The organism is Vasconcelosia minhoensis LEGE 07310, assembly GCF_015207255.1.
Classification (GTDB): domain Bacteria; phylum Cyanobacteriota; class Cyanobacteriia; order Phormidesmidales; family Phormidesmidaceae; genus Vasconcelosia; species Vasconcelosia minhoensis.
Genome location: NZ_JADEXG010000042.1, coordinates 1 through 48,342, shown reverse-complemented (window position 1 = coordinate 48,342; position 48,342 = coordinate 1). Strand labels below are relative to the sequence as shown.

The 48,342-nt window shown below is 57.1% G+C and carries 50 protein-coding genes and 4 pseudogenes; 23 read left to right on the top strand and 31 right to left on the bottom strand.

Annotated elements, in window-relative coordinates; genetic code table 11:
• The 3 genes and pseudogenes from IQ241_RS16660 to tsaB all read left to right on the top strand — a co-directional run.
• Window positions 1–263: pseudogene (locus IQ241_RS16660) on the top strand (molybdate ABC transporter permease subunit); the annotation flags it as partial.
• A 134-nt stretch (window positions 264–397) separates the two neighbouring features.
• Window positions 398–2,614 (top strand): AAA family ATPase, encoded by a 2,217-nt coding sequence (locus IQ241_RS16655; RefSeq protein ID WP_193909214.1) that lies wholly within the window; start codon window positions 398–400, stop codon window positions 2,612–2,614.
• 41 nt (window positions 2,615–2,655) lie between these two features.
• Window positions 2,656–3,288 carry a tRNA (adenosine(37)-N6)-threonylcarbamoyltransferase complex dimerization subunit type 1 TsaB gene (gene tsaB / locus IQ241_RS16650; protein ID WP_193909212.1) on the top strand — a complete coding sequence of 211 codons (633 nt, stop codon included), beginning with the start codon at window positions 2,656–2,658 and terminating at the stop codon, window positions 3,286–3,288.
• Between the two features lie 17 nt (window positions 3,289–3,305).
• Here tsaB and IQ241_RS16645 read toward each other — a convergent pair whose 3' ends face one another.
• Window positions 3,306–3,677 (bottom strand): hypothetical protein, encoded by a 372-nt coding sequence (locus IQ241_RS16645; protein ID WP_193909210.1) that lies wholly within the window; start codon window positions 3,675–3,677, stop codon window positions 3,306–3,308.
• 136 nt (window positions 3,678–3,813) lie between these two features.
• Here IQ241_RS16645 and IQ241_RS16640 point away from each other — a divergent pair, with 136 nt between their 5' ends.
• Window positions 3,814–5,484, top strand: coding sequence for a transglutaminase-like domain-containing protein (locus IQ241_RS16640; protein ID WP_193909208.1), 1,671 nt, complete (start codon window positions 3,814–3,816; stop codon window positions 5,482–5,484).
• 9 nt (window positions 5,485–5,493) lie between these two features.
• On the opposite strand, the gene IQ241_RS16635 is transcribed toward IQ241_RS16640, so the two are convergent.
• Entirely contained in the window at window positions 5,494–6,348 is an 855-nt protein-coding gene (locus IQ241_RS16635) for a universal stress protein (protein WP_193909206.1), read from the bottom strand.
• 162 nt (window positions 6,349–6,510) lie between these two features.
• Between IQ241_RS16635 and IQ241_RS16630 the strand changes: the two genes are divergently transcribed.
• The 3 genes from IQ241_RS16630 to IQ241_RS16620 all read left to right on the top strand — a co-directional run bounded on the left by IQ241_RS16630 (window position 6,511) and on the right by IQ241_RS16620 (window position 8,079).
• Window positions 6,511–6,972 (top strand): acyl-CoA thioesterase, encoded by a 462-nt coding sequence (locus IQ241_RS16630; protein ID WP_193909204.1) that lies wholly within the window; start codon window positions 6,511–6,513, stop codon window positions 6,970–6,972.
• A gap of 490 nt (window positions 6,973–7,462) precedes the next feature.
• Window positions 7,463–7,669: a DUF2811 domain-containing protein gene (locus IQ241_RS16625; protein ID WP_193909202.1), complete on the top strand. Its 207-nt coding sequence runs from the start codon at window positions 7,463–7,465 to the stop codon at window positions 7,667–7,669.
• Between the two features lie 68 nt (window positions 7,670–7,737).
• Window positions 7,738–8,079: a hypothetical protein gene (locus IQ241_RS16620; RefSeq protein ID WP_193909200.1), complete on the top strand. Its 342-nt coding sequence runs from the start codon at window positions 7,738–7,740 to the stop codon at window positions 8,077–8,079.
• Window positions 8,080–8,088: 9 nt separating this feature from the next.
• Here IQ241_RS16620 and IQ241_RS16615 read toward each other — a convergent pair whose 3' ends face one another.
• The 5 genes and pseudogenes from IQ241_RS16615 to IQ241_RS16595 form a co-directional block, all read right to left on the bottom strand.
• Entirely contained in the window at window positions 8,089–9,021 is a 933-nt protein-coding gene (locus IQ241_RS16615; protein ID WP_193909198.1) for a nucleotidyl transferase AbiEii/AbiGii toxin family protein, read from the bottom strand.
• Between the two features lie 11 nt (window positions 9,022–9,032).
• Window positions 9,033–9,368, bottom strand: coding sequence for a hypothetical protein (locus tag IQ241_RS16610; protein ID WP_193909196.1), 336 nt, complete (start codon window positions 9,366–9,368; stop codon window positions 9,033–9,035).
• 234 nt (window positions 9,369–9,602) lie between these two features.
• Entirely contained in the window at window positions 9,603–10,457 is an 855-nt protein-coding gene (locus tag IQ241_RS16605) for an alpha/beta hydrolase family protein (protein WP_193909194.1), read from the bottom strand.
• A 171-nt stretch (window positions 10,458–10,628) separates the two neighbouring features.
• A complete protein-coding gene (locus IQ241_RS26615) occupies window positions 10,629–10,844 on the bottom strand; it encodes a BrnA antitoxin family protein (RefSeq protein ID WP_193909192.1) in 216 nt (71 codons plus the stop codon).
• A 147-nt stretch (window positions 10,845–10,991) separates the two neighbouring features.
• Window positions 10,992–11,684: pseudogene (locus IQ241_RS16595) on the bottom strand (DUF3800 domain-containing protein).
• Between the two features lie 557 nt (window positions 11,685–12,241).
• Here IQ241_RS16595 and IQ241_RS26610 point away from each other — a divergent pair.
• Window positions 12,242–12,408 (top strand): annotated as a pseudogene (locus IQ241_RS26610) (phage integrase N-terminal SAM-like domain-containing protein); the annotation flags it as partial.
• 102 nt (window positions 12,409–12,510) lie between these two features.
• On the opposite strand, the gene IQ241_RS16580 reads toward IQ241_RS26610, so the two are convergent.
• Window positions 12,511–13,455 carry a putative selenate ABC transporter substrate-binding protein gene (locus IQ241_RS16580; RefSeq protein WP_193909188.1) on the bottom strand — a complete coding sequence of 315 codons (945 nt, stop codon included), beginning with the start codon at window positions 13,453–13,455 and terminating at the stop codon, window positions 12,511–12,513.
• Window positions 13,456–13,593: 138 nt separating this feature from the next.
• Here IQ241_RS16580 and sfsA point away from each other — a divergent pair, with 138 nt between their 5' ends.
• From sfsA to IQ241_RS16565, 3 genes are all read left to right on the top strand, one after another.
• Window positions 13,594–14,346, top strand: a complete 753-nt coding sequence (sfsA, locus tag IQ241_RS16575; protein WP_193909186.1) for a DNA/RNA nuclease SfsA — start codon at window positions 13,594–13,596, stop codon at window positions 14,344–14,346.
• Window positions 14,347–14,909: 563 nt separating this feature from the next.
• Entirely contained in the window at window positions 14,910–15,110 is a 201-nt protein-coding gene (locus tag IQ241_RS16570) for a DUF2811 domain-containing protein (protein WP_193909184.1), read from the top strand.
• A gap of 124 nt (window positions 15,111–15,234) precedes the next feature.
• Window positions 15,235–15,963, top strand: coding sequence for a PHP domain-containing protein (locus tag IQ241_RS16565; RefSeq protein ID WP_193909182.1), 729 nt, complete (start codon window positions 15,235–15,237; stop codon window positions 15,961–15,963).
• A 360-nt stretch (window positions 15,964–16,323) separates the two neighbouring features.
• Here the strand turns inward: IQ241_RS16565 and IQ241_RS16560 are convergent, their stop codons facing one another.
• The gene (locus IQ241_RS16560; protein ID WP_193909180.1) at window positions 16,324–16,782 is read right to left on the bottom strand and encodes a rhodanese-like domain-containing protein; all 459 of its coding nucleotides are present in this window, start codon (window positions 16,780–16,782) and stop codon (window positions 16,324–16,326) included.
• A gap of 28 nt (window positions 16,783–16,810) precedes the next feature.
• Between IQ241_RS16560 and IQ241_RS16555 the strand changes: the two genes are divergently transcribed.
• Window positions 16,811–17,503 (top strand): DUF547 domain-containing protein, encoded by a 693-nt coding sequence (locus tag IQ241_RS16555; protein ID WP_193909178.1) that lies wholly within the window; start codon window positions 16,811–16,813, stop codon window positions 17,501–17,503.
• Window positions 17,504–17,617: 114 nt separating this feature from the next.
• Here IQ241_RS16555 and IQ241_RS16550 read toward each other — a convergent pair whose 3' ends face one another.
• The 3 genes from IQ241_RS16550 to IQ241_RS16540 form a co-directional block, all read right to left on the bottom strand.
• Entirely contained in the window at window positions 17,618–18,598 is a 981-nt protein-coding gene (locus IQ241_RS16550) for an ABC transporter ATP-binding protein (protein ID WP_193909176.1), read from the bottom strand.
• 192 nt (window positions 18,599–18,790) lie between these two features.
• Complete coding sequence (locus tag IQ241_RS16545) at window positions 18,791–19,699, bottom strand: sulfotransferase family protein (protein ID WP_193909174.1); 909 nt, start codon at window positions 19,697–19,699, stop codon at window positions 18,791–18,793.
• Between the two features lie 65 nt (window positions 19,700–19,764).
• Entirely contained in the window at window positions 19,765–20,091 is a 327-nt protein-coding gene (locus IQ241_RS16540; RefSeq protein ID WP_193909172.1) for a DUF5674 family protein, read from the bottom strand.
• 292 nt (window positions 20,092–20,383) lie between these two features.
• Between IQ241_RS16540 and IQ241_RS16535 the strand changes: the two genes are divergently transcribed.
• Window positions 20,384–20,584 carry a hypothetical protein gene (locus IQ241_RS16535; protein ID WP_193909170.1) on the top strand — a complete coding sequence of 67 codons (201 nt, stop codon included), beginning with the start codon at window positions 20,384–20,386 and terminating at the stop codon, window positions 20,582–20,584.
• Window positions 20,581–20,841: a ParE family toxin-like protein gene (locus tag IQ241_RS26605; RefSeq protein ID WP_390622466.1), complete on the top strand. Its 261-nt coding sequence runs from the start codon at window positions 20,581–20,583 to the stop codon at window positions 20,839–20,841. Before IQ241_RS16535 ends, IQ241_RS26605 begins: the two co-directional genes overlap by 4 nt.
• A 135-nt stretch (window positions 20,842–20,976) precedes the next feature.
• Here the strand turns inward: IQ241_RS26605 and IQ241_RS16530 are convergent, their stop codons facing one another.
• Window positions 20,977–22,473 carry a YcjF family protein gene (locus IQ241_RS16530; protein ID WP_193909168.1) on the bottom strand — a complete coding sequence of 499 codons (1,497 nt, stop codon included), beginning with the start codon at window positions 22,471–22,473 and terminating at the stop codon, window positions 20,977–20,979.
• Between the two features lie 142 nt (window positions 22,474–22,615).
• Here IQ241_RS16530 and IQ241_RS16525 point away from each other — a divergent pair, with 142 nt between their 5' ends.
• Window positions 22,616–23,131, top strand: a complete 516-nt coding sequence (locus IQ241_RS16525; protein WP_193909166.1) for a DUF937 domain-containing protein — start codon at window positions 22,616–22,618, stop codon at window positions 23,129–23,131.
• 23 nt (window positions 23,132–23,154) lie between these two features.
• On the opposite strand, the gene IQ241_RS16520 is transcribed toward IQ241_RS16525, so the two are convergent.
• The 6 genes from IQ241_RS16520 to IQ241_RS16495 all read right to left on the bottom strand — a co-directional run bounded on the left by IQ241_RS16520 (window position 23,155) and on the right by IQ241_RS16495 (window position 29,111).
• Complete coding sequence (locus IQ241_RS16520; protein ID WP_193909164.1) at window positions 23,155–23,940, bottom strand: amino acid ABC transporter ATP-binding protein; 786 nt, start codon at window positions 23,938–23,940, stop codon at window positions 23,155–23,157.
• 112 nt (window positions 23,941–24,052) lie between these two features.
• A complete protein-coding gene (locus IQ241_RS16515; protein ID WP_228021786.1) occupies window positions 24,053–25,459 on the bottom strand; it encodes an amino acid ABC transporter permease in 1,407 nt (468 codons plus the stop codon).
• 6 nt (window positions 25,460–25,465) lie between these two features.
• Window positions 25,466–26,896, bottom strand: a complete 1,431-nt coding sequence (locus IQ241_RS16510; RefSeq protein WP_193909162.1) for an amino acid ABC transporter permease — start codon at window positions 26,894–26,896, stop codon at window positions 25,466–25,468.
• Between the two features lie 202 nt (window positions 26,897–27,098).
• Window positions 27,099–28,172: an amino acid ABC transporter substrate-binding protein gene (locus IQ241_RS16505; protein ID WP_193909160.1), complete on the bottom strand. Its 1,074-nt coding sequence runs from the start codon at window positions 28,170–28,172 to the stop codon at window positions 27,099–27,101.
• 234 nt (window positions 28,173–28,406) lie between these two features.
• Entirely contained in the window at window positions 28,407–28,616 is a 210-nt protein-coding gene (locus tag IQ241_RS16500; protein ID WP_193909158.1) for a hypothetical protein, read from the bottom strand.
• 111 nt (window positions 28,617–28,727) lie between these two features.
• A complete protein-coding gene (locus IQ241_RS16495; protein WP_193909156.1) occupies window positions 28,728–29,111 on the bottom strand; it encodes an acyl-CoA dehydrogenase family protein in 384 nt (127 codons plus the stop codon).
• A 34-nt stretch (window positions 29,112–29,145) separates the two neighbouring features.
• Between IQ241_RS16495 and IQ241_RS16490 the strand changes: the two genes are divergently transcribed.
• Window positions 29,146–30,408: a lipid-A-disaccharide synthase-related protein gene (locus tag IQ241_RS16490; RefSeq protein ID WP_193909154.1), complete on the top strand. Its 1,263-nt coding sequence runs from the start codon at window positions 29,146–29,148 to the stop codon at window positions 30,406–30,408.
• Between the two features lie 9 nt (window positions 30,409–30,417).
• On the opposite strand, the gene IQ241_RS16485 is transcribed toward IQ241_RS16490, so the two are convergent.
• Together IQ241_RS16485 and IQ241_RS16480 are read right to left on the bottom strand one after the other, a co-directional pair.
• Window positions 30,418–30,786 (bottom strand): response regulator, encoded by a 369-nt coding sequence (locus IQ241_RS16485; protein WP_193909152.1) that lies wholly within the window; start codon window positions 30,784–30,786, stop codon window positions 30,418–30,420.
• 188 nt (window positions 30,787–30,974) lie between these two features.
• Complete coding sequence (locus IQ241_RS16480) at window positions 30,975–32,153, bottom strand: DUF790 family protein (protein WP_265579905.1); 1,179 nt, start codon at window positions 32,151–32,153, stop codon at window positions 30,975–30,977.
• Window positions 32,154–32,286: 133 nt separating this feature from the next.
• Here IQ241_RS16480 and IQ241_RS16475 point away from each other — a divergent pair, with 133 nt between their 5' ends.
• From IQ241_RS16475 to IQ241_RS16460, 4 genes are all read left to right on the top strand, one after another.
• A complete protein-coding gene (locus IQ241_RS16475) occupies window positions 32,287–34,692 on the top strand; it encodes an endonuclease MutS2 (RefSeq protein WP_193909150.1) in 2,406 nt (801 codons plus the stop codon).
• Window positions 34,693–34,861: 169 nt separating this feature from the next.
• Window positions 34,862–36,013, top strand: coding sequence for a tRNA 2-thiouridine(34) synthase MnmA (mnmA, locus tag IQ241_RS16470; RefSeq protein ID WP_193909148.1), 1,152 nt, complete (start codon window positions 34,862–34,864; stop codon window positions 36,011–36,013).
• A 39-nt stretch (window positions 36,014–36,052) separates the two neighbouring features.
• Window positions 36,053–37,252, top strand: coding sequence for a sulfate adenylyltransferase (sat, locus tag IQ241_RS16465; protein WP_322743682.1), 1,200 nt, complete (start codon window positions 36,053–36,055; stop codon window positions 37,250–37,252).
• A 67-nt stretch (window positions 37,253–37,319) separates the two neighbouring features.
• A complete protein-coding gene (locus tag IQ241_RS16460; protein ID WP_193909146.1) occupies window positions 37,320–39,563 on the top strand; it encodes a caspase family protein in 2,244 nt (747 codons plus the stop codon).
• A gap of 39 nt (window positions 39,564–39,602) precedes the next feature.
• On the opposite strand, the gene IQ241_RS16455 is transcribed toward IQ241_RS16460, so the two are convergent.
• The 5 genes and pseudogenes from IQ241_RS16455 to IQ241_RS16435 form a co-directional block, all read right to left on the bottom strand.
• Entirely contained in the window at window positions 39,603–40,745 is a 1,143-nt protein-coding gene (locus IQ241_RS16455) for a geranylgeranyl reductase family protein (protein WP_193909144.1), read from the bottom strand.
• Between the two features lie 182 nt (window positions 40,746–40,927).
• Window positions 40,928–42,028: a substrate-binding domain-containing protein gene (locus IQ241_RS16450; RefSeq protein ID WP_193909142.1), complete on the bottom strand. Its 1,101-nt coding sequence runs from the start codon at window positions 42,026–42,028 to the stop codon at window positions 40,928–40,930.
• A gap of 73 nt (window positions 42,029–42,101) precedes the next feature.
• Entirely contained in the window at window positions 42,102–42,641 is a 540-nt protein-coding gene (locus IQ241_RS16445) for a hypothetical protein (RefSeq protein ID WP_193909140.1), read from the bottom strand.
• A gap of 2 nt (window positions 42,642–42,643) precedes the next feature.
• Window positions 42,644–43,369 (bottom strand): hypothetical protein, encoded by a 726-nt coding sequence (locus IQ241_RS16440; RefSeq protein ID WP_193909138.1) that lies wholly within the window; start codon window positions 43,367–43,369, stop codon window positions 42,644–42,646.
• A gap of 30 nt (window positions 43,370–43,399) precedes the next feature.
• A pseudogene (locus IQ241_RS16435) lies at window positions 43,400–44,074 on the bottom strand (vWA domain-containing protein); the annotation flags it as partial.
• A 115-nt stretch (window positions 44,075–44,189) separates the two neighbouring features.
• Here IQ241_RS16435 and IQ241_RS16430 point away from each other — a divergent pair.
• Window positions 44,190–44,471 carry a hypothetical protein gene (locus IQ241_RS16430; protein ID WP_193909224.1) on the top strand — a complete coding sequence of 94 codons (282 nt, stop codon included), beginning with the start codon at window positions 44,190–44,192 and terminating at the stop codon, window positions 44,469–44,471.
• Between the two features lie 23 nt (window positions 44,472–44,494).
• Here IQ241_RS16430 and frr read toward each other — a convergent pair whose 3' ends face one another.
• Window positions 44,495–45,016, bottom strand: a complete 522-nt coding sequence (gene frr / locus IQ241_RS16425) for a ribosome recycling factor (RefSeq protein ID WP_228021788.1) — start codon at window positions 45,014–45,016, stop codon at window positions 44,495–44,497.
• A 22-nt stretch (window positions 45,017–45,038) separates the two neighbouring features.
• Window positions 45,039–45,767: a UMP kinase gene (pyrH, locus tag IQ241_RS16420; RefSeq protein WP_193909134.1), complete on the bottom strand. Its 729-nt coding sequence runs from the start codon at window positions 45,765–45,767 to the stop codon at window positions 45,039–45,041.
• A 132-nt stretch (window positions 45,768–45,899) separates the two neighbouring features.
• Here pyrH and IQ241_RS16415 point away from each other — a divergent pair, with 132 nt between their 5' ends.
• Entirely contained in the window at window positions 45,900–46,571 is a 672-nt protein-coding gene (locus tag IQ241_RS16415; RefSeq protein WP_193909132.1) for a diacylglycerol/polyprenol kinase family protein, read from the top strand.
• A gap of 18 nt (window positions 46,572–46,589) precedes the next feature.
• On the opposite strand, the gene IQ241_RS16410 is transcribed toward IQ241_RS16415, so the two are convergent.
• From IQ241_RS16410 to IQ241_RS16400, 3 genes are all read right to left on the bottom strand, one after another.
• Entirely contained in the window at window positions 46,590–46,928 is a 339-nt protein-coding gene (locus IQ241_RS16410) for a P-II family nitrogen regulator (RefSeq protein ID WP_193909130.1), read from the bottom strand.
• A gap of 105 nt (window positions 46,929–47,033) precedes the next feature.
• A complete protein-coding gene (locus IQ241_RS16405; RefSeq protein ID WP_193909128.1) occupies window positions 47,034–47,405 on the bottom strand; it encodes an Hpt domain-containing protein in 372 nt (123 codons plus the stop codon).
• Between the two features lie 135 nt (window positions 47,406–47,540).
• Window positions 47,541–47,702 carry a hypothetical protein gene (locus tag IQ241_RS16400; RefSeq protein ID WP_193909126.1) on the bottom strand — a complete coding sequence of 54 codons (162 nt, stop codon included), beginning with the start codon at window positions 47,700–47,702 and terminating at the stop codon, window positions 47,541–47,543.
• A gap of 102 nt (window positions 47,703–47,804) precedes the next feature.
• Between IQ241_RS16400 and IQ241_RS16395 the strand changes: the two genes are divergently transcribed.
• Entirely contained in the window at window positions 47,805–48,317 is a 513-nt protein-coding gene (locus IQ241_RS16395; protein ID WP_193909124.1) for a gamma-glutamylcyclotransferase family protein, read from the top strand.
• Window positions 48,318–48,342: the final 25 nt, after the last annotated feature.

The following is a 48,342-nucleotide window of genomic DNA, read 5'->3' as shown; positions in this document are numbered from 1 at the left end:
GCTCCCCGCTCCCCTCTTCCCTCTTCCCTCTTCACCCTCTCCCCCCCAACACATTCCCCTGCTGGCTCACCTCAACTAGCGAAACGCCCCACCGTATGACCCTCTATCTCAAACTCAATCAGCCCCCGGCCCATTCCCGGGACTATCACCTCCAGGCAGAAGTCTTCAAAGACAAATGGGCCGTTCTTAAGTCGCTGCCGCTGCCCTGGTCGGTGGTGATGAGGCCAGAACGACTGATGCTGTTAAACGATTCTCAAAATTAAAGGCGCTGCCATCCGCACTCGATCTAGATCCGTACGCTGACGTAACAGATAAAATCTAGAAAGTCTGCTTCTGGACTAATATCTTCTGCCTGAGGATTGAAGTTATTTCCATTTGGTCGGCCTGATGAGGGATTATGACAGACCTCTTTGAGCACCACGGTGAGCAGCAGATTCAGGCGGAAGCGCCGCTGGCGGCGCGGATGCGACCGCGATCGCTAACTGAATTCATCGGCCAGGACGCCATTATCGGGCCGGGTCGGCTGCTGCGCCGGGCGATTCAGGCCGACCAGCTAGCTTCGCTGATCTTTCACGGGCCGCCGGGGACCGGGAAAACGACGCTGGCCCGGGTGATTGCCAACACCACCCAGGCCAACTTCATTTCACTCAACGCGGTGCTGTCGGGGGTGAAGGATATTCGAGCCGCGATCGCGGCGGCCCAGCGCGATCGCGGCCAGTTTGGTCGTCGCACCCTTTTGTTTATTGACGAGGTGCATCGGTTCAATAAGGCCCAGCAGGATGCGCTGCTGCCCTGGGTGGAAAACGGCACGGTGATTCTGATTGGGGCGACCACCGAGAATCCCTACTTTGAAGTCAACAAAGCCTTGGTCAGCCGGTCGCGCATCTTTCAGCTCCAGCCGCTGACCGCCGACGATCTGCGGCGGGTGGCCCAGCAGGCCCTGGCCGACCCCCAGCGGGGCTACGGCCAGCGGACGGTCAAGCTTGACTCAGAAGCGCTGGATCATCTAGTCAATGTTGCCAACGGCGATGCCCGCGCCCTGCTGAATGCGCTGGAGCTGGCCGTCGAGACCACTCCCACCGATGGGGCTGAGGTCATTCATATTACCCTGGCCGTTGCCGAAGACTCAATCCAGCAGCGGGCCGTCCTCTACGACAAAGAAGGCGACGCCCATTTCGACACAATCAGCGCCTTTATTAAAAGCGTCCGCGGCTCCGACCCCGACGCCACGCTGTACTGGCTGGCTCGCATGGTCTATGCGGGCGAAGACCCGCGCTACATTTTTCGGCGAATGGTGATCCTGGCCGGGGAAGACGTGGGGCTGGCCGACCCCCAGGCTACTGTCGTCGTCAGCGGCTGCGCTGCCGCCTTTGACCGGGTGGGGATGCCCGAAGGCCGCTATCCGCTGGCCCAGGCGGCGCTGTATCTGGCCACTGCGCCCAAGTCGAACAGCGTTATGGGCTTTTTTGACGCCCTGGCCGCGGTCGAGCAGGCCCAGCAAACCGACGTGCCCAACCCGATCAAGGACGCCAACCGCGATAAAAAAGGCTTTGGCCACGGGGCGGGCTATCTGTATCCCCACGCCTACCGCGACCACTGGGTGGCGCAGCAGTACCTGCCCAGCAGCCTCCAGGGTCAGGTCTTCTACCAGCCGTCAGACCAGGGCTACGAAGAGAGCATTCGTCAGCAGGTGGCGCGGCGGCGGGAGGCCCAGCTGGCTGCTCTAGTAGAAACCGCTCCCGACCCCGCCGGGCTCACCTACGGCCCGACCGACTCGGCCCAGGATCGCTGGCTGCTGCGCGCCCAGGGTGAAGTCGGCGAGCAGCTGGGGGAAATCCGCGATCGCGTTTTTACCCCGCCGCCTCAGCGCCATCACCGCCTGCTCGACCTTAGCGCCCGCAGCGGCCTGCTCACCTGGGAGGGTCTGCGGCAGGTGCCCGAGGGCGGCGTCTATGCCTGCGTAGAGCGAGCCCAGGACTATGCGGCCTTAGCAGAGCAGGCGGCCCGGCTGCCGGAGGTGGCCCGGCCCGTGTTGCTCCAAACGCCGCTGACAGACCTGAAGGCGGCCCTCGATCGCCAGGCTCCGGGGGTGAAATTTGAGCGGATTGTAGGCCGGAATGGGCTGATGACACAGCCGGATAAGGCGGCGATTATTCAGGTCATGGGTGAGGTTTTAGCGATGGGGGGTGAAATCGCGATCGCGGAAACGATCCCCCGCCGTGCCCCCCGGCTCTATCAGTACCTCAACCCAGAGGAGCTTGACCCGGACCTCTACGCTCGCCTGGCTGCTGCCGAAGCTGCCATCTATGCCGACCCCAAAGACGCCAGAGTCAACTGGGACGCAGACGACCTGCGGCAGCTGTTCTTAGCGGCGGGCTTCCAGCTAGAAACTGCCCTCCAAACCTATACCAGCTCGATGACCGTAACCGAGCAGCGGCTGGCTGACTGGTTTGAGCCCAGCCAGCCGGGCCGAGGCTATGCTAGCCGCATTGGCCAGCAGCTTAGCCCGGCAGAAGTTGCCACGGTGCGCCAGTGGTTTAGCTGCCAGCTGCGCCAGCAGACCGTACCCTGGACGCGGACGGTAATATTCATTCAGGCCCGGCGACCGCTATAATCATTCTCCGATTGAAAGGCCCTTAATTAAAACGCTCAGCCATGCTTGGCCTTGCCCTGCATACGGCCAGTCCCGACCTGGGGCTGGCGCTCAAATCCTTTGAAGATCAGACCAGCGCCGTCAGCCGCGAGCAGGTTTGGGGCTTAGGGCGAGACCTCTCCACCCAGATGCAGCTGAAGCTGATGGAATTTATCCAGCCCTATCGCTGGACCGATCTGGCCTTCTTAGCCGTGGCCCAAGGACCGGGCGGATTCACCGGCACCCGCCTGGGGGTGGTCACGGCGCGTACCCTGGCGCAGCAGCTCCAGATTCCCCTGTATGGCATATCGACGCTGGCAGCGGTGGCGCTGGCACGTTCAGCTGCTGGCCCGGGCGACATTGCGGTGCAGATGCCCGCTCGGCGCGGCGACCTGTTCGGTGCGATCTATCGACGGACGGCCCTGGGTGACCTGGAAACCGTGATAGCCGATACGATATACCCCGCCGCCGATTGGCTGGCCAAGCTGGCTGCCTGGGATAGACCGCTGCAAACGATCGAAACCGTCACCGGTGAGGGCTTGGGAGATACCGCTATGGCGCTTTTAGACCAGGCTTACAGCCAGTGGCAGCAGGGTCAGCGGCCAGCCTGGTCAGCGGTTTTACCCTTTTATGGGCAGCATCCGGTGACGGACTGAAATTTGGGGCCTGACGGTTACCGGGGTCGCTGGCCGTCACGCCGACCCAGGTCATATACGCCACAGCCAATACAGGCAATAATGCCCATGCTAATCGTCCAGCTTTTCCCCAGGCCCAGCTCGACGCCGTAGTTGAGCAGCGTACCGGCGATTAGAAATGGAATAATGCTAAAAATAGAGGCCCAAAACGCATTTTGCGCCTCCCTGCCCTGGCGGGTTCGCTCAAATTCTGACTGAGAGGTATACAGTGAGCGTTCTGCGAAGTTAAACCATCGATTAAACTGTTCGGTAACCCAGTCGCTGAGGGGCGAAAAGCCCATGTATAGAGCCAGAGACCACAGCGCGATGCCGGCAATCAGGACTTTGTCGATTGGAATGGAAGGCAGCATAGGCGAGGCTGTGGACTATAGCAGTCGGGTCTGTTCTTGTTTTAGCAAATTCCTTTGCTGAAGGAAAGTCGTTCTACCGCCCGACTGCCTCGACGCGCCCTTCCTTTCCCTTTATTTACCATTCGCCATTTGCCCCATGCCCAATCCAGATTCTGCCCAAACCCAAACTGCCAAACTACCGCACCGGCTGATTCGGCCGATCGGGGCCTATACCCTTTCGGGACTGGCCATTCATCAAGAGCTGCTGCTGACCCTGGATCGGACACGGGGATACCTGCTCCAGGTCAATCCGAAGACAGACGGCACGACCCTCTTGAATACCCAGCAGGCCGCCGCGTTTGAAGAGGCGACTGGGCTAGCGCTCTGGGAAGGCAAGCTCTACATCGCGCGGCACCATCAGGTACTAACGGCGACCCTAGAGGACCTGACCCCGACTCCGCTGCTGTCGCTGCCCTACCTAATTGACAGTATTGCCGTATGGCAGCAGACCCTCTATATCTCCAGCCAGAAAGCGGGCTACATTTTTATCTACGATCGCGATAGCCACGACCTAATTACCAAGCTGCCGCTGCCGGGGATTGGGGTGGCGAGCATTGCGGTGTGGGGCGACTACCTCTGGGCAGTGGACCAGACAGAGCAGACCCTATTTTGCCTGGACCGGGCGACTGGAGAGCAGATTTTTAGCGTGTTGACGCCCTTTGCCGGGCCGACGGGCGTTGCCGTGCTGCCCGAGACGACGCCCGATCGCGGCACGGTGTGGGTCACCTATGCCGACGACGAAGCCTACGTCCGCGACGATCCAAATAATCCAGACTTTCCCTACCAGCTGACCTTTCGCGATCGCACCTTCATCCATCCACTCCACTATCACTACCGCCCGGACGAGCGCTATGCGGTCTCCAACCGCTTCCGGGTCGAGATGATCTATGCCGAAGAAATTGAGCCACTAGACGAGGTGCAGCTCGGCCCGTTTGAATGGCGGATTGCCTTCCCAGCAGACACGCTACGGCAGCGGGTGAAATCGGTCGAGCCGATCGGCCATCCCTTTACGGAAGTCGAGGTCAACGGTCAGCGGGTGGCCGTATTCAAGTTTGATAGCCTCTCGGGGCATGACCGCCACCTGTTTGGCTGGCGGGCTGTCCTGGAAGTGCAGGGAATTAAGTACCAGGTGACGCCGCGCCTGGTCGAAGGCGGCCCAGCCCTGCCGGACGACCTCCAGACCCGCTACCTGGTAGATGATGATGAGCTGGCCATGGACAACCCCCTGATCCTGGCCGCCGCCGAAACCGCCGTGGGCCGGGAAACCAACCTGCTGCGTAAGGTGCTCAGCATTCGCAACTACGTCTACGACCGGCTATCCTACGGCATTCGCCCGGCAATCGACACGCCCGATATCGTGATCGAGCGCGGCATTGGCTCCTGCGGTGAATATGTAGGACTGCTGCTGGCCCTCTGTCGGCTGAATGGGATTGCCTGCCGCACCGTGGGTCGCTACAAATGCCCGCCCCACGCCGAGCAAATTAACCAGCCGCTGGTACCCGAGTTCAACCATGTCTGGATCGAGTTTTACGTGCCCGATGTGGGCTGGCTGCCAATGGAGTCGAACGTGGACGACATTCAGGACGGCGGCCCTTACCCCACTCGCTTTTTTATGGGCCTGCCCTGGTACCACATGGAAATGGCCAAAGAAGTGCCCTTTGAGCGGGTTCACTTTGCCCCGGCCGACGTGGAGAAGGAGATCAAAATTGGCAACCTGGCCCTAAACCACGTCCGGTTTCGGATCCTGGAGGAAATGCCGCCGGTTTGATGCCCGCTTCTACCCAGCCAACCGCGTCAGCAGCACCGGGCAGTTGGCATAGACCCGCACATAGTCCGACAGCGATTCGCCCAGCAGCCGGTCCAGGTCGGGCATGCCCTTGGCAATCGAAGGGCGGCGGTCGGGAGAGCCCAGGACCAGCAGATTCACGTTCAGGTCGTCGGCCAGATCGCAGATCCGCGCGCCGGGTTTGCCTTCGGGGGCCAAACAGCGATATTTGATGCCGTACTTTTTCACCTCGGCGACGGCGGGGGCGAGCACCGGGTCGCTGGCGGGGTTGGCCGTAATCGCGTCATCGACCTTATTTTTAAGGTTGGAGATGGTGTGAACCAGAATGATTTCGCTGTCTTTGACGTCGCGCAGCAGCGCGATCGCGTACTTTAACCCAGCCTGGGCCGAATCCGACGGGTCCATCGCCACCAGCACCCGCCGAATCGAGCGAATGCTGTAGAGGTCATCCTTCACCAGCAGCATGGGCTGAGACGCCAGCTGAAAGACATATTGGCTGACGCTATTATCTAAAATTGCCTTCAGCCCCTTCAGCCCCCGCGAGCCCATAATAATCAGGTCGCTGTCGATTTCATCGGCGACCTTGCAGACCACGTCTTTGGGGTCACCCTCCCGCAGCATCGCCGTCACCTTAGCGGCGTCCAGGTTGAGCGTGTGGATAGCGCTCGCTAGGGTTTTGCCGCCCTCCTCCCACTTTTTCGTCATCGCCTCGGCCCCGATCTGGGGCGGCACTACGTGCAGTACCGTCACCTGAGCCCGCTGAATCAGGGGAATTTCCATCAGCACCTTGAGCATTTTCTCGGTATTCCCCATCCCCGAGTCAGCCAGGAGAATTTTCTCAATCATGGGCACTCCTTAGTTTTTGCAGCAGTTTCTGCGGCCATTCACCGTGACGGCAGACCTCTCTGAGCCCTATTCTACGGCTAAGCTATGAGCCCGCTTCGGGGTTCTTCAAATAGAGAAACATTGAGCAATATAGCGAGTTACATTCCGACATAGGAGACACAGATGCCCCCCCGCTGGTTTGAATATCCCTTTCGCGTGCAGCCCCACCATACGGACTATTCCGGTGTGGTCTGGCACGGCACCTACATCACCTGGCTAGAAGCAGCTCGGGTAGACTGCCTGAGCCAGATGGAGATGCCCTTCGACCAAATCTTTGCCGCTGGCTTTGACCTGCCCGTGATCGACCTCAGCCTGCGCTACCACCAGCCCCTGCGGCTGGGAATGGCAGCGGTCGTCAAAGCTCGCCTTGCCCCCCAGCAGAAAGTCCGCATTCAGTGGCTCTACGAAATTGAGACGGTCGGTCCTAGGCCGCAGACCTGCTTGACCGGGCAGGTCACGCTGGTGGTAATCGACCGGCAAAGCGGCAAAATCGTCCGACGGCTACCTGCTGAAATTCAGCAGGTGATCGATCGGCTGCTGGCTTACTTGGCTGAAGCGGATAGGGTTGGGGACAGCTTAGGTTAGGGCTGGCTGAAAGAGCTGTAAGTGAGGACAGCAAAGGAATTCAAGCGAGTATCCTACCCAATCTTGAGGGACTAAAATAACTTCCCTTACATTTCTTATCAAAGCAAGTCACCTTTCCACAGCCTTTCCACAGCTTTTCCACAGGCAGACGGCGTCTTTCCACAGCCTCAGACGCAGGCAGGTGATCCCAGGGACTTCTGTGGATTATGCAGAATGTTCGTAAGTGACTCATTTTTGCCGAATGATTACAAAGTTATGTAACAAAAAATAGGGCGAAAGCCTGATTCTTTCGTAACCGTAAAATTTCTGCAAAGGTTTCTGTAACGTTTTGCAATATTGCATTTTGCATGGGCTTGGCCCACAATATCCCCTACTAACCGAAACCGCCCTGGCTGACTGCGATTCTCTCAGGAGAGGCGCTGCGATCGCGCTTTGTCATCGCCAGCTCAGGCCGCGTCAATTTGCCGTGCTCAGCATTAAGGAATCTACTATGATCACCCCCCCCAAGGTCAGCCTATCGGTCGAAATTCCCGAAGACCTCCACCTGTCGCTTCAGAGCTATCTCGATACCCATACCGAGTGGAACCAGGACCGCATGTTTTGCGTAGCGCTGTCGCTTTTCCTAATGCAAAACGGCGTCAATCAGCGTCAGGTCAGCCGCATTTACCTGGATAACTTATTTGGCTATGCGGCCTAGTTCGGCTCTCTGGCGGCCTGACATAGAATGGAGCCAGCCGCCCCCACCTGATAGAACAGTCCAACCCGATGACTATCCGATTCAAACGCACTGCTCTAGTAGCGCTATCGCTGCTCCTGGTCGGACTGCTGCTGCGCCCGGCCAGCGCCTCGTCAAATCTACAGTCTCGGGTCGTCCGCCTAGAGTTCGACCTGCGGTCGGTGCAATCCCAGGTCAGCCAGCTCCAGTCCCAGCTCAGCCGGCGCGGCCCTCCCGGTCGCCCCGCGCCGCCTACGGACTCGGCACCCGCCCCGACTCTGAATGGGCCCTCGCTGGACGAACAGTTCGACAATCTGGCGATATTGGTAATCGAGATGAGGGACCAGGTTAGAGCCTTAGAAAGCAAGGTCGCTGAGCTGGAATCTCGCTGAGCCGAAGCCTCAGGCTCGCTCAAGCCGGATTCGCTCGGTCTGCCCCAGGTCAAAGTCTGCCGCCAGCTGGTCTAGCCCCTCTGCCACCTGGCCCGGTGCTTTCACCTGTAACCCCTGATAGCAGCGGCGGCGATGCTCTGGGTCTTGCTGAAAGGCCGCGATCGCGCGCCGCAGGGGTTCTACCACCGGGTAGGCCGCTTCTGCCTTAGTGAATGCCGCTGCTGGCAGGGCATCCTGCCGCCGCAAAATAGCCAGGTCGATCAGGTCCCGTGACAGGACGCCCGCGTCGAGCCAGCGATCGCTGTTGGCTAGCAGTTTCTCCGCTGCCGCATCGACCTCACAGAGCCCAGCAATTGGACACCAGTTAGGTTTTTCGGGTAAATCTAGGGCAATCCGTCCTTCAGAAACGATCTCCAACCGAATCGACAGGCCGTCTACGACCACTGGAAATCGAATGCCATAATGATTGGCCTGCACCTCGCGGGGAAAATCCAGGCCGTCCGTGCGCTCAAATAAAGCCCGATGGCGCTGGTCAAACACGGCCCGTCGCAGCCGCAAATAGCCCGCCTGGTCCGAACAGAGCAGGTCAATGTCCCGACTCAGGCGATACTCGCCGTATTTCAGCGCTAGCCAGGTGCCGCCGCCGAAGTAAGCCTGGCAGTCGGCCAGCAGGTCAGCCTTGAGCTGGCTGAGGATAGTTAAAATTTTCTGATGCTGATCTAAAGTGAACATGTCTCCCAGCCAGGAACCGTAGGCCGCCACCAGCCGATCGACAAAGGCCGCTTCTGGCGGCTCCAGGTCGGCCAGCACGCCCCGATAGTGCCAGCCCCGCTCGTAGCGCTGGAGCATCTGCCGGGGCGTCAGCTGATGCACGTCGCTGACCTGCCAGCAGACCGCTGCTAAAAACGGTAGTTGGTTTGGAATTGCCCCAGGCTCAGTCATCTCCCCGCCTGCTATCCGACCGGAGCGACAAATTCACCCGTACTGAGGCTCAGCGGCACCAGCCGATCGTCCGTCGTCAGCCCCAGCAGCATTTCCTCCTGGGGTTGAATAATCCGATCGGTCAGGGCGCAGCGCTCCTGCTGCTGGGCCGTTGAGGGCAGCGTGGCGCGAATCTGCAGCAGCTGGGACTCGGTCTGCCGCTCGACATAGTCCCACAGCACCTCGCGGATGAGCGCCTGATAGCCCTGCCGCCCCGCGATCGCCTTGAGCTTGTCGATCAGCGATCGCTCAAAGCGGATACTCGTCACCTGCATTTCGGTCGTCGCGGTTTGGGACTTGTAAGGCATGGGTATTTTTCGAAAAAAGATGGACTTTCTAATATTACAAGTGTAGTATAGGGGAGTTGCATTGGCAGGTGCTCCTATGGTTAAGCAGCCATTGGTTAAGCAGCCATTCCCGACAACCTGGTTTCAGTCAGCCCTGACAGTCGCTGCGGGCGAGCCGACGATCCAGGTGCCACGCTGAGGCGGTGCGGCTCGTGCAGCGAGCTCAGCGGCGCTATGCGTTGGATTGTCGCCCCTTTAAGCTGTAAGCCAACGGCAGCACTGGGGCCACCACCGGCTTGAGTCGTTGACAAAGTCCATATGGTTGCGCCCCGGCATCTGCTCAACCTTAATATCTCTCGCAGTCGGAAACGCCTGCTCGATAGCGGCTTTGAACCTCAGCGCGCCGTCGGCAGGCACGTGGTTATCAGCCCCACCGCAGAGAAAATAGAGCTTTGCCCCCCGGGCATATCGCTCGGGGTGGGTGAGCGGATTCAGCTCGTCATAGAAATACTGGCCGTAGGCATCAGCCTTGCCCTGCTCTAAAAGCTGTTCGGGATTGCCGATCTGATGCATTCCCGGGCGGCACCAGTCCGGCGTTGCGATCACGGCGGCCACTCGCTGAATGCGGGAATCAATTCCAGCAGCGGCAACGGCGATATCGCCGCCCATGGAGAGGCCGCCCATCCGCACGTCCGGCCCAACTCCCAGGGTGGCCATAGCCCAGTCGATTACCCGCAGCGTATCCAGCGTCGTCTGACCTAGAATCGGCCACATATGCTGGCGAAATTGGCCAAATACCCTTGTCCTAATCTGCTCACGGGACTCGGCGCGATCTCGCCACCAGAAACCGAACCGACGTTTCTCATTCGCTGTTGCCGGCAGTATCTGTTTGCGATCGCCATGCTGCCAGGGGTCAAAACTGAGCGCCATAAATCCCAACCCAGCGACGTCGTTGAGAAATTCGAGTACTTGCTCCTTGGAGCCGCTGAAGGGAGGCAGCAAAATTACCAGCTTATTCCGAGACTTGTCCGACGTAGGTTCAATCCAGGTGACGGGGATATGCTGAACCCATTCCGTCTTTCTCGGCAGCGGATGGGTCTCGTCACTCATAGGGCACTCCAATCTGCTGGCAAGCTTTCTTCAGGATAAAAGTTTTGATAGTACCCCATTTCAGTAATGATGCTAGGCTGCCCCCCTGAATGCAAGCATTTGAGTATTCGAAATCATTATCTGTGGAGCACTACCCAATCCTGGTTCTCATGTGCAATCCCAAGCTGTCTCTTATTGATGTGCCTCCATATACGCTCGTAGCAATTGATTAATCTGTGTTTGATAGCCCCGACCTTGAGACTTAAACCGCTCCAATACATCGCTATCAATGCGGAGTGTAACTTGAGCCTTAGTTTTTGTAGCAGGTAAACCCCGCCGCACTACCGCCTTAGCAAACATTTCTGGCGTAATCTCTGGGCAATCTAATAAATCAATAGATCGAAGCACCGCGCTACCGGCGCGAGCATCAGGGTTTCGACTTGCAGTTCATACATAGAGGCGGGCTAACGTTCAGGTTAAGCGGCTGTTAGGAAACTTTGCAACAACACCAAGACCTCTCGGCAGTCCGCTCCAACCGGGTTGTTATACCGCGACTCATTGCAAGATGTGTAGCCCGTGAACTACACCACTTTCTGAATCAAATCTAGGTTCAATGATAGATAAAAATCTATTATCCCCCTTTTCAAAATGCCTAAAAACAGCGTAAGCAATCAAGTCAGCAAGTTGAATCAGTCTTGATGCTTTTGAATCTAAAAAGAGAGGTACTTCCGAAAAGTTCCTTATCACACCCCAGGTGTATCCAATCGCCCTAAAGTCAGTTGCCAGAGATTGAATTGTTGTCTCATAAGTAGATTTATCAAAGATGATGATTCCTCTGTGCGTGTCGCCGTTCCTATGCAATCTCATCAAGTACTTATCAAATCTACTGGCTAATTGCTCAAATGCAGCCTCAACAGGGTCTTTTGGAGATACCGCAGATTTTTTGATCACGCTTGCAAATAATCGATTGCTAGGATGAGATTGCAGAAAAAATTTTAGGGCATCTTCAATCGCTTGATGCCGATTTTCTTTAGGATGACTCCTCCATTGCCCTCTTCCTCCGAACATGGGGCTGCCATGTCACTCAACTACTGCTGGATCAGCAGGATCAAACCTAGCTGCAATTTGGTCAAGCTGGTTAGCAATCCAATATCCTTGTCGCTCAAACACACAAAACCCAGCTAGCACGAAATACTGTTGATTTGGGTCGTGGGTTGTACCAGACTCATCTACGTACAGTAGATACATGCTGCTTCATATCCCTTTAAAGGCAAAATCAGTCAAGGGAAGACCATGCTTCCACGATCCGAAAAGGTCAGATCTCTTGACTGTGCCTCTAATTGTATCACTTGCTCCACCCATTGCCTAAGTAGGTCGGCACAATTAAGCCCAAGGATGTCATTCCGTTCGCGAAGCGGCTCCAGAGGAGCAACGAAGCCGAGGAATCTCTTGATATGTAAAGGCTCCCGTGAGATGCTATAGCCCAAGGGGCATGGCTGCGCTAGCGCAATGCTCAGCATGACATAGTCCTACAAATGATTAGGATAATCTACTTACTTCATCTAAGACGCCTCCCAAGATACTGTTTAGGTGACAGTCTCACAGATAACTCAGCGGCATAACTAGGTTATTAGACCTACTCTTGCAGCCTATCTATCCCAATCAGCTAGATAGACTGCGAGCTATCCATACAGTACGCTCATATTAGGTGGATATATGGATAGTTTCAGGATATCTTCCAGTTGCAAGCAGTCAGTTCATAGACTCTGTGGCAGATTAATACATACGTTCTGTTGGCCTAGCGTATGGAAACTCGGCCTAGAAAGCTTCTTAAACAAGTTCGTGACCAAACTAAACTCGGATTAAGCACTACTCCTACCGTACTGAGCAAACCTACTTCTACTGGATTCGTCGTTACATCCTGTTTCACGGCAAGCGCCATCCAGCCGAAATGGGTGGAGCTGAGATCGAATGAGTTTACAGGGCTGAGGTCGCAGTGCCTTGTTCAGGGCTTTAGTCGGCAGAGATCGCGATCGCAGCTTCCAAAAAAACACTGCCCAATCCCATTGCTCCATCACTTAATTTTGCCAATCTCTCGACCGATTGCCTCTATCTGCTCGTAGTTTTGGTTTTCAGTCTCGATGAATTTTTCTGCCCCGAATAGGGATAAAATCTCTGCCTGTTCAGGATCGCTGGGGTCGAGCTGGAGCAGCGCCGCCTGAATCTTTTCGGTAAAGCCCTCGCCGTACTCAGCTTCGACCGCCGGATTCACGACCCAGTGATAGTCGTAGTAGGCAGGCGTCCGCCAGATTTCCTTGACTCGGCTCTGATCGACTTCGCCCGCTTCTAAGCGGCTGAGCCAAACCTGCTCGTTTAGCGCCCCAGCATCGTAGGTGCCCGCCTCGACTAGCTTCAAGGTGGCATCATGGGAGCCGGAGAAGCCGGGCTCGCCCTTGAAGTCCGACAGGGCCAGGCCCGCCTGCTGGAGAAAGTACTGCGGCATCAGTCTGCCGGAGGTCGAGGATTCGCTGCCGAAAGTGAAGGTATGGCCCTTCAGCGCCGTTAGGCCGCTGATGTCGTTGATTTCATCAATGCCGCTAGCGGTGTTGGCGATAAAAACGCTATGGAACTGCTCGTCGATGTCGCGCTGCGCGATCGCGGTTGCCCCCTCCACTTGAAGCCGGGCCTGAACCCCAGTCAGGCCGCCAAACCAAACCAGGTCTAGGTCGCCCACCTTAAACGCCGTCACTGCTGCGGCGTAGTCCGTTACCGGCTGATACGCCACTGGCACCCCGAGCTGCTGGCTGAGATAGTCGGATAACTTGCCATAGAGCCGCTGGAGTTCTTCCGGATCCTGGTCGGGAATCGCGCCGACCGAGAGCGGCTCCACCTCATCGCCCGAGGCCGCAGCTCCATCAGCCGATGGGGCTAAATCCGCCGCTGGCTCTGGTGAACAGGCCCCGAGCAGCAGCGCCAGCTCACAAAGTCCTGCTAGCAGCGAATGATGAACCTTGACCATGCCGACAAATCATCCTGCTTGTAAATGTTGAGACGAAATCTGAGGCTATCAAGATTTTCAGCTGAGGGCAATAGGCCATTCGGCCAGATAATTCAGCTAGCACCCAACGGCCATTCAAAAACGATTTGGAGAACATTTATGCCCAGCCCCGCTGCAACCTGGTCCTACCCTTACCCGCCCCTGCTCCCCGGCAGACTGCTCAAGCGCTATAAGCGTTTTTTTGCCGACATCGCGCTGGACTCAGGCGAGACGATCACCGCCCACTGTCCGAATACTGGCCCGATGACCGGCGTCTGCCATATTGGCGGGCGGGTGATGGTCTCCCGCAGCGACAATCCCAAACGCAAGCTGGCCTATACCTGGGAGCTGGCTGAAGTGACCGACACGGTCCCCACCTGGGCCGGTGTGAACACGGCGCTACCCAACCGGGTAATTCGCTCGGCTCTGGCGGCTCGGCTCTTTCCAGAACTGGGGCCGTATCAGGAGATTCGTCCGGAAGTGCCCTACGGAAGCGATCGCAAAAGCCGGATTGACTTTCTGCTTACCGGCGCGGCTGACGACCCGCCGGTTTATATCGAGGTCAAAAATACGACCTGGGCGCAGGGCACCTGTGCCCTTTTCCCCGATACGGTCACTACCCGCGGCCAAAAGCATCTCAGCGAGCTGACGGCACTATTGCCGACCGCCAGCGCAGTCATGCTGTACTTCATCAACCGTTCTGACTGCACAAGGTTTTCCCCAGGCGACACCGCCGACCCGCGCTACGGTTTTTTGCTGCGTCAGGCGATCGCCCAGGGCGTAAAAGTGCTCCCTTGTCGGTTCGAAATCACCCCGACTGAAATTCGCTATCTAGGACAAGCCAATTTGATCATCGACTCAGCCTCTGAGTAAAAACCCCTCAGGTCAATGACCTGAGGACAGTCCTCTGCTAGCGATGCCGACGAGCTATGGGGAGTTTCATCCCTTCAAATTGGCTCATTTTGGGAAAATTATTTTTTATTTTCCAGCGGCATTTTTTTCAAACTATCCACAGCATTTCCACAGTATCCTCAAAGGTTTTCCACAGGTTATGCCGAGTTTTCCACAGGTTCATACGCTAGCAAGGGACTCTCACCGGTTTCTTGGGAATAGGCTCAGCGATCGCCTGATTTATGAGAAAACCACGGGTTCATGTCAATTTATGTAAATAAAAATGGATTGAAACCCCTATTCCTTCGTCAAAACCCCTTTTTTGGGCTGTCGGATTCCAAGGAATTGCCACATTGACAAACAGTCCCCCCCATAGCGCACAATGATGCGACCGATAGTCAAAAAGCGCTCCGCTCAGGGAATCTGCAACTTGCTATAGCCGCAGGCGGCAAGCCCCACAGCGAGACAGCGCTAGTTTTGCCTGTCCGGTTTTGGACCTGCGGGCTGAAGCCGGATCGCCTTGAGATCAACGATTGAGGATTCCCATGCAAGTCAATATCAGCATCCTGGCCGAGATTCCCGAAGACCTTCACGAGTCACTCAAAAGCTTTTTGGAAAGCCATCCCGCCTGGGATCAGGACCGGGCGTTTTCGGCCGCGCTGTCGCTTTTTCTACTGCAAAACGGCGATAGCGATCGCCGCACCTCAAGAATCTATCTGGACACCCTATTTAACTACGCGACTTAGCACAAAAAGGACTTAATAGCGAAATAAGCACTCAAATTTTTCAAATTTGGTTCGCTCAAGCACCTGATCTATCGAAGAAATGGGTATAGTAGATAGGATACAAAGTCGTTAGCACACCTTAGCCATGTCTGCCAATCCTGCACCCAGGTCTGCTCCTCCTCGGACAGCAACGCAGGATTCTTTGTTACTCAAAGATATTTTTCAGTCTATTGACGCGCAAAGCTGCCCCAAAACCTACAACTTCCACATGCATACCCACTGCTCTGACGGGCGTCTTAGCCCTGAGGAGCTAATGACTCAGGCGCTTGAGATTGGTCTCAAGGGTCTAGCCATTACCGACCATCACACCCTCAAGGCGTACGATCGCGCCCGGCAATGGATGGAAGACTGGCAGTGGCGCAACCCGTCTCACTGGGGTCGGAAGGCGAAGAAGGTGCTGCCTCGCCTTTGGACAGGCGTAGAAATCACCTCTCTGCTCGCAGGGACGGAAGTCCATATTCTTGGGTATGCCTTCGACTCAAAACATCCCATCATCCTGCCCTACCTTCAGCACACGGCTCCCCGAGGAGAAGAAAAGCAGGCGGCTCGCGTGATTGCTGCCATTCAAGCCGCAGGCGGCCTAGCCGTACTGGCCCATCCCGTCCGCTACCGCACCGCCGAAGATATTTTGATTCACGCTGCCGCCGACCTCAACATCGATGGCGTAGAGACCTACTATGCCTACGACAACCCCCCTGTGTGGCGGCCTAGCCCCGGCAAAACCCAGCGGGTAATGGCCCTAGCTAGCCAGCGGCAGCTGTTAAGCAGCTGTGGGACTGACACCCATGGCATGGTGCTAACCCGGCGTATCTAAAGCCGCTATCTTTTTAGCAGCAGCTTTTTGACAGGCATCTAGGAAAATCTAGGAAAAATCTAGGAAACTAGAAACATCAGCATGACTATGCCCGTGCAGCCCAGCACAAGCAGTAGCCCAAAACCAACCGACAGTCCAAGTTCAGATCCAGAAGAAATTTTCATTTTTAAAGGTAGAGACTTATCGTCCCATAAACATTTGTCTATACGATCTAAATCATATATTTAGTGTTTAGAAAGAAAGTTTTAATTAATGGTCCGCAAATAAACGTAATCGCGCTTAACATGGCTCACCTAGCGCGGAGGAGAGGGACTTTAACCGCGGGCGGCCCGACGTAAATTGACCTGGTAGGGGTCGGCATCAAGGCGATTTCAGCAGCTTTCCCCACAGCGCATTGTAGGGGTGAACATCTCGGGTCGGCTGCCCGGCTCGCACCAGTAACCTGCCTTCATTGAACCATTGAAAAATCGAGCCTTCCAGATTGGCAACCGACTCGAACCCAGCCTGCTGAAGCTCATTCGCCAGCCGGGCCGAACGGTAGCCGACGGAGCAATAGACCACTAGATCATCCTGGCGGGAGAGTTCTGCCTGCACGGTTGGTAGGTCGGGAATATGCCTGGCCTGGGGAATATGGCTAACCGCAAATTCTTCCGCTGTACGGGCGTCGAGTAGAATGGGCGGGTTGGGCTGGCATAGTCGCTGGGCTAGGGCCTGGGTGGTGAGATGCGCGATCGCGGGGAACCGCAGCCGAATGAGCCCGTTGATCTCTTTCCAAGCGAGCTCTCGCGGCAGGGTTTGTAAACTGTCTAAAGAGAGCATATTTTAGGACGGAGCCCAAGCGCTGACGATGATTGACTTTGCCCCCTGGGATCAGATGCTACGGCAGCATGTAGACTCAGCTGGGCGAGTAGACTACCGCCGCTGGCAGCAGTTAGCCGGGGAACTGAGCCACTGGCTGAGCACACTGGAGCAAATCAATCTGGCCTCCCTGGAAGCTAATCACAAGCTAGCACTGCTAATCAATCTCTACAACGCCCGGGTGATTGAGCAGGTCATGCAAAAATATCCGATTGACTCAATTCGACCTAGCTGGTTAGGAATTCCGAATTGGATAGCATTTTTGTGGTTTTTTACTAAGCCCGTGCATCGGCTAGAAAGCAAGCGCGTCAGCCTCAACCATATCGAACACAGCATTCTGCGCAAGCTAGGGGAACCCCGAATTCATTTTGCCTTAGTCTGCGCAGCGGTCGGCTGCCCGCTGTTACGCAATCAGGCTTACTGTCCAGAACAGGTGCAGGCTCAGCTAGCGGAAGACGCCCAGCGATTTATCGGCAATCCTGCCAAGGTGGACTACCGGCCAGCGCAGCACCAGCTCTATTGCAGCAAAATCTTCAAATGGTATCGCTCAGACTTCCTCCAGGCTGCTCCGTCGATCCCAGCCTATATTCAGCGCTATCGGTCCATTCCTAAATTAGACACCGCCGCTGTAGAATACTTGCCCTACGACTGGAGCCTGAATGACCAAAGTAGTACACCCTGAAAACATTACGGAGTCCATTTGGTCAAGAACAGCTGCCAAACTCAAAGTCCTTCTCCCCAGGAGAGAAGGATTTAGGATGAGGGCGTACGGGTAGTTACTCAGCCGAAAATCTGATTACTTCGGACTAATCTCTCGCCGCTGGCGGATTTGCTGCATGAAGAACTCTTCCAGCGTGGGGCGGGCGAGATGGAAGCTGACGATTTGGGCGTTCATCAGGCGGACGCTGGCGGTGAAGTCGAACAGGTCGCCCTTGAGATGGCCCTGCCAGTAGCCGTCCTGGAATGAGAGGTCGGCGATCCACTTTTGCAGCACGTCGAGGCTGCCCAGTCGGCCTTTGACAAAATACTGCTGGGGGACATTAATTAGCTCATCCAGGGTGCCGACGCAGACCAGTTCGCCCTGGTCGAGGATGGCAATGCGATCGCAGATCAGCTCCACATCCGACAGCACATGGCTGTTAAAAAAGATCGTTTTACCCTGCTGCTTCAGGGACATGATTATTTCTCGCACCTGGTAGCGACCGGTGGGGTCCAGGCCGGACATCGGCTCATCCAAAAAGACAATCTCGGGGTCGTTGATCAGCGCCTGGGCCATGCCAATCCGCTGGAGCATTCCCTTCGAGTACTGGCGCAGCTGCTTTTTGATCGCCACGCTGCGGGCCAGCCCCACCAGGTCAAGCAGTTCCGGCAACCGCTGTCGCTGCACCGAGCGGGATAGGCCAAATAGCCCGGCCGTGTAGCTGAGAAATTCCCAGCCGGTCAGGTAGTCATAGAAGTAGGGATTTTCCGGCAGATAGCCGATTTTGGCTTTGACGGCGCGATCGCCCGCCGGTTTACCCATCAGCTTGGCCTCGCCCTGGCTGGGCCGAATGATGCCCAGCAGCAGCTTCAGCAGTGTGGTTTTACCGGCCCCGTTGGGACCCAGTAGGCCAAAGGTTTCGCCCTTTTGAATCGAGAGGGTGCAGCCCTTTAGCGAAGCGATATGTTTATTCATCCAGAAGCCCGTGCGGTAGACCTTGCGCAGGTCGCGGGTGGTGATGATGGCTGGCCGATAGATGATCGCGGTAGAATCTTGCTCAAGCGGGGTCGCAGTCATGATCTGTCCGTGTTTACGTCACAGTCTAAATCAGTTATTTCATATATTTCACCAACCGGGAGTTAAAACTAACAGTGGATCGCTCAAAAATTGTGGCCATCGTCACCGGCGTGATCTCCATTCTGATCGCGGTGGCCTATCTGGTGCTGGTGCAGGTATTGGACTTTCGCGGTGAAATGCAACCCGCCCCGATTAGCGCTTTGCCGGGTCTGACAGCCAGTTCGACAGGTCTCGGCCAATCAGGTCTTGCAGCTTGAGCATGTCTTCGCGGTAGTAGTCGAAGAGCAGCTGGCGGTCTTCTTCGGGCAGGGATTGGCTGGATTTGTCTTGGGAATTGGCGGCGATTAGGCGCAATCGCAGCTGCTGGCGGACCGACTCGGGCAGTACCTGGCGCAGCGCCCCGGCGACGGCAGAGCGAATCGGATTTTTAGTCCTCAATAGCCGGTTGACCGCCTGATTTTTGGGAACTTCTGCTGTCTGAAATCGCTTTTGGGTGTCGGCGGTGAAGTCGCGCTCGACGCCGATGAACTGATAGATTTCGCGCATCATCTGGGTGCTGTCGCGGCGCAGGTCGTCGTAGAGAAAGACCTTGATCTGCGGCCAGCCAAAGGCATCGACGTAGTGGCTGAGCTGCTCGTAATAGCGGCCCTTCAGCAGCATATGAGAACTCTCTGCTTTGGTTTTCACCTGCTCCCCTAGGGACTTCGGCGAGCCGATGGCATCGCGGACATGCATCAGATAGTCAGAGTAGGCCCGCTCAACCGGATTGCGCAAAATCGCAATTAGCCTGGCGTCGGGGACGTATTTTTGAATATTCGGGATTGCCTTGCGATAGGCCATCATGTAGTTGGGCGAAGCTTCCCCAATCGCCAGCTCGTCGGTGACGTTGGCAAACAGGCTCTGATAGTCTTCCAGGGTCAGAATCCGCCGCCGCCCGCCGGGAGTCGTCTTCTTTTCAGGAATTTGAGACAGGTCGCGGCTAAAAAACTCCGTCTCCTTACGAGGACTGACGTAGACCTGTGGGTGCTGCTTCAGGTACTCATAAACCGAGGTAGACCCGGCCTTTTGGACGCCAATAATTAAAAAGTTAGGAAGCGGCATAGCTAGAAACTGTAAGAGAAATAGATAGGAAAAATCATGGGAATCCTGAGGCTGTCAGGATTACTCTAATCGCGATTCCCGCCTTTCCCTAAAGCACCGACAATCCGAAGCTGCTTCAGGCTTTCAACAAGAGCAATTTTGCTGTTTGACATGGGCTCCTGCGTAAGACATAGCGACTGACCCTCTATTTGAGCTGCCCGGCTAGCCTGTTGATAGCGAGTTTTTAGAAGCTCCCAGTTCATGACCATCTGTTCATAATCGGCATGAAGCTCGCCCCCGCCAGCTGGAATTTCACGTTCGATATCTACCGCCAGTTTAATATAAATCCCTAGGGCTTCCAGCATCTGCTGCATTTGCTCGGATGTCGCACGGCGACGGATAATCTGGAGCATCAGTAAGCCGTCAGGAGCGGATAGATCTCGCCGCGCATCAGGAAATGTCAACCCTGATTTCCAGGTCAGATATTCAGAAACTGTAAGAGCAGTGGAGGCAATCCAATCGCATTAGCAATATGTCTACAGTTCTACGTGAGCAGGTAGTCCAAACCGTAAACAGTAGCTACTGCAATATAGCCAATTTCATAAACATGAGGTCGGTCAAATGCTACCGAGTGGTTATAGTGGATTTACCTCTTGAGTATTATCATGAGATAGAGTAAGCCAACTGTAAACTTCCTTTAAGCTTATGAGTAATTTGCAAGAAATTGAACGTGCTGTCAGTCAACTATCAGCAGAAGAGCTTGCCGATTTTCGATCCTGGTTTGCAGAATTCGATGCAGAAACATGGGATCGACAGTTTGAGGAAGATGTCGCAGCAGGTCGGCTTGATGATTTGGCTAAACGAGCATTTCAACATTTGCGTGAAGGGCGCTGTACCGATTTGTGAGGCATCGTGCAACCCCTGATTTTTGGTATTACTATCGGCAGTTACCAAGCGAGATTCAAGAGCTAGCCAATCGGTGCTATGAATTACTTAAGCAAGATTCTCGGTATCCATCGCTACACTTGAAAAAGGTTGGTTCATTTTGGTCAGTACGGATTGGAATTCGCTATCGTGCCTTAGCGGTAGAAGAAAATGATGATATTGCCTGGTTTTGGATTGGAACCCATGCAAAGTATGACCGATTATTGCGGGGTGGTTAACACCAGCTAACAAGTCGTTGGGTCAGCGAATGAAAATTTGTTGCTTCGTTTCAGTTAATACTGGTCTCGATGTAAACAGTCTTACTCGTGTAGAGCTGTGCAAATCATATTTTTTGTCTTAATCTTGGCGAATCCCTACTGAGCTAGCGGGGGCTGAATGACTCGCTCGATCGCGGTTTGTAAAAACTGGCGGAGGAAGTCGTCGCGGCGGTTGAGCTGATACTGCCGCTCGATTACGGCCTGCATGCCGCCGTCGCCCCAGTCCTGATGCTGCTGAAAATACTCGATAAAGCTTTTGCCGGCAATCCGAGTCAGGTAGGCGGCGCTGACGCCCTGCACCAGCTTGCCGGCGACGGCGGTGGCGAGATTGGTCTGGAGGCCGACGGCGAGTAGCTGCATGGCACCCTTGACGATGCCCAGGCCGGTCAGCGTCTTGGCCAGCGACAGGGCCAGGGTTTTTGCATCTTCGATGCTGACTTCTACGCCGTAGACTTTGCCTAGCTCGACCACCATTTGCGTATTCACCGCCGCCGTGGCCAGCATATCTACCACCGGCAGCGGCGTCGCCGCCAGGACGCCCGCGCCGATCCACTGATAGCGATCGACAATGGCATCGGCCTGCTGCTGGCGCTGGGCGGTGAGCAGAGTGCGGGCATTTTCGCTGAGCTGCTGCGACTGAAGCAGCAGGCTGTCAGCCATCAGATCAGCGCCTTCACTGCGCAAAATCGCAATAATCCGGTCGATTAGGCGGGCGATGTCGGGCTCGGGCTGAAACCAGCCGCCCTCTGACAGGGGAACGGCTTGAGGCTGGGCCGCGATCGCAACCACATCCTCTGGTGCCAACAGTCCAGAAGCGCGATCGCGCAGCCGCTGGAGCAATATCTGCCGGTCAGCGTCGGGATAGCGATCAATTTTATTCAGAACTAGAATGGCGCGTTTGCCAATCTGAGCCAGTGCCTGGAGCGGCTCATACTCGGCCCGGTGAATGTCATCGTCAATCACAAACAGCAGCAGGTCGGCGCTGGTGGCCAGCTGTTTGGCCTGGCGCGATCGCTCAGTCCCCGCAACGCCTGCTTCCAGCAGTCCTGGCGTATCGGTTAGCCAAACTTCCTGACTCAGCCCAGGCACCGCCAGCCGGTAGGTCTGCCCCACCGTCGTGGTTCCTAATGTAGGCGCGACCGGCCCAGCAATTTCGCCCATCAGCGCATTTACCAGCGACGTTTTGCCTGCCGAGCCTGTACCAAAGACAACGAGGTGAAAGGACTGACGGATAAACCGGTCGGCCAGCCCCTGCGACTGCTGCTGAAGCGCCTGCTGGGCAACCGTATCCTGAATCTGGGCAACCTGCTGGCGCACCGCCTGGAGATTGGCCTCGGCTGCTTCTACCCGCGTGGCGGGGGGCTGGGGCTGCGAACGGCGGCGGGGACGCAGAAACAGCCAGGCATAGTAGGCAATCACGCCCAGCGCCGCCAGCACAATCAGGCCGACTAGCAGCACCAGCATCTGGGCCAGCAGCGGCGACACCGCCGCGACACCGGCATAGAGCCGGGATAGGGAATCGACCAGCCACAGCAGCAGCCCGACTAACAGCAGGGCGCCAACCGCTAAAGAGAGAACACGTAACCATCGCATAGGGCCATCGCATCGGGGACTGCTCGATCCAATCCCTTGCAGCTTAGCCGATTCTAATTAATCCAACGAAAGATAGGTGAGCAATCCAACCGAGGGGCGTATGCTGACAGGGACAAACGTTAACGGGAGAACCAACAAACCGATGGGACTTTTCGACCAGGTTGCCAGCGCGATTCAAGATCCTAACCGTCAGGCCAGCAACGGCCAGATTAGCCAGATTATGTCTGCGGCGCAGCAGATTGGCCAGCAAAATAACGCTGATCCCTCAACGATGCAACAGGCCATGTCTGTGGTAGGCAGCTTTGTTCGCTCATCCCTGCGGGAAAAGCGCCAGGCCGAGGGCGACGCCGCGGCGCAGGCGATCGTCAACCGCAGCTCGGACAATGGGACCGCCGCGATTCAGCAGCTGTTTAGCGCCGGTCGGCAGCAGCAGATGACCGAAGCCGTTTCCCAGCGCACCGGACTGAGTATGAGCCAGGTGCAGTCGATGCTGCCGGTACTGGTGCCGCTGGTGATGAAGTTGCTCAGCTCAGGCTCTAACCGCACCGGTGTGACGGCTGGCAATAGCAATAATATTCTCAGCACCTTCCTCGACGCCGACAACGATGGCGACGTGGATATGGGAGACATGCTCAGTATGGCTGGAAGATTTCGCTAATGTTGCTGACCCTGCAGGCAGGACTAGAGAATCTGCGATAGGAACTTTTGGCTGCGCTCTTCCTTCGGATTATTGAAGAAGGCTTCGGGGGTGTTTTCTTCCACCAGCATGCCCTCATCCATCAGTACCACCCGGTCGGCGACCTCGCGGGCGAAGCCGACTTCGTGGGTGACGCAGACCATGGTCATGCCGTCTTTGGCCAGGTTGCGCATCACGTCTAGCACCTCGCGCACCATTTCCGGGTCGAGGGCAGAGGTCGGTTCGTCAAATAGCATCACCTTGGGCTGCATGGCCAGGGAACGCGCGATCGCGACCCGCTGCTGTTGCCCCCCCGAGAGCTGCCCCGGATACTTGTAGGCCTGTTCCCGAATGCCGACCCGATCCAGCAGCCGCATGGCAATTTCTTCGGCCTTAGACTTTTTCCAGCGGCGTACCCAAATCGGGGCTAGGGTGACGTTTTGCAATACCGTCAGATGCGGAAACAGGTTGAACTGCTGGAATACCATTCCCACCTCGCGGCGGATGGCTTCAATATTTTTTAGGTCGTGGGCAATCTCGATGCCGTCAATCTCAATTTTGCCCTTTTGGTAGGGCTCCAGGGCGTTGAAGGTGCGGATGAAGGTTGACTTACCCGAACCCGACGGTCCCATAATGACGACCACTTCTCCTTTATAGATATTGAGGGAAACGCCCTTCAAAACGTGAAAGCCATTGTCGTACCACTTTTCGACATCCTGCGAGACAATCACGGCCTCGACGCCTTGGGCGTTGGTCAGCGTCTCTTGAGCTTCGGTTTCAGACTGTGTCATCGGATTCTCCACGGGTGAAAACGCATCTCCTGTGCTAACCAAAGGTTTCCCTTTATTCTGACATTGAAATCGTCAGGGACTGTGACCCTTTACACAGTCCTTAATGCCGCCGCTAGCGCAGCTCATTGTTGAGGCTGGTTTCGAGGCGACGACTGCCGTAGGTCATGGCATAGCAAAAGACCCAGTAAATCGCCGCAATAAAGGCGTATCCTTCGGCATAGTCGCCTAAGTAAGAGGGGTTTGCCAGAATTGACTGAGTAATACCCAAAAGCTCCACCAGCCCAACAATTCCCAGCAGCGTCGTGTCCTGAAACAGGCTGATAAACTGCCCGACGATGGCTGGGATGGCTACCTTTAGCGCCTGCGGCAGGACGATTAGGCTCATGGTCAGCGGCGTATTTAGCCCCAGCGACTGGGCCGCCTCGGTCTGTCCGCGAGGAATGGACTGGAGGCCCGCCCGCACGTTTTCAGCCAGATAGGCAGAGCTAAAAATCGTCAGGCCGACGATCGCCCGGACAATCCGGTCGGGTCGGGTCCCTTCAGGCAAAAACAGCGGAATCATCACCTGGCCCATAAACAAAATCGAAATGAGCGGCACGCCGCGAATCAGCTCGATGTAGGCAATCGATAGGCCTCTGACAATGGGCAGCTGGCTGCGTCGCCCCAGCGCCATCAGCAATCCTACTGGAAAGCACAGGGCAATGCCCGTAATGGCTAGCAGCAGCGTTAGCATTAAGCCGCCCCATTTACTGGTTGAAGCCCTGTCTAAGCCGACTTCTACCCCAAGCAGCCAGGAACCGTACCAGAGCACCAGGTAGGTGGCGATAAACCCAACTAAGAACAGCAGAATTTTTTCGAACAGGCCCAGCTTTGGCAGCAGGCTAACCCGTGCAGCCAGCTGCCAGCCCGCGATCGCGCTCACCGCGATCATCCCCACAAAATAGAGCACGCTGGCCCGCACATCGCCGCCCGCTAGCAGATACAGCAGCACAAAGTAAGAGGCAAACCAGCCGATCGAAAGCTTCATCCCCAAGCCTGAAAACTTGCGACCGGCCTGCTGTCCCAGCCAGGCCATGGCCACCGTCAGGGCTTCGTAGGCAATCAGCCGGGGCGCATTGGGGCGAGTAATCGGCAGTAGCATAATTAGCAGCGCCGCCAGAGCCAGCCCCATCAGGACATTGCGGCTAAACAGAGAGCCCAGATTCCGACCCACGACGCCCCAGGTAAACCCGGCCAGGGCCACGACGATACCCAGCATCAGCCAGGCTCGCCAGTATAGATCTCTAGGGTAAAGCCCGGTCATAAACAGGCTGACGTTATTGGTCACGACGGCCCATTCTGCCCCCTGAAAAATCCACAGCACCAAACCCCGCAGCGCTAGCCCAATGATAATTACCAGCACAATCGTGAGGATGCTGTTAAAAATGTTGTTGAACAGATTTTTTCGCACCCAGGTGAGCGGGCTGGTCTGATTTTGTGGGGGTTTAGTGTCAGCTGGGCGAGAGCTAATCGTCGTCATGGCGGTCTAGCGCTCCTTGAACTGGACTAAGTTATTAAGCTGGTTCATATTCAGCGAAATCAGCAGGTTGATGACTAGGAAGGTACCCATCATTACTACAAACACCTCAATCGGTCGTCCGGTTTGGTTGAAGGTGGTCGTAGCGACGGAGTACAGGTCGGGGTAGCCCACCGCCAGAGCCAGGCTAGAGTTCTTAGCCAGGTTCATAAATTCGCTATTCAACGGCGGGATAATCACCCGTAGCGCCTGCGGAAAGACGACTAGCCGCATCGCTTTGCCAGAGTTTAATCCCAGCGCCCGAGCGGCCTCCCATTGACCCTTTGAAACCGACTGGATCCCAGCTCGGACAATCTCAGCAATAAAGGCACCGGTATAAAACACCAGCCCTGTAACCAGCGCCGAATACTCCAGCGTCAGCCGCAGCCCGCCGGTCACGCCGCCGCTCTCCAATACCTCGGGCGTCTTCCAGCCCAGCGCAAAGAGTAATATGGCCAGATCGACTACGGCCAAGATAACCAGCCCGATGGTTTGCTTTCGCCCCGTCTCGCCCTGTTCCACCAAAGCGTAATTTCGCCATTTGAACAGCAGCGCAATCGGGATAGCAGACAGCATCAGAACGACAATCCAGATACCCCGGGCGCTGGAGAACAGCGCCAGCACCGCCCCTTTAAAAAAAAGCTGATCCTCGGCTGAGTTGCTAAATAAGAGAAAATACTCAATTACCAAGATCAGTAGAATGACTGCCACATGGCCAATCCTGGCTGCCCAGCCGCCCAGGTCCGGCGGCAGGCTGCCGCTGCGCAGCGCGTTGAATGAGCGGAGCATCAGCCCCCCCACTAACAGGGCCAGGATCAGTAAAATGGCGCCGGTCCAGGTCTCAGCAGTAAAGGCAGGACTCGGCAGATAGACGCCGCGATTGCTCAACGTCACCCAGCTCAGGCCCTGCGTCGGCAGCACAATCTGATTGGCCGGCTGCGGCAGGCCAAAGAAAACCGCCAGATACCAAAATAAAAGCTGAAGCAGCAGGGGAATATTGCGCACCAACCCGACATAGATTCGGCTGATTTTGTAGAGCAGCCAGTTATCGGAAAAGCTAGCGACCCCGGCGGTGACGCCCACGACGGTTGCCAATACAATGCCGACAATCATGACTCGTAGCGAGTTCACGATGCCCGCCTGAATCGCTTTGCTATAGGCATCTTGAGCCCGATAGCTGAGCATGGTTTCGCCAATCGCAAAGCCGGCGGGGTTTTGCAGAAAGCTAAAGCCAAAGTCAATGCCGCTGCGGGCCATGTTGCGCTGGAGGTTGCTCGCCAAATAGCTAAAGGCGATCACCACCCCAATCACGACAATGACCTGAAAGGCGATTTGCCAAAAACGGGCATCCCGCAGCAGCGCCCGCCAGCCGGTGATGCGTTTACTGGACGTACGGGTCATGAAGTCTCCGTAAAAAGATTGAGGCTTACTTTAATCGAAAGGATTGGATAATATCGTGCGATTGGCTACAGCCTCAGCCAGTCGGAGCCCTACCAGGCTCACTATTTCACCATGACTCAACAAATCGGGCAGTGCCAAAAGGGAGATCGGGCTATCCCAACCCCCCTTATTCAGAACCTGGATCAGTCAGCCTGACCCCTGACTAACGGAACGGCGGGGAATACTGTAAGCCGCCCTCAGTCCAAAGCGTGTTTTGACCTCTGGGCAGGTCGAACTCGGTTTCTGGGCCGAGGTTGCGCTCGTAGATTTCGCCGTAGTTGCCGACATGCCTGATCGCCCGCTCCGCAAAGTCATTGGGTAACCCCATGTCAGAACCCAGCGTTCCCTCAGCGCCGACAAACCGGAGAATATTCGGGTCTTCGGTCGATTCTGCTTCTTGCTCGATATTTTCAGAGGTGAGACCAAGTTCTTCGGCTTGAAAGAGCGCGAAGGTAACCCATTTAACGGTGTCAAACCAGGCAGAGTCGTTGTTGGTGGTGACCGGGCCTAGCGGTTCTTTGGACATGGTGACATCCAGCAGAACATTCTCGTCTGGGTTGGTCAGCGTGGTGCGGCGAGCAATCAGCTGCGATTTATCAGAGGTCATCCCGTCGCAGCGGCCTTCGTCATAGGCGGCATAGGCCGCGTCCGCATCCTGGAATACCACAGGCTCAAAGTTGACTCCCCGCTGCCGCATCTGATCGGTCAGGTTGAGCTCGGTGGTGGTGCCGGTCTCGACGCAGGCCGACTTTCCTTCAAAGTCTTCCAGAGAAGTAATGCCGCTGCCCTCTTTCACCATCATCCCCTGACCGTCGTAAAAGGTCGTCGGCGCAAATTCCATCCCGACTGACGTATCGCGGCTAATGGTCCAGGTGGTGTTGCGGGCTAGCATATCGACCTCGCCCCCCTTGAGGGCTTCAAAGCGTTCGGTCGAGTCTAAGCGGCGGAACTCTAATGCATCTGGGTCGTCAAACAAAGCGGCAGCCACAGCTCTACAGGTATCGACGTCGAGCCCGGAGTATGCCCCGCTGTCGTCTACAAAGCTAAAGCCTGGAATGCCGCCGTCTACGCCGCAGACCAGCTCACCCCGGTCGAGCACCGTCTGCAAGCGGCCAGCACCGCCGGCTACTTCTTCACCGCCGCCTTCGGCTGTGTCACCACTGCCGGGGGCACCGCAGCTGGCCAAAGGGAGGGCTGCGATCGCAGCCGCCAGGGCCAAAAAACTCCATCTTTTCATATCACACCTTACGCGCTTTCTCGTAAAACTATTCAGCTCAACGTCTCCTAAAATCAGCCTGAGCTTGCTCAAACCGCTAGGAGTTTTCACTTTCTGATGCACTGAGGTTTAATTTCGTTCAACCGTAACATTTTGAGGTCTTTCTTAGACCAGATTAGAATAATATTTCGGTTTTGCGACGGTCGCAGCAGGCGTAGGCGCTGAAAAATGTCCCTGTAGCTTTGCTAAGAACAGCTATGAAAATTGAGCAAAATCGCGAATCAGCGGCAGCTTAGCGTGAATGTAGCGGCTGACGGCGGCGGATTGATTCCGGTCAAATAGCGGGTCTCCAGCTAGCTGATCGAGCAGCCACTGACACAGGCGGCTATCGTCTAACCCGAGTATGATCTGGTTCTGAGAAGCTTCAATCACTGACCAGAGCTTGCGCATCAGACTTGCATTCATAGGACAACCTCAGATTTCCTTCAGAATTGCTTTAGATTTTCTTTAGATTCAACTTAGCGCAGGTGTTTGCTACAGGAGGACGAGATTTACGTATCTTATTGCCTTTCTTATTTATTGATGCTTGGGTTGAAGCGATGCTTGGATTGATAGTTGACTCCATGGCAGCGCTGCGTTCGTTCCCGACCGTAAGAAACCCGCAGCGCTCTGATGCTGAGTTTGCAGGAATGCCAGCGCTCCAGAGTAGCGGCCAATCAGGGCTTGAAAGCGGCTATAGTCCAGGCTGTCACAGTCAAAACCGCCCAAGTCCAAGGGGGCTTTTACCGCCAGCAGTCCCAGCTGACCCAGACCATGAAAGGCTTCAGCTAGCAGATGGGTATCGGCATCCAGGGCGTTTGCCTGAGGGCCGACCTGGTACTCCAGGTAATTCGCTAAAGCTGGAAACTGGGCTGCAATTGACGGGCCAGGCGCACAGGTGTCAGAACGCTGCCGTACCATAGGTAAACTGTCGGAGAGAGTAGCCTTAACTTAGATGAATTTGCTCTTTCTCAGCAACGGCCATGGTGAAGACGCGATCGCGGTGCGCATTCTAAAACAGCTGCCCTGGGCTAAGCAAAACGAGCCGCTGTCGATTTCCGCTCTACCGCTATCCGGTGAAGGGACGGCCTATCAGCAAGCCGAGATTGAACTCATCGGCCCGGCCCAGGCCCTGCCCTCCGGTGGCTTCCTCTATCAGGACGGCCGACAGCTGCTGCGCGACCTGCGCGGTGGACTGATCGTCCTGGCGTGGCAGCAGTTTGTTGCGCTGCGCAACTGGGCCAAGACTGGCGGTGCGGTGATTGCCGTCGGTGACGTAGTGCCGCTGCTGCTGGCCTGGCTGAGCGGTCTGCCCTACGCCTTTGTAGGGACGGCCAAGTCGGAATACTGGCTGCGCGATGGGGCCGGTAAGCTACCTGCAGAAGGTGTCTGGTCACGATTTTCGGGCTGGTCGGGGTCGGTCTATCTGCCTTGGGAGCGCTGGCTGATGCGCCGTCCCCTTTGCCAGGCCGTTTTTGTCCGCGATGCGCTGACGGCGGATTGGCTACAGCAGCGGTCGATTCCAGCTATCTATGTGGGCAATCCGATGATGGACGGGCTAGGCCCGACCGCTGCTGAACCGCTGATACCCGAGTGGGACAATCCCTTTGCTGATCGGCCAATCGGCACTGAACCGCTGACCTTGCTGCTACTGCCCGGTTCCCGCGCGCCGGAAGCCTATCAAAACTGGGAACAAATTTTGGCGACGGTGCCGGGGCTGGTGCAGGCATTCCATCGGCGACCGCTGACGCTGCTGGCCGCGATCGCGCCAAGTCTAGCCTTAACGAAATTTCAAAACCCGCTATCGGGCTGGCAGCCGCTGGCGACGGAGCCCTATGCGATATTTCGCGATCGCAACGTCACCCTGGCGCTGATTCCCGATGCCTACGCGACCTGTCTCGAGCAGGCGGTAGCCGCGATCGCGATGGCCGGTACGGCGACGGAGCAATTTGTAGGGTTAGGCAAGCCGGCGCTGACGCTGCCCGGTCTCGGTCCGCAGTTTACCCACCGATTTGCCCAAGTTCAGGCCCGGATGCTGGGGCCAGCTGTCACCCTGGTGGAGCATCCCAGCAAAGTTGGAGCCGAGCTTAGAGCGCTCTTAGATGACCCCGACCGGCTGCGGCTGGCGGATGAAAGCGGAAGGCAGCGGATGGGGACTGCTGGGGGTAGCCAGCGAATTGCCCAGCAGCTGGCCGAGCAGTTTTCAAAACTGGTTTAGCCGCTCAATCTAGCCGCCAGCCAGCAGCTTCTGCACGGCCTGAATCATGTCTTCCGGCTGGAAAGGCTTGGGCACATAGGCATCGGCCCCCTGCTTCATCGCCCAATAGAGGTCGAATTCCTCATTTTTAGACGAGCAAATGACCACTGGCACGTCTTTGGTGGGGGCGTTGCCTTTGACCCAGCGGCAGAGCTCATAGCCGTTCATGTTGGGCATGACAATATCCACCACGACCAGGTCCGGCGGACTGGCCGAAATTTTGTCCTTGGCTTCAGCGCCATCTTTGGCAATTAGGACAGCGATGCCAACCTGACTCAGCAAGTCTGAGATCATTTCGCGAAAGGTTGAGCTGTCATCGACAACTAAGACTGTGCTCATAAGGGATTTGATCGCACTCGCAGTAGGATCCAGAAGCCGCTGCGTCAGGATCGCTCCGGGTTCGTAAAAGACTCTTTTTATATTGTGCCTAAACGGCAGGAAAAATCGACATAGCTATTATAAGTAATATTGGTTAGCGCTCATGGCTCGAAATAGGTTTTCTTAGACAGCGGCCTCAGTCAGCGGCTTCAGTCAGTGGCTTCGAGCTGGTTCAGGATGGCTTTGGGCTGGAGCTGATGCTTAAACCAGACGATCCGAGCCGGTGTGTTGGCCAGCTTTACCCCAGCTTTTTCTAGATTGAGTCGTTCTGAAATCGCCAGGATTAGGTTGTCGCAGTTAGACTGGCGTACCTGGGAAAACTTCTTGCGCAGGTATTCGGGCCGCCAATAGCCGACAATCTCCAGCAGGTAGGTGCGCCCGTCTGGATGCACCAGGCGAAAGTCGGGAATCATGACACTGCCCGGAATTGGAATTAGATCGACTTCTCGCTCTAGCCGCCAGTCGGTCTTGAGCTTACTCCAGCGTTCCACAAAGGCCGCTTCGATCATGCTGTCGTAGGGTTTGCCAGGCGGATAGTGGCTGACCAAACCGCAGCAATCAGTGAGGGTAAAGGTCTTGGGCCGGGTCTGCTGGGTATAGCTGTCGCGCCATTGGAGGGTGGCGGTCAAATTCCAGCGGGTGACGTGCAGAATTGCTGGGATCAGCTTGGCAATGTCAATGCCATACCGAGTGCTGGGCTTAAACAGGCTAGCTGGGCCGTCGATCGTCACGGTAAATCCCTGGTCGGCCTCACCTTCGATGTAGGTCATCAGGCGAAATAGCTTGAGGTAGCGAAACATCAGCTTGTATTCGCCCGGGTCGTTGCGATGAACGTTCAGCACGACATGGCTGGCTTTGTAAAACAGCCCCTGCACCTGGGAAAGGTTATAGCGATGCAGCAGGGCGTCGGGCTCTGGGGCCTCAAACGCCGTTAGCAGGCGGTTTTCTTTTAGATCGGCATAGAGACCTTGACGAATATGGCTGGGCTCTACGACGGTTTCCAGCTCCTGGCTGAGCTGGGCTGCTATCTGGGTCACGTGAACCGCTGCGGCTTTGGGGCTGGGAGCCCTTAGGGCGGCCAGGTCAAACAGGCGCGATCGCAGCGCCTGGGGTTCTAGGGGGCTGACTACCTCAAACGTGCTAAAGCTGTTCCGCAGCAGGTGGGCCAGACCTCGTTTCAGCCGGTAGTCGGTCCCTTCTCCCTCCAGCGCCTGAAGCTGCCGATCGAGACTGCCCTGGGTGTCCCCAACCGAAGTTTGGAATAGGGAAATCAGCGCTGCCGCGATCGCCCGATTGGCCTCATTCAGTACCAGCCGTTTAGGGATCAGCGAGTCGCCGCTGTAGCGTTGGATCAGTAGGTCGGAGGGGAGCGTAGGGGGTTAACCGTAAGGAGCAGCGGGATGGTCACGTCCCTACTGGCAGAATAATATAATTAAGAGATACAGCCCCGCGATCGCGACTTTGATTCAATCCGAAACCCTTGAGCTTTTAGAATGGCCCCGTCTGTGTCAGCACCTGGCTAGCTTTGCGGCAACTAAGTTGGGGATGGCAGCCGCCCGGCAGATCCGACTGCCGGAAACCCAAGCGGAGAGCGAGGCGCTGTTGGCTCAAACCCAAGAGACCTATCGGCTGGAGCAGTCAGGTGGGCTGAAGTTTGGCGGCGTCCGCGATATTGGCGCTGCCCTGGAGCAGGCCGGGCATTACGGCGTGCTGCCGGGTGCAGAGTTAGCCGCGATCGCGACCACCCTAGCGGGGGCCCGTCAGCTCCGTCGGTCCATCGACGAACAAGAAGATCTGCCTGTCCTCCAAGCCCTGGTTGCCAACCTGAGGACCTATCCCGAGCTAGAGCAGGAAATCAACCGCTGCATTGACGAACGCGGCCAGGTCGCCGACCGGGCCAGCCCTCAGCTCGCCAGCATTCGTCAGCAAACGAGAACCCTGCGCCAGCGGATTCAGGAACGGCTCCAGCGGATTCTCCAGCGCCAGGCCAATGCGGTGCAGGAATCGCTGATTACTCAGCGGGGGGATCGTTTCGTGATCCCAGTGAAAGCACCGCAGAAAGATGCGATTCCCGGCATCGTTCACGATACCTCGACCAGTGGCGCTACCCTCTACGTGGAACCGCGCAGCGTTGTTGATCTGGGCAATCAGCTGCGCCAGCAGCAGCGGCAGGAAGAGGTCGAAGCCGAGGCCATCCGTCGTCAGCTCAGCGCCCAGGTGGCCGAGGTGCAGCCTGACCTAGAGCAGCTGCTGGTGATTGTGACCACCCTGGACCTGGCTACCGCCCGGGCACGCTACTCAGCCTGGCTAGAGGCCAACCCGCCGCGATTTATTCACACCGATGAGTCTACTACCCTGCGCCAGCTGCGCCACCCGCTGCTAGTTTGGCAGCAGCGCCACGAGCAGGGCGAGGCCGTTGTGCCGATCGACCTGAAGATTCGCCCCGACCTGCGCGTAGTCGCAATTACAGGTCCCAACACCGGCGGTAAAACCGTCACCCTAAAGACCCTGGGGCTGGCCGTACTGATGGCCAAGGTCGGCCTATTCATTCCAGCTCGCGAGCCGGTGGAGCTACCCTGGTTCGCGCAGGTGCTGGCCGACATTGGGGATGAGCAGTCGATTGAGCAAAGCCTGTCTACCTTCTCGGGCCATATCCGGCGGATTGAGCGCATCCTGGACGCAATTGAGCAGCTTGAAGGCCTGGCCATAGAGCCAACAAAGGGGCCGGCCAATACCCTGGTGCTGCTAGATGAAGTCGGCGCGGGGACCGATCCCTCCGAGGGCAGTGCGCTGGCGATCGCGCTGCTTCAGCACCTAGCCGACCACAGCCGCCTCACCGTTGCGACTACCCACTTTGGCGAGCTGAAGGCGCTCAAATACCAGGATGATCGATTCGAGAATGCGTCGGTAGAATTTGATGATGTCAGCCTATCGCCCACCTATCGCCTGCTCTGGGGCATTCCGGGTCGCTCTAACGCGCTGGCGATTGCCCGGCGGCTGGGGCTAAATCCACAGATCCTGGACCAGGCCAAAGCGCAGCTGGGGGCTGGTAGGACCGAAGACGTCAATCAGGTGATTGCCGGGTTAGAAGCCCAGCGGCGGCGGCAGGAAGCCCGGGCTGAAGAAGCGGAGCAGCTGGTGGCCCAGGCCGAAGAATTCTATACCGAAGTGGAGCAGCGGGCTCAGCTGCTGCGAGATCGCGAGCAGAGCCTGAAGCAACAGCAGCAGCAGACGGTGCAGGCCGCGATCGCCGAAGCCAAGGCTGAAATTGCCCAGGTGATCCGCCAGCTTCAACAGGGCAAGACTACGGCCCAGGCCGCCCAGAATGCCACTGAATCAGTCAATCAGCTGGCCCAGAAACACCTACCCACCGGCACCCATCCAGCTAAAACCGGTCGCCGCAGCTACCGACCTGAACCCGGTGAACGGGTACGATTGCTGAGCTTGGGCAGCCAGATTGCAGAAGTCCTGAGCCCGCCTGACGAGGATGGTCGGCTGAGCGTACGCTTTGGCCTGATGAAAATGACCGTAGACTTGGCCGATGTCGAATCGCTCAGCGGTCAAAAGGCTGAGCCGCCACCCAAACCTGAGCCTGCCCCACCGCCCGTCTCCGTCCCAGCTGCTCCAGCTATCCGCACCGCTCAAAATACCTTGGACCTGCGCGGTCAGCGGGTGGTCGAAGCCGAAGGTGCGCTGGAAGATTTTATCGGCCGGGCCAGCGGCCCGATCTGGATTATCCACGGCCACGGCACCGGTAAGCTACGGCGCGGCGTGCAGGATTTTCTGGAACGCCATCCCCTGGTGCAGCGGTTCGAGGCCGCGGCGGCCAGCGACGGCGGATCTGGGGTCACTGTTGCCTACATTTAGCCCTGAAGCCCTGCGGTTTAATCCTTTCTTAGCGCAAAACCAGAGATTTTGCTGCAAAGATTAGGCAGTAACGTCTTAAAACAGTGCCTAACCGACCTAAAGAATCGGTCGCGGGTGCTAGCCTAGAGTGAATGCACTGCGGTGCGATGCAGCGAACCTATTGAGACTCATGAGTAAGATAGTCGTCGGCCTGTCAGGCGGCGTAGACAGTTCTGTCGCAGCAGCGGTGCTGCACAACCAGGGCCATGACGTGATTGGCCTGACGCTCTGGCTGATGAAGGGCAAGGGACAGTGCTGCTCTGAAGGGATGGTTGATGCGGCCCAGCTCTGCGCCGATCTGGGGCTGCGCTACGAAGTTGTCGATAGCCGCGAGCTGTTTGAGCAAAACATCGTGGACTATCTAGTCGCTGGCTATAGCCAGGGGGTGACGCCGCTGCCCTGCTCCCAGTGTAATCGGACGGTTAAGTTCGGTCCGATGCTCGACTATGCCCGGACTCACCTCGACACCGATCAGATTGCCACTGGTCACTATGCTCGCATCACCCGCGCTGATACGGGTCGCTACGAGCTACGGCGCGCCGTAGACCGGCAGAAAGATCAGTCCTATTTTCTCTACGACCTGACGCAGGAGCAGCTAGCCGCCAGCCGCTTTCCGCTGGGGGAGCAAACCAAAGCCGAAACCCGCCGGGTGGCGGCTGAGCTCGGGCTGCATACGGCTGAGAAACCTGAGAGTCAGGATCTTTGCCTGGTAGAGCAGCACGGTTCAATGCAGAAATTTTTAGACCGCTATCTCGCGCCTAAGCCGGGTGATATTGTAGATACGTCTGGGGTCGTTTTGGGACAGCATAGGGGGATTCACCACTACACTATCGGGCAGCGCAAAGGGTTGGGAATCGCCGCCCCGCAGCCGCTCTATGTAGTAGCCCTAGACGCGGCTCGAAATCGGGTCGTGGTTGGCGAGCGGACCAGCGGGCAGCAGTCGGAATGCGGAGTCCAGCGGGTGAATTGGGTATCCATCGCGCCGCCTCAAAGCCCAGTTCGAGTGCAGGTACAGATTCGCTATCGCTCTGCCGCGATCGCGGCTACCGTCATTCCCCTGTCTGTCGCCGATGCGCTAGCGCCTAGCGCTAGGCTGATCTTCGACGAGCCCCAGTTTGGGTTGACGCCCGGACAGGCTGCGGTTTGGTACGACGAGACCGATCGGCTGCTAGGGGGCGGACTGATTGAGCCTTTTCAGACGGCAGCGGCTGGGCTAGCTGAGGCGAGTTTGGTCCCAGCGCCCCAAACGGTGCCCCAGAATCCTAAAGCCCCAGAACCTTAAATTAGACGACGTCATCTAGGCTTTTGCCGATAGGATGCAGTGTTAGACATCAGTGAGGACGGTATTTTGAACGCAGCTCAGGATAGTATTCAGGCCCACGGCGGGACGTTAATCAATCGCATTGCCAGTCCTGAACAGAAGCAGGATTTTCTCGATAAGGCCGACCACCTACCCCGGGTCAGCCTTGACGCGCGCGCGGCTTCAGACCTGGTGATGATTGCCATCGGCGGCTTCAGCCCAATTTCAGGCTTTATGTCGCAGGCCGACTACGAGCCGGTAGTGACTGATATGCGCCTGGCGAGCGGTCTGCCCTGGGCCGTGCCGGTGACGCTGTCGGTGACGGCCGCGATCGCCGAGCCGCTAGAGCTGGGTTCGCTGGTGCGGCTAGACGACGATTCCGGTCGCTTCATCGGGGTGCTAGAGCTAACTGAGAAATATACCTATGACAAGGTCAAAGAGGCCGTTAACGTCTATCGCACTAGCGAAGACAAGCACCCCGGCGTCAGGGTGGTCTATGAGCAAGGTGAGATTAATCTGGCGGGACCGATATGGCTGCTAGAGCGCGACCCCCATCCGCTGTTTCCCAGCTATCAGGTCGATCCGAAGGATTCGCGGGCGATGTTTCGCGAGCGCGGGTGGAAGACAGTTGTGGGATTCCAAACCCGCAATCCGATCCACCGGGCTCACGAATATATCCAGAAATGTGCGCTAGAAACCGTCGATGGTCTATTTCTGCATCCGCTCGTGGGCGCGACTAAAAGTGATGACATTCCCGCCGACGTCCGGATGCGCTGCTATGAGATCATGATGGAACATTACTTTCCGCGCGATCGCGTGATCCTGGCGATCAATCCTTCGGCTATGCGCTACGCGGGTCCCCGCGAGGCTATCTTCCACGCCCTGATCCGCAAGAACTACGGCTGCACCCATTTCATTGTCGGCCGTGACCACGCTGGAGTAGGGGACTACTACGGTACCTACGACGCCCAGCACATCTTTGACGAGTTTGAGCCGGGCGAGCTAGGGATCGCGCCGATGAAGTTTGAGCATGCCTTTTACTGCACGCGCACCGGTACGATGGCGACGACCAAAACCAGCCCCAGCAGCCCTGAAGAGCGGCTGCATCTTTCTGGCACTAAGGTCCGAGCTATGCTGCGGCGGGGTGAGCTGCCGCCACCGGAATTTTCCCGCCCTGAGGTGGCGGCTGAGCTAGCCCGGGCCATGCAGGCGGCTCAATAGCATCCAACCGACAGCAACCCGAGATCCAGTGGCCTTAACCCGACGAGATTTTTTAAAGTCCAGTACCGTGCTTGCCGCCCTCGGTCTGAGTCAGTGGGGCGGCTGGCCCGACCGATACCAGCAGGCGCTGGCTCAGCCGACGCGGCGTAAGCTAGCGCTGCTGGTGGGCATCAATCAGTATCCCGACACGGTCATTGATATGGGCCGGGCCGCCCCGCTCAGAGGCTGCGTCACCGACGTTAGGCTACAGCAAGAGCTGCTGATCCATCGGTTTGGCTTTCAGCCAGCCGATATCGTTACCCTCACCGATGCTCAAGCAACGCGGCAGGCGATCTGTGAAGCTTTTGTCGAACATCTGTGCCAGCAGGCGCAGCCTGGAGATGTCGTCATATTCCACTTCAGCGGCTACGGCAGCCAGGTGCGACTGGCCAATCAGCAAAAGCTTAGCCGCAGCCTGGTGCCGGTCGATGGCCGCCTACCGACTGAAGCTCAGCCTCATCTAAACGATATTTCTGAAGCAACGCTGAAGCAGCTGTTAAAGCTGCTCAACACCCAGCAGGTGACCACTGTACTCGATGCTGGCTTCGTCGATGCTGAGGTTTCTTTAGTCGGGAGTCTGCGAGTGCGGGCGCGGCCAACTATGCCTACGGGGGAGCCAGCGCCAGCGCTATCGCTCCCCCCAGGCGTCGCTGTCCCGGATGTACCATCTCGTTTCCCAGGCATTCTACTACGGGCAGCCGTCCCTCAGGCGACGGTGATTGAGCGGCAGTGGGATGGTTTCGACGCCGGTGCTTTTACCTATGTGCTCAGCCAGTATCTCTGGTCGGCCGTACCGCCGGTAACGGTGCGCTGGACCGTAGAGCGGGCAAGCGAAACCCTCAATCGTTGGGGCGGCGGCGATCAGGTGCCCGACATTAGCGGTAGCCGCGATCGCGGCCCTGACCTGCCGATTTATCAGGCCGAGTTTGTCCCGGCCTCCCAAGCCGATGGCGTTGTCACCCAGGTCAACGGTGACGGTCGCGAGGTCAAGCTGTGGCTGGGCGGTCTGCCTGCGCCTGTCCTGAAATACTATGGCCCCCAGTCGGTCATGTCGCTGGTGACCGCAGCGACGGAGGGGGAACCGTCTGTCGAGGTGCGGCTGAAGCTGCGATCGCGCAGTGGCTTGGTTGGCCGGGCACAGCTGCTCGAAGGGGCCTCAGTCACCCCCTCGCCTGGTCAGCGGGTCTATGAAGCGGTCCGAGTCCTGCCGCGAGATATTGACTTGGTTGTGGCTCTAGACAACCAGCTCGAGCGGATTGAGCGCGTCGATGCTACCAGCGCCTTAGCTGCACTTTCGTTTGTCAGCTCTACCTCAGCGACGGAGCTGCCTGCCGACTGCCTACTAGGTAAGCTAGCTCCTCCGGCTGAATCGACGCTGACCGCTAGCCTCACCCCGGCCAAACCCTCTGCTCAATCCTCCGCCAGCTCTCGAAAGAGTACCCGCACAGCTCAGCAGTCCTCACCCCCGGCTGCGGAAGGCAAGCAGGGCTATGGGCTATTTTCACCGACGCGATCGCTGATCCCGGGCACGCTTGCCTCGCAGGATGAGGCGATCAAGTCCGCCGTCAACCGGCTGACGCCTAAGCTGCAAGCGCTGCTGGCGATCAAAATGCTGCGCCTCACCCAGAATCAGTCTTCCTCGCGGCTGGCCGTGCGAGTCAATCTGGAAATGATTTCGCCCCAAGAGAAGCTGCTGCTGCGGCGCGAAACCACGAGATCGCCCCAGCCGCTGCCCAAGAGCCGGTTGGCTAGCCTGATGAAGGGCGATGAAACGACCGTTGATATCCCCGTTGGCAGCCGGGTTCGCTATCGGCTGTTCAACTTTGGAGAGGTGCCGCTTTACTATGCGTTAATCACGCTCGATCCCCAGGAAAGACTCTCGGCCTTCTGTCCGCCCCCCAGCAGTCGCCCGATTGAGAACCCTGACACGGGCCTGCCAGATGCCCTGAGCGATGCTGGCATCCCGCCTGGTGAATCCATGCTGGTCCCCCAGCTCAATATTGACTGGGGCGTAGAGGCTCCCCGGGGGCCGGTGGAAACCTATGTTATTTGCAGTACGGTACCACTGCAGCAGAGTCTCAAGGCGCTGTTAAAGACAGCCGCTAGCAGCAGCAGCCAGCGGATCAGCCCGCTCAGCAATCCCCTAGACGTGGTGCAGGCGATCCTGGCCGATATTCACCAGGCTGCTGGGGATGCTGCGTCGGTAACCGATGCGTACGCTCTGGACGTCCGCACCTGGGCCACGCTCAGCTTTACCTATCAGGCAGTTTAAGCCCGGGTTGTTTAGAACCGGTGATTTATCACTAGAACCCTAGCCGCCCATGCCTGGGATCAGGCTGCTGCTGAGCCGTTTAATCACTTTGTTTGCGATGTCGGCATAGTGAATCTCACCGGCCAAAAGCTGCCCTAGCCGCTCGGTCGCCGTAGGTTTCTTGATCCCCACCCGATAGCCCATTTTGGGTACTCGGTAGAACACGCCCGCTATTCGCTGAGCCCACTGCATATCCGCCCCCCAGCTCTCCTGCATGATTTGGGTGTAGCCCGCCAGCGCTTCGGCGTCGCCTGCCAGGGCCTGATCTACCGCCTGGGCCGCTTTCATGCCGCTGAACATCGACGGTCGAATCCCCTCGGCGGTGAGCGGGTCAACTACGGCTGCTGCTTCACCCGCGACCACAGCCTGCTGGGTATGGAGCGGGCGATTGCCGTCCCAGAGCTTTAGCGCGGCGTTATAAACGGTACCTTGGGACAGGCTGACGTTGAAGTCGGCGGCATATTTATCCAAATGCGACTGAACGTCTTTGGACTTTAGGTCGCCGCCAAGAAAGCTGCATACGCCAATGGAGTAGCCCTGCTGCTTGGGAAAGTTCCATAGACAGCCATTTTTAACCAGCCCAAACTCAAAATTGATGGCGCAGTCTGCTTCGCTGAGCGGCTGCTCCGTCTTCGCTTCTAGCAGGCTGGCTGTCCGCAGCTTGCCGGGCTTAAATCCGAGCCATTCCGACATCGGTCCGGTTGCCCCATCGGCAGCAATCAGGTAGCGGGCCTGGTAGCTATCCGTGGCAGTATTGACCTGCCAAGCATCCCCTTGGAAACCAATACTGTTCACAGGTGTCCCGGCTTTGAGCGTAGCCCCCTGCTGCTGAGCCTGCTCGACTAGAAACTGGTCAAACACGTCGCGCTGCACCATCCAGATCGGCTCAGCCGTCTTGAGTTTGGCCTCGACCGGGTCACCCAGCTTCCAGGTGTAGCGGATGCGGCGCATTTTGCGATCGATGGCGGGCGTAAAATCAAAGTCAAACCAGTCGGCAATGCTGGGTGAAACTGCTCCGCTGCAGGGCTTGTAGCGCGGCAGATCGGCCTTTTCTAGCAGCAGTACCGAGCGCCCTGCCTTGGCCAGATGATAGGCAGCACTACTGCCGGCCGGGCCAGCGCCCACAATAATACAGTCGAACATAAACAATTAATTTGAGGATTGATTCTAAATCACCTTAAGCAGTTCAGAGCGAATCGCTAAGTCATGAACACTTTAGCAATTAATCATCTAAAACTCCGCACCGGATAAGGGAAAGCCTGTCCTAAAGCTTTCATCAAACCTTCACGTTGTCTGCCGCTCTTGGCTTTATATCCTGCCCCGGCTTAATTGGCTCGCTGCCAGAGTCGGATCACCTCGGTGAGTAACTGACGATTGGGCGGTTCGGCGACCTGGCCGGACGGACTTGCTTCAGCGCCAGGAATATCTTGGTTCCAAGGGCTGTCGGTAACAGCGGCGAGGTCAGTATCGGGACCAGTCGGACGGAAGCCAAATTGGACAAACACGGCCTGTTGCTCGGGTTCAATTAGAAAATCGACGAAGGCTTGTCCGGCTCGGGCTTCGGCCTTTGAGATATTGTGCTGGACGACCGCAGCGGTAGAGACGGTCTCAACGGTGGGATCGAGGTAATAGATCCGGTAGGGTGTGCCCTGGGTGGTCGTTGCCTGCTCCCAGCGGTGCAGAGCGATGCTTTCGTAGACGATGGCAATGTCAGCATCGTTCGGGCCGCGAGTGATAAATTCCTGTAGCAAAATGTCAGTGGAGCGGGGCGGCTGATAGACCGATTTTTTGACGGTGCTGAACAGAGATTCAACAGCGGGACTGTTAAGCGCTGACGGACTCAGCGGCTGTCCAGCCAGCTCCGACTGTGCCCAGAGCCCCAGCGCCAGCTGACCGCTGTTCGACCGGGTCGGGTCGGTGGTGACAAAATCAAAGCTGCCCCATTCGGCTTTGCCGCCCAAGTCGGCCCAGCTGCCTTTGGTCACGGCTTCCTCCAGACGGCTCCATTCAAACTGGCCGTTGGGAAACAGGGCTTGCCCCCGCTCTGGCCACGCGATCGCAACCAGCATCGTCCTGGCAATCGGCTGCGGGTCAGCGTAAAAGGGCGCATCGCTGTGCTGGGTATCCCAGCGGTTCTGGAGCTCATCTAAAAGCTGGCCGTTGGCCGGGATCAGCACCGTCGGCTGAAAGTCATTTCGCCCGTCAATAAAGTTGTTAACAATGTCCTGGGAGCCCTGAATTTCAATCTGTAAGGCAATGTCGGGATAGGCCTGCTCAAAGCGCTCTTCTAGCAGGGCTAGGGGCTCCTGGAGTTCTGAGCCGCTGACGACGGTGATGCTCTGCTGGCTGCCGGGCAGCGGAGCGTAGGTGAGACCGAGGGCGGCGGTGATGATGGCGAGGGAGGTGGCGGTTTTGGGGAGGGACATGGGGGTAGATAGGGTGATGGGTGATGGGTAGGGGCAGGTTTGAAACCTGCCCCTACCCACGCAGACGGTCAATTTAGATCAATCCATCATCGTCCGGCAGTTTAGAAACCGGAGGTGGGTTAGGTGGCCAGCGGATGTCCCAGAAGCTCCAGGCGACGATGCCGAGGAGGATGGCGAGCAGGCCGCTGCGGATCAGGGCGAAGACCTGGGGAGAGTGCTGAAAATTTAGGATGAGCGGTCCCTTCCCTTCGATGAAGGATTGGAGCTGTTCGCGGATGGCGGCGCGGGACAGGGGGCTGCGGAAGGGGTCGCTGGAAAAGCTGCGGCCTTCACCCCAGAGGGTAATCGTGTGGCTGAAGCGAACGCCGCCCCGGGGGGTGCGATCGCGCAGTTCCGACTCCACCTGCACATCTTTAAGGTCAAAGGATTGGCGCCCCCGGGTAACCAGACCAAACAGGTAGCTATCGGTCGATTCGCACTGGACGCTGCCGGGGATGAGCCGCTCGCAGGTCAGAGATTTGTAACCAGTGGTAAACAGCACGTAGCCCAGGAACAGGGCGACGCAGGCAATGGCGATAATGGGCAGGTGAAAGCGCGATTCTGAAGGGCTCATGGCTAGCTCTCGGCAATTAGGACATCCATGTTTTCCTGCATATTATTGAATTCATCGCTGAGGCTGCGCACCTCTTCGGCCGCAGTCGTCGTGGTGAGGTCGGCGGTGCGCAGCCGGTTTTGTAGCTGCTGGAGCACTCCCGCCGCATCCAAAATCAGCGTGGACAGGCTGATCACTTGGGCGGCGCGGGCGTCTTCTCCCTGCTTGGCGAGCTGGATGTTGCGCTGCAGGCTGGCGACGAGCTTACCCCACTGCTCCTGGGCGACGCCGGTGCTATGGCGCTGCTTTTGCTGGGCTTCGATCAGCTGCTTTTGCAGGTCTTCCACCGACAGCAGCGAATCTCGACCCGAGAGGCGACGGGCCAGCTGGTCAATTTTGGCGGGCAGCTGGCGGCTGCGATCGCAGGCATACTGCACCACGCCCAACAGCTCTAGCTCATGTACCTCGGTGAGCAGCTTCTGGGCCTCGCTTTGAAGCGCTGCCGCCTGCTGGGAAAGACCTTCAGCCTGCTGCTGAGTGCGCCGCAGCTCGCGCTCCAGCTGGGGATTGTCCAGCTCAAATTTTCCCGGCTGGCGGGTTTTGAGCACGCTGGCGACTCCTACCGTAACGACAGCCGCTGCGGGCACCATCACCAGGCTGGGCAGCCGTACCAGCCGCACGCCCGCAAATAGGACAATGCCGCCTGCGAGTACGGCCAGGGGATACTGAAGGGGATTCGCTATCTTCATAAGCTCAGGAAGAATGCGGGCATTGCCCACCTAGAACTCTAACTGCAAATCTGCCATCAGCCGCGCGATCGTCGCCGGGTCACCCTTGGCATAGTAGCCGCCGTTAAGCTGGGCGATCTGTTCCAGTACCGATGGGTTAAATTCTCCTTCTCGACCGTAGCCCACCGTGAAAAAGGCAATCCGCTCATCGGTAGAAAAACCGCTCTGCTGAAGCTCTTGCCCGAGCCGGTCAAGGCTGATTTGCGAGCCCGAATCGTCCCCATCCGTCAATACCAGCACCGCATTGATGGTGTCTGGCCGCCGATTCTGCCGCAGCCAGTCACGGGCATAGAGGGCCGAGTCATAGAGCCGGGTGCCGCCTTCGGCCCGGAGCGAATTGATAAACTGAATTCCCCGCTCCTGGCCCGCTGGTGTCCCGTCTACCTGTACCGGGGGGCGAATCTGCTCGTCAAAATCGATTAGCGCGATCTGATCCTTTGGCCCCAGCGTGCTGATGTAGTTTTGCAGCGTGCTCTGCACCGCAGGCAGCTTGTTGCCCTCCATCGATCCCGAAGAATCCACCACGATCACCACCAGGGAAGGTTTCTTGACCACGTCCTCCCAGGCGCCCAGCATCGCCTCCACCACCTCGGGCTGCGGTGGCCGGTAGGAGTCATAGCTGGCGTTGGGGTCTACCCCAAACTCGGGGCTAAACTTTGGTCCCAACATCCTGTAGGCTCAGCGTTTCGGGGCGCTTTCCTGAGACTGAGGCAAACTGCGCGACTAGAGTCTGTAGCCCCGAGTTGGAGCGGGTAGGGGCAGTATGTACATAGAAGAAGATATGAGTGTAGAAGCCGTTTGGTGCCTGTTTCGAATAGAGCCCGAAGATTTTGCAGAGATTCAGCAGGTCTTTGAAGACGCAGTAGCGCAATCGGAAAGCGTTGGCCATCGGCAAAAGTATCTCGAGAGGCGCGAAAGGCACGCCCACCTACTCAAGCAACGGCTTAGTGCATTTCCTTTCTATTGCCTAAAAGGGGATATTCTTCAGATTTTAGAGACTGCTGAGACGGCAGCCGATGGCGTAGGTACAGCAGAAACGCCAGAGCAGAGGCGTAAGAGCTAACAATCGTACCCGCTTTATAAACGTTAGACAGTCGTAATATCCTTCTCTTTCTCGGCCAGCGCCTTGTCCACTTTGTCGGTGTACTTATCGGTCAGCTTTTGAATCTGGTCTTGCAGATCCCGAGATTCGTCTTCGGAAATATCGCCGTCCTTTTCCTGCTTACGGACAAAGTCAATGCCGTCACGGCGCACGTTGCGCACCGAGACGCGACCTTCTTCGGCGTACTTGGCCGCAAGCTTGACAAACTCCTGGCGGCGCTCGTTGGTCAGCGGCGGAATGTTTAGCCGGATAACAGAGCCGTCGTTATTTGGGGTGAGACCCACATCGGAGAGGGAAATGGCCTTTTCAATGTTGGCCAGGCTGCTGGGGTCGTAGGGCTGAATCATCAGGGTGCTGGCGTCGGGCGTGCTGACGTTGGCGAGCGACTTGAGCGGCGTGGGGGTGCCGTAATATTCCACCGTAATCCGATCGAGCAGCGATGCGCTGGCGCGACCCGTGCGGATGGTGTTGAAAGAGCGAACAGTGGCCTCAACGGCCTTCTGCATCGCCGCTTCGACTTCGCTGATATCATCTAATTTCACAGGATTCTCCCACAATCGTACCTATCGATTCTCCCATCACGGCGCGGCGAATGTTTCCGCTGACGGATAGATTAAAGACCATAATCGGAATATTATTATCTTTGCACAGCGCGATCGCGGTTCCATCCATCACTTTAAGGTCTTCCGCTAGAACATGACTATAGGTGAGGCTGCGATAGAGCTTTGCATTGGGATTCGTGACCGGGTCGCTGTCGTAGACGCCGTCTACCTTAGTTGCCTTAAACAAGACCTCAGCATTGATTTCAGCGGCTCTGAGGGCAGCGGTCGTGTCGGTGGTAAAAAAGGGATTGCCCGAACCGCCACCGAAAATGACCACCCGGTTTTTTTCCAAATGGCGAATCGCCCGGCGGCGAATGTAGGGCTCGGCAATTTCCTGCATTGAAATGGCGGTCTGCATCCGGGTCGGTACCCCAATCCGCTCCAGCGCTTCCTGAAGCGTCATCGCGTTCATAATTGTAGCCAGCATGCCAATATAGTCGGCAGTCGCCCGATCCATGCCTGCCGCTGCGCCACGGATGCCGCGAAACAAGTTGCCCCCACCGACAACAATCGCCATCTCAATGCCCTGCTGCATCACGTCTGATATTTCCTGGGCAATGCCGTCTACCATAGCCGGATCAATACCGTAGGCCAGGTCGCCCATGAGCGCTTCCCCACTCAGCTTTAACAGTACCCGCTTATAGGTGTTACCCATGCAATATCCATATTGAGTAATTTAAGTATCAGTGTATCTGGGTTTCCCACCCAGTCATAATAGAGAAATGTCCAGCAGCATTATGGCAGAGGTCGGCCCGGTCTGCATTAGCAATCTGAAAGTAGCGCTCCTATGACCCCATCGTTGCTATTCCTCAGCTGTGCAGCGGTCTTAGCTTGGCTAGGGCTAGTGGGGATCGCTTCAGAGGTGGCCCGGCGGCTCGGTACCGATACGGAACTGACCCGCAAAATTGTCCATATCGGCGCGGGTCACGTGATTTTAATCGCCTGGTGGCTAGCGATCCCGGCGGCGATTGGGATTGTGGCTTCGGTGCTATTCAGTGGGATAGCGCTGCTGTCCTACCGGCTGCCAATCCTTCCCGGCGTCAATAGCGTCGGCCGTAAGAGCCTGGGAACGTTTTTCTACGCGGCCAGTATGGGCCTGCTGATGGCCTGGTTCTGGCCGCTGGGGCAGCCGCAGTATGCAGCGCTGGGCATTTTGATTATGACCTGGGGTGACGGCCTGGCCGCCTTAGTCGGGCAGCGCTACGGTCAGCATCTCTATCAAATCTGGGGCGAAAAAAAGAGCTGGGAAGGCAGCCTGACGATGGCTGCGGTCAGCTTTGCCGTCGGCGCTGCGGTGTTGTTCAATACCCAAGGCGCAAGCTGGCAGACCTGGGGCGTGGCGGTGGCAGTTGCGATCGCGGCCACCCTGCTAGAAGCGATTTCTAAACTCGGCATCGATAACCTCACCGTGCCGCTCGGCACCGCCGCCCTGGCCTTCTGGCTGAATCAGCTGCTGTAGGGGAGCTGCGCGACCCGACTATAGGGCCACATCGCCCGTCTCCCCCGTCCGAATCCGAATCGCCTGCTCGACCGGGGTGATAAAGATTTTGCCATCGCCGATAGTACCTGTTGCTGCCGTCTGGGTAATCGCCGCTAGGATCGGCTCTACCCGCTCATCCGAGACGACTAACACCATTCGGCTCTTAGATAAGAATTCGACCGTGTAGGAAATGCCGCGGTAGGTTCCGGTCTGTCCCTTTTGCCGACCAAACCCACGAACGTCTTCTAGCGTGATTCCAGTGACGCCGATATTGACCAGGGCTGTTTTTACCTCCTGGAGCTTTTCGGGGCGGATGATTGCCTCTATCCTTTTCAAACCTGTACTCCTTTTTTGTCCAGCAGCAGCTCCAGATGTATCACAAAACCGTATCACTGTTTACCGTTTTCATGATCTAGCGGTTTAGGTAGACACATCCCCTCCTCAGTCAGCAGACATCTCCTTCATCCGCTCAAGATGATGCCTCGCGACCTGCCCCTGGCTTCGGAGCTGGCCTAACAGGCCCTCGGCTAAGGCGAGCTGATTTGGCTGGCCGAGCTGTTCGAGCTGAGCCGCCGTCTGAGCTAAGGAAACCGCGCCAAGGTTAGCCGCTGCGCCTCGAATTGAATGGGCGACCTGCTCAACGGTGTGAGTCTCCTGGTGCGCGATCGCGTTTACTAGCTGCGCTAGACCCTGGTCCATATCGTCTAAAAAAATCTGGAGCAGCTCTACCTCAAAAGCCGTATCGCCATCGGCAAGCTGATGCAGCCGTTCCCAGTCAAAGTCAGGTTGAATCGCCTTCGTCGCATTCAGCATAGAATTTTCGTCAATACAGCCCGGCTAACGGTACCGATAGAATAGCATTTTGCCTTTTTGGAAGCCTATACTTAACCCAAACGACATGCTGAGTCAGCCTTACCCCGTTGATGTCAGCTGGCAGCTATTTTAGCGTTACCCATCACCGGTAAGCCAGGCCAATATCGCGGCTAGCATCCCCCACCAAACCCATCGCGGCGGCTGGAGCCAGCCTAAAATGAGGTCGGGCAGCGCGTCAAAAAAGTTGGAAAGCCCCAGCCCTAGGAAGAGAACAGCGACTAAGATAAGATAGCTCATCGGTCAAAACTCCGCTGAAAGTCGGTTACACAGCATACGGGTGCTAACTTCGATAACGGGTAGAATAGGGCACCTGTTTAGCAGATTTTTTTATTCTGACCCATGTCAGCACCGCGGACACCCTCACCTGAGCCCGACCATTTTTACTACTTTGCCTACGGTTCCTGCATGTGCCCGGTGGATCTGAAGCGCTCCCTGGGCGAGAGTACCCATGACTACGTCGTTGGACCGGCCACCCTGGAAGGCTATCGGTTGGGGTTCTACCGCCAGTCGCGGCGGCGGGAATGCGGCGCGCTGGATCTCGTGCGCGATCCGACCGCGTCAGTGCAGGGGGTCCTCTACCGGCTGCCCAACCGGCTCAGCCCGCAGCTCGACCAGCGAGAAGAAGGTTATCTGCGAGAAATCGTCACGGTTGAATGTGGCGATCGCGTCTACGAAAAGACCCGCACCTACGTCGTTGCCGACAAGCTAAGCACCGAACTTCCTCCCAGCGATGGTTATTCTCAGGTGGTACTGCGCGGTGCCCAAACCTGCGGCCTACCCGAACCCTACTATTGGCAGCTGTTCTACCACATGCTCAACCTCCAGCAGCAGCAGTCCCCAAGCAACCGCTAGCCCGCTCCCCCACTCGATCACCCCC

Excerpts from the sequence above, each read along its gene's own strand:
- IQ241_RS16415 (WP_193909132.1), top strand. The coding sequence starts at position 45,900 with ATGACCCCATCGTTGCTATTCCTCAGCTGTGCAGCGGTCTTAGCTTGG.
- IQ241_RS16645 (WP_193909210.1), bottom strand. The coding sequence starts at position 3,677 with ATGCTGCCTTCCATTCCAATCGACAAAGTCCTGATTGCCGGCATCGCG.
- IQ241_RS16450 (WP_193909142.1), bottom strand. The coding sequence starts at position 42,028 with ATGTCCCTCCCCAAAACCGCCACCTCCCTCGCCATCATCACCGCCGCC.
- IQ241_RS16565 (WP_193909182.1), top strand. The coding sequence starts at position 15,235 with ATGTCTGCCAATCCTGCACCCAGGTCTGCTCCTCCTCGGACAGCAACG.
- IQ241_RS16520 (WP_193909164.1), bottom strand. The coding sequence starts at position 23,940 with ATGACACAGTCTGAAACCGAAGCTCAAGAGACGCTGACCAACGCCCAA.
- IQ241_RS16555 (WP_193909178.1), top strand. The coding sequence starts at position 16,811 with ATGATTGACTTTGCCCCCTGGGATCAGATGCTACGGCAGCATGTAGAC.
- IQ241_RS16440 (WP_193909138.1), bottom strand. The coding sequence starts at position 43,369 with ATGAAGATAGCGAATCCCCTTCAGTATCCCCTGGCCGTACTCGCAGGC.
- IQ241_RS16405 (WP_193909128.1), bottom strand. The coding sequence starts at position 47,405 with ATGCTGAATGCGACGAAGGCGATTCAACCTGACTTTGACTGGGAACGG.
- IQ241_RS16395 (WP_193909124.1), top strand. The coding sequence starts at position 47,805 with ATGTCAGCACCGCGGACACCCTCACCTGAGCCCGACCATTTTTACTAC.
- IQ241_RS16455 (WP_193909144.1), bottom strand. The coding sequence starts at position 40,745 with ATGTTCGACTGTATTATTGTGGGCGCTGGCCCGGCCGGCAGTAGTGCT.
- IQ241_RS16540 (WP_193909172.1), bottom strand. The coding sequence starts at position 20,091 with ATGCTCCAGATTATCCGTCGCCGTGCGACATCCGAGCAAATGCAGCAG.
- mnmA (WP_193909148.1), top strand. The coding sequence starts at position 34,862 with ATGAGTAAGATAGTCGTCGGCCTGTCAGGCGGCGTAGACAGTTCTGTC.
- IQ241_RS16620 (WP_193909200.1), top strand. The coding sequence starts at position 7,738 with ATGACTATCCGATTCAAACGCACTGCTCTAGTAGCGCTATCGCTGCTC.
- IQ241_RS16510 (WP_193909162.1), bottom strand. The coding sequence starts at position 26,896 with ATGACCCGTACGTCCAGTAAACGCATCACCGGCTGGCGGGCGCTGCTG.
- IQ241_RS16615 (WP_193909198.1), bottom strand. The coding sequence starts at position 9,021 with ATGACTGAGCCTGGGGCAATTCCAAACCAACTACCGTTTTTAGCAGCG.
- frr (WP_228021788.1), bottom strand. The coding sequence starts at position 45,016 with ATGCAGAAGGCCGTTGAGGCCACTGTTCGCTCTTTCAACACCATCCGC.
- IQ241_RS16495 (WP_193909156.1), bottom strand. The coding sequence starts at position 29,111 with ATGGTACGGCAGCGTTCTGACACCTGTGCGCCTGGCCCGTCAATTGCA.
- IQ241_RS16515 (WP_228021786.1), bottom strand. The coding sequence starts at position 25,459 with ATGACGACGATTAGCTCTCGCCCAGCTGACACTAAACCCCCACAAAAT.
- sfsA (WP_193909186.1), top strand. The coding sequence starts at position 13,594 with ATGCCCAGCCCCGCTGCAACCTGGTCCTACCCTTACCCGCCCCTGCTC.
- IQ241_RS16630 (WP_193909204.1), top strand. The coding sequence starts at position 6,511 with ATGCCCCCCCGCTGGTTTGAATATCCCTTTCGCGTGCAGCCCCACCAT.
- IQ241_RS16530 (WP_193909168.1), bottom strand. The coding sequence starts at position 22,473 with ATGCGATGGTTACGTGTTCTCTCTTTAGCGGTTGGCGCCCTGCTGTTA.
- IQ241_RS16535 (WP_193909170.1), top strand. The coding sequence starts at position 20,384 with ATGAGTAATTTGCAAGAAATTGAACGTGCTGTCAGTCAACTATCAGCA.
- IQ241_RS16545 (WP_193909174.1), bottom strand. The coding sequence starts at position 19,699 with ATGCCGCTTCCTAACTTTTTAATTATTGGCGTCCAAAAGGCCGGGTCT.
- IQ241_RS16580 (WP_193909188.1), bottom strand. The coding sequence starts at position 13,455 with ATGGTCAAGGTTCATCATTCGCTGCTAGCAGGACTTTGTGAGCTGGCG.
- IQ241_RS16655 (WP_193909214.1), top strand. The coding sequence starts at position 398 with ATGACAGACCTCTTTGAGCACCACGGTGAGCAGCAGATTCAGGCGGAA.
- IQ241_RS16485 (WP_193909152.1), bottom strand. The coding sequence starts at position 30,786 with ATGAGCACAGTCTTAGTTGTCGATGACAGCTCAACCTTTCGCGAAATG.
- tsaB (WP_193909212.1), top strand. The coding sequence starts at position 2,656 with ATGCTTGGCCTTGCCCTGCATACGGCCAGTCCCGACCTGGGGCTGGCG.
- IQ241_RS16550 (WP_193909176.1), bottom strand. The coding sequence starts at position 18,598 with ATGACTGCGACCCCGCTTGAGCAAGATTCTACCGCGATCATCTATCGG.
- IQ241_RS16400 (WP_193909126.1), bottom strand. The coding sequence starts at position 47,702 with ATGAGCTATCTTATCTTAGTCGCTGTTCTCTTCCTAGGGCTGGGGCTT.
- IQ241_RS16525 (WP_193909166.1), top strand. The coding sequence starts at position 22,616 with ATGGGACTTTTCGACCAGGTTGCCAGCGCGATTCAAGATCCTAACCGT.
- IQ241_RS16500 (WP_193909158.1), bottom strand. The coding sequence starts at position 28,616 with ATGAATGCAAGTCTGATGCGCAAGCTCTGGTCAGTGATTGAAGCTTCT.
- IQ241_RS16430 (WP_193909224.1), top strand. The coding sequence starts at position 44,190 with ATGAGTGTAGAAGCCGTTTGGTGCCTGTTTCGAATAGAGCCCGAAGAT.
- IQ241_RS16640 (WP_193909208.1), top strand. The coding sequence starts at position 3,814 with ATGCCCAATCCAGATTCTGCCCAAACCCAAACTGCCAAACTACCGCAC.
- IQ241_RS16490 (WP_193909154.1), top strand. The coding sequence starts at position 29,146 with ATGAATTTGCTCTTTCTCAGCAACGGCCATGGTGAAGACGCGATCGCG.
- IQ241_RS16605 (WP_193909194.1), bottom strand. The coding sequence starts at position 10,457 with ATGAGTGACGAGACCCATCCGCTGCCGAGAAAGACGGAATGGGTTCAG.
- IQ241_RS16635 (WP_193909206.1), bottom strand. The coding sequence starts at position 6,348 with ATGATTGAGAAAATTCTCCTGGCTGACTCGGGGATGGGGAATACCGAG.
- IQ241_RS16560 (WP_193909180.1), bottom strand. The coding sequence starts at position 16,782 with ATGCTCTCTTTAGACAGTTTACAAACCCTGCCGCGAGAGCTCGCTTGG.
- IQ241_RS16445 (WP_193909140.1), bottom strand. The coding sequence starts at position 42,641 with ATGAGCCCTTCAGAATCGCGCTTTCACCTGCCCATTATCGCCATTGCC.
- IQ241_RS16505 (WP_193909160.1), bottom strand. The coding sequence starts at position 28,172 with ATGAAAAGATGGAGTTTTTTGGCCCTGGCGGCTGCGATCGCAGCCCTC.
- pyrH (WP_193909134.1), bottom strand. The coding sequence starts at position 45,767 with ATGGGTAACACCTATAAGCGGGTACTGTTAAAGCTGAGTGGGGAAGCG.
- IQ241_RS16625 (WP_193909202.1), top strand. The coding sequence starts at position 7,463 with ATGATCACCCCCCCCAAGGTCAGCCTATCGGTCGAAATTCCCGAAGAC.
- IQ241_RS16570 (WP_193909184.1), top strand. The coding sequence starts at position 14,910 with ATGCAAGTCAATATCAGCATCCTGGCCGAGATTCCCGAAGACCTTCAC.
- IQ241_RS16610 (WP_193909196.1), bottom strand. The coding sequence starts at position 9,368 with ATGCCTTACAAGTCCCAAACCGCGACGACCGAAATGCAGGTGACGAGT.